Raw genomic sequence first — 48,114 nt, forward strand, 5'->3', positions numbered from 1 at the left:
CAAGCGGGGCATCCGGCACGATTCGTCAGCAACTCAGCGGCCAATCGCATACGAAACCCTTTTAAACAGTGCCCCGATCGTCGGAACGAGGCGCTTTTCAACAGCCTGATAGGCGCTGTAGACATACGCGTCGGGCTGCGCGCGCGATGCCTGCTCCAGTTCGCGGCGATAGGTCGATTGTCCTTCCGTGTAGAGCACCGTCGACACCACCGTGCCGCCGAGCGCCTCGAAACGCTTCCTGAATTCGCCGGCAATCCCCTGGCCGTAGCCGTTGTTCGGCGCGATCAGCGCGATGCGACGCAGCTTGCGGGCGTACACGTCCTGCGCGGCGAAGCGCGCGGAGAGGTCGTCCAGCCCGATCACGCTGAACGAGCCCGCGCCGATCTTGCGCACCTGCTGACTCGACGAGCCGATGTTGATGTGCACGTCGCCCTGACGCACGAGGAACTGTCCGACCGGTATCGTGACCGACGACGAGAATTCGCCGAGCACGACCGGCACGTGTTCGACGGTCGCGAGCTTGCGCGCGGCGTCGAGCGCGGTATTGGCCGAGCCGCCCGAATCCTCGATGCGCACGGCGAGCTTCTGGCCCAGCACGCCGCCTTTCGCGTTGATCTGCGCGACGGCGAGCTCGATGCCGCGGCGCTGGTCTTCGCCGATCGACGCACTCGCGCCGGTCAGCGGCAGCACCGCACCCACGCTGACGTCGGCTTGCGCAGCGCCCGACGCAAGCGCCCCGAGCGCGATCCAGATACCGATACTCCACTGACTTGCCTTCATCTTCGTTCTCCCGTCGCATGGTCGGCCGCACGGTTGGCGGCATGGTTTGATATACAGAAGTGTCGACAGAATCACAGAACAAAAATCGTTTGCAAATAAATTTTCGAGTCGCTGTGAGGAATGGCGAAAACATTGTTTGAGATAGAAAATTCTCCCTGTTTTCATGCATTTATGCACGCGGATAAAGCGCGTGGATAGCCGTGGTGCACGGGCGCGCCAATCCGGCGCAATCGACAATATTTCTGAAAAAAGTGTATACAGAGGTGAATTGCAGTGCTTAAATCTGCCCAACTCGACACGACCTCGGAGGGCAGTCAGATGGTGGAGATCAAGCGATACGGCGTAAGTGAACGGATGAGCCAACTGGTGGTCGTGGGCGGGCTGGCCTTCGTCGCGGGGCAGGTGGCGGACGACACGTCGCTCGACGTGGCGGGGCAGACCCGTCAGATTCTCGACAAGATCGACCGGCTGCTCGAAGACGCCGGGCTCGACAAGCGCCGGATCGTGTCCGCAAGCATCTGGCTGGCCGACTATCGCAGCTTCGCCGAGATGAACAGCGTATGGGACGCGTGGGTGCCACAGGGCGAGTCACCGGCACGCGCATGCGTCGAATCGAAGCTCGCGTTTCCGCAGTACACGGTCGAGATCGCGGCGATCGCCGCGAGCTAGCGCACGGAGAACCAGACGATGAAGACGATCGTGCTCGGCGGCGGCATCGTCGGCGTAACGACTGCGTATTTTCTCGCGAAGGCCGGCGACGAGGTGACGGTGATCGAACGTCGCGACGGCGTCGCGCTCGAAACGAGCTTCGCGAACGCGGGGTTGATCGCGCCCGGCCATTCGTACACCTGGGCATCGCCGCGCGCGCCGAAGATTCTCTTCAAGTCGCTGTTTGCCGACGGCCAGGCGCTGCGGCTCAAATGGACGCCCGACTGGCGGATGTGGGCCTGGTGTGCGCTGTTCCTGCAGAACTGCACGGCCGAGCGCTCGCGACGCAACACGTCGATCAAGGTGAGGCTGTGTCGTTACGCGCAGCAGCGGCTTCAGCAGGCGACGAATGACGAACTGCTCGAGTACGACCGGACGAGCGGCGGGCTGTTGTACCTGTATCGCGACCCTGCATCGTTCGAGCGCGGCGTCGCGAACATGCGGATCCTGACCGACAACGGCCTGCCGCTCGACATCCTCGATGCGCGGGCCACCGTCGAACGCGAGCCGGCGCTGCGCCACGCGGCGGCCGGGATCGCGGGCGCGATCCATTGCCCGAGCGACGAGAGCGGCGACGCGCATCTGTTCACGCGCGCGCTGGCCGAACGCTGCCGCGCGCTCGGCGTCGAATTCCGCTTCGGCACGTCGATCGACGGCGTGCGCGCGAGCGCCGATGCGATAGACTACGTCGAGACGTCGCAGGGCCGCGTGACCGGCGATCGATACGTGCTCGCGCTCGGCGCGTACTCGCCGTTCGTCGCGCGCACGCTCGGCTACCGGCTGCCGATCTATCCGGTCAAGGGGTACTCGGTCACGCTGCCGATCGACGACACGCACGAGCCGCCCGCGCTCGGCGGCGTCGAGGAGAACCAGCTCGTCGCATGGGCGCGCTTCGGCGACCGGCTGCGGCTGACCGCGACCGCCGAGTTCAGCGGCTACGACACCACGCATTCGCCGGGCGATTTCGCGCACATGCTGGCCACCGCGCAGGCACTGTTTCCGAACGGCGCCGACTACGCGAAGCCGTCGTACTGGGCCGGGCTGCGGCCGATGACGCCGGAGGGCACGCCGATCATCGGCGCATCCCGGCACCGCAACCTGTTTTTCAACACCGGCCACGGCCATATGGGCTGGACCATGTCGTGCGGCACCGCGAAGATCGTCGCGGATCTGATCCACGGCAAGCAGCCCGACATCGACATCACCGGGATGACCCTGCAATGAGCGAACTTCTCTCCACCTCCGACGCGTCCGATCCGGGTGTCGGCGCGGGCCCGGCGCGCGATGCGTACGCGCGCTTCGATTTCTCGCTCGACGCCGGCATCGCGCGGCGCGCGGCGATCGGCCTCGTCGTGCTGGCGACCGATCATACGATCGAATACGAGTGGCGACGTCTGCTCGCGATCGATGGCGTCGCGTTCTACGAAAGCCGGATCGCGAATTCGGCCGAGATCACCGCCGAGACGCTCGCGCGGATGGACGGCGGGATCTGCGCCGCGGTCGAATTGATCCGGCCGGGCGAGCGCCTCGACGTCGTCGCGTTCGGCTGCACGTCGGCATCGATGGTGCTCGGCGAGGAGCGCGTGTTCGAGCGCATCCGCGAGGCGCGGCCCGGCGTCGCGTGCACCACGCCGATTACCGCGGCGCGCGTCGCACTGACGGCGCTCGGCGCACGCGGGGTCGCGCTGCTGACGCCGTACGAGCGCACGATCAACGATGCGATGGCCGCGTACCTGCGCGCGCGCGGCGTCGATATCGTGCGGGTCGGATCGTTCGAGCACCGCGACGACAACGAGGTCGCCCGCATCGAGCGCGCGTCGATCGAGCACGCGGTGCTGACGCTCGCCGCCGATCCGGCCGTCGACGCCGTATTCGTGTCGTGCACGAGCCTGCGCATCGTCGATGCGCTGGCCGATATCGAAGCGCGCGCGGGCAAACCCGTACTGTCGAGCAATCACGCGCTCGCCTGGCACGCGCTGCGGCTCGCGGGCGTCGACGATCCCGTGCCGGGCTTCGGCAGCCTGCTGATGCGCTGACGCATGGCTCATGCATGTAAAAAGACGCGCGCAGGCAAATTGCCGATGGATAATGACGCGCGGTGACAACAGGTGGAACCAGGAGACGAGATGTCGACTTCCGTTATGGCTGGCCGGGAGACCGCGGCGCCGACGCGCACGGGCCTTACGGTCAACGAGATTTACGAGCAGTTGAAACAGATGGCCGTGCTGTACGAGATCCGGCCGGGCGAACGGTTCAACGAGCTGGAGCTTGCCGAGCGCTTCAACGTGAGTCGCACGCCGATTCGCGAGGCGCTGAACCGGCTCGTTGCCGAAAACCTGCTGGTGTTCGTGCCGAACCGCGGTTTCTTCATTCGGGAACTGGAGGGGAAGGATGTGTTCGATCTGTTCGAATTGCGTCGCTCGATCGAGACGACCGCGGTGATGCTCGCGTGCGAACGCGCGTCGGACAACGACATCAAGGCGCTGCGACGCTTCTGGAAGCAGGTGATGAAGAATGCGGCGCGGATGTCGTCGGCCGAGCTGGTCGTCAAGGACGAGCAGTTTCACCTGGAGCTGGCCGCGTTGTCGGGCAATGCCGAGATCGGCCGGGTGCTGCAAGGGATCAACGCGCGGATTCACTACGTGCGCTGGGTCGATGTCGATCAGCGGCGCAACGAGGCGTTTACCGAGCATCTCGAGATTCTCGACGCGCTTGCCGAACGCGATGCGGAACGTTGCGCGACGCTGACCGACACGCATATCCGCTGGCGGATGGAGGAAATCACGCGCGTCGTCCAGGCGAGCGTCGTCAAGCTGTACGCAAAATAAGGAAAGGCCGGCAGCACTTGCGACGATCGCGTGCAGCACGCGAACGGGCAGGGCAGGCGGGCCGACGAGACAAGCAGTCGTGCAAAGGAGGACGGGCCGCCCGGATCGACCGGCGCGGCGCATCGCTACTTGATCGTCACGAGGTGCCGTCATGACACACGGTACGTTGGTCACGCTGTATAAACCCTCCGCGGCGCAGATCGAGCATTTGCTGACCTTGCCCGCGAAAAGCCCCGCCGTCGTCGCGGTCGACAATTCGCCCGTCGCCGATCGTGCGCTGTACGCACGGCTCGCCGCAGGCGGCGTCGACGTGATCGCGAATCACAATCGCGGCGGCATCGCCGGTGCGTTCAACGCCGGCGTCGAATTCCTGATCGGCCGCGGCTGCGACGTCTTCTTCATCTTCGATCAGGATTCGCACGTTCCGGACGACTATTTCGATCGCATGCTCGCCGGCTGTGCGCGGGTGGGCGACAGCCGCTTCCTGGTCGGCCCGCGGATCTTCAACCGTAATTTCCAGCGCGACCTGCCGTTGTTCACGGTGCGCCGCTGGTCCGCGCAGATCACGCCGATCCACGGCGGCGCGCAGGGCCTGCTGTCATGCTCGGTCATCATCTCGTCGGGCACCGCGATCTCGCTCGACGCGTATCGCGCGCTCGGCCGCTTCCGCGAGGACTTCTTCATCGACCACGTCGACGCGGAATACTGCATGCGCGCGCAGGCGCACGGCGTGCCGGTATGCGTCAACGCCGACGTGTCGCTGCCCCACGAACTCGGCAGCCCGTCCGCGCAGCAGCACTGGCCGCGCGTCGAGATCTTCGATCAGAGCGCGCTGCGCCACTACTATGCGGCTCGCAACTGCATCCTCGTCGCGCGCGACTACTGGCGGCGCTATCCGGCGATGCTGCTGATCAATCTCATCACGCTCAAGCACGTCGCGTTCGTGCTGCTGCATGCGCGCAACAAGCGGCTGAAGCTGAAGGCCATTTATTGCGGCGTGACGGACGGGTTGCGAGGGCGGTACGGGCGCGTGTGACGCGTGATTTATCGTGGCATTGGCGCTCGACCAACGCGCCATACAATTCGGATCACTGATTATAAGAGAGGGTTACAGATGAGCTTGCTTACGCCGATTCACCGCCGCTATACGGGCGCGTTCTCCGTCGCGCCGACGATCTTCACCGAGTCGGGCGAGATCGATATGCCGGGCCAGAAGCGCTGTGTCGACTTCATCATCGACGCCGGAGCGGACGGCCTGTGCATCCTCGCGAACTACTCGGAACAGTTTTCGTTGACCGACGACGAGCGCGAGCGGCTCATCGCGGCGATCCTCGAACACGTGGCGGGACGCGTGCCGGTGATCGTGACGACCACGCATTTCAATCCGACGATCTGCGCGGCGCGCAGCCGCGCCGCGCAGGCGGCCGGTGCGGCGATGGTGATGGTGATGCCGCCGTACCACGGCGCGACGATTCGCTGCGGCGAGGCCGCGATCGAGCAGTTCTATGCGGCGCTTTCCGACGCGATCGAGATCCCGATCATGTACCAGGACGCGCCGATGAGCGGCACGCAGGTATCGGCCGCATTTCTGGCGCGCCTCGCGCACACGATTCCGAATCTGCGCTATTTCAAGATCGAGGTGCCGCAGTCGGCCGCGAAGCTGCGCGAACTGATCGCGCTTGGCGGCGACGCGATCGAGGGGCCGTTCGACGGCGAGGAGGCGATCACGCTGCTCGCCGATCTCGATGCGGGCGCAACCGGCAGCATCCTCGGCGGCGGCTATCCGGACGGGCTGCGGCCGATTCTCGCCGCGTATCTCGCCGGGCAGCGCGACGACGCGGTCGCCCAGTACGAGCAATGGCTGCCGTTGATCAATTACGAGAACCGTCAGGCCGGCCTGCTGGCGGCGAAGGCGCTGATGAAGGAGGGCGGCGTGATCGCATCGGACGCGCCGCGCCGTCCGCTCGCGCCGCTGCATCCGGCGACGCGCGCGGGCCTGATCGAGATCGCGCGACGGCTCGACGCGCTGGTGCTGCGCTGGGCACGCTGACGCTCCGTTCTCGCGGAACGACGTGGCGATTTCCGCCGCCATCCGTGCGCCCGACGCGTACGGGCGGCTTCCGCACTCGAAGACCCAACCAAGGAACCCGAAGAATGAGCATGCCGACGATACGCGCGGTCCGCGCGCTGACGGTGCGTGGTGGCGGTGCCGACTACCACGATCAGGATGCCGGTCACTGGATCGACGACCACATTGCGACGCCGATGTCGCGCTACCCCGAATACCGGCAGAGCCGCCAGTCGTTCGGCATCAACGTGCTCGGCACGCTCGTGATCGAAGTCGAGGCCAGCGATGGCACGGTCGGGTTTGCGGTGACGACCGGCGGCGAGATCGGCGCGTTCATCGTCGAGCGGCATCTCGCGCGTTTCATCGAAGGGCAGCGCGTGACCGACATCGAGAAGATGTGGGATCAGATGTTCCATGCAACGCTGTACTACGGGCGCAAGGGTGTCGTGCTCAATGCGATTTCCGGTGTCGACCTCGCGCTGTGGGACCTGCTCGCGAAGGTCCGGCAGGAGCCCGTGCACCAGTTGCTCGGCGGCAAGGTGCGCGACGAGCTGGAGTTCTATGCGACCGGCGCGCGCCCCGATCTCGCGAAGGAGATGGGTTTCATCGGCGGCAAGCTGCCGTTGCATCACGGCCCGGCCGAGGGCGAGGTCGGCCTGCGTCGCAATCTCGATGCGCTCGCCGAGATGCGTTCGCGCGTCGGCGCCGATTTCTGGCTGATGCTCGACTGCTGGATGAGTCTCGACGTGCCGTATGCGACGCGGCTCGCGCATGAAGCGCATGCGCTCGGCCTGAAATGGATCGAGGAATGCCTGCCGCCCGACGACTATTGGGGCTATGCGAAGCTGCGCCGCGACGTGCCGCGCGGCATGCTCGTCACGACCGGCGAGCACGAGGCGACCCGCTGGGGCTTTCGCATGCTGCTGGAGATGGAGTGCTGCGACATCATTCAGCCGGACGTAGGCTGGTGCGGCGGGCTCACCGAGTTGATGCGGATCTCGGCGCTCGCCGATGCGCGTGGCGTGCTGGTGATTCCGCACGGCTCGTCGGTCTACAGCTATCACTTCGTCGCGACGCGGCACAACAGCCCGTTCGCCGAATTCCTGATGATGGCGCCGCAGGCCGATCGTGTCGTGCCGATGTTCGATCCGCTGCTGCTCGATGAGCCGGTGCCGGTCGGCGGGCGGATGAAGGTGCCCGACACGCCCGGTTTCGGCGTGCGCCTGAATCCGGACGTGCGCATGCAGCGCCCGTATGAACACTGAGCGTACGGAGGGGCGCAATGACGAAATTGCTCGAGGACAGGATCGTCGTCGTGACGGGCGGATCGCGCGGGATCGGCCGCGCGATCGCGCTGGCGTGTGCGCGGCATGGCGCCGACATCGTCGTCAACTACTGGACGAACCCGCTGCTGCCCGCGCAGGCCGAGCACGAGATCGACGCGCTCGTCGACGCGATCCGCGCGACGGGGCGCGATGCGCTGGCCGTACCGGGCGACGTCGCGCAACCGGACACGGCCAGCGCGCTCGTCGCGGCCGCGGTCGAGCGATTCGGCCGGATCGACGTGCTGGCGAGCAATGCCGGCATCTGCCCGTTCCACGGGTTCCTGGATTTGCCGCCCGAGCTGCTGCAACGAACGATGGCAGTGAACCTGCACGGCGCGTTCTACATGACCCAGGCCGTCGCCCGGCAAATGGCCGCGCAAGGGCACGGCGGCGCGATCGTCGCGACCAGTTCGATCAGCGCGCTGGTTGGCGGCGGCATGCAGACGCACTACACGCCGACCAAGGCCGGCGTCCATGCGCTGATGCAGTCGTGCGCGGTCGCGCTCGCGCCGCATCGGATCCGCTGCAATTCGGTGCTGCCGGGCACGATCCGCACCGAAATCAACGACGACGATCTCGCCGCGCCCGGCAAGACCGAGTACTTCGAGCGCCGGATTCCGCTCGGCCGCCTCGGCGAGCCGGACGACGTCGCCGACTGCGTCGTGTTTCTCGCGTCCGACATGGCGCGCTACGTGAACGGCGCCGCGCTGCTCGTCGACGGCGGCATGTACGTGAACCTGCAATGAAACCGCGAGGCATGACCATGGAAACGATCGCCTTCAGGATGCGCCTGCACCCCGGCAAGCGGGACGAATACCGGCGCCGGCACGATGCGATCTGGCCGGAACTCGCCGACGCGCTTCGCGCAGCGGGTATCTCGGACTACTGGATCTTTCTCGACGACGACACCCATCACCTGTTCGCCGTGCTCAAACGGCCGGCCGATCACCGGATCGCGCAACTCGCCGAAACGGACGTGATGCGTCGCTGGTGGGCGTACATGGCCGACCTGATGGCGACCGGGCCGGACGGACGTCCGGTCGAGAAATCGCTGGAGCCGATGTTTCATCTGGAGTGACGCCGGCCCGTTCAACGGATCGGCAACGCTCGACGTGTGCCGACCCATTGCAGCGGATCATCGTGTCGCATGAACTGACGGAGCCCACATGCAGGTTGTCGATCCCCATGTCCATTTCTGGGACGCCGACGCGCTGAGTTACAGCTGGCTCGATCGCGCGCAGCCGGCGTTCTCGGGCGCGGTGGCGGACTTGCCGCGCCGCTACCTGCCCGCGGACCTGCGCGCGGACGCCGGCGCGGATATCGACGTGCTGAAGGTCGTGCATGTCGAGGCGATCCACGATGCGTGGACGACGCCGAGCGAAGTCGACTGGCTGCAGGCGCTGGCCGATGCGCCGGCGAGCGGCGGGATGCCGGACGGCATCGTCGCGGGCGTCGACCTGTTCGCGCCGGACGCACGCATCCGGCTCGCCGGCGCGGCGGCGCATCCGAACGTGCGCGGCATCCGGCAGGTGTTGAACCGGCATCCGGACCCCTGGTACAACTACGTCGACGTGGAGTATCTGGCCGAACCGCGCTGGCGAGAGAACTTCGGGATGCTGAGCGAGTTCGGTTTGTCGTTCGACCTGCAGTTGTACCCGGCCCAGGTTGGCGCCGCGCTCGCCGTCCTCGATGCGCATCCCGACACGTCCGTAATCGTCAATCACACGGGCATGTTCGTCGACCGGACTAGCGTGCACGGCTGGCGCGAGTGGCGCGACGGATTGCGCGGGCTCGCGCGGCGGGCGAACGTGACGATGAAGCTGTCCGGGCTCGCGATGTTCGACCATCGCTGGACGGTCGAAAGTTTCCGCCCGTATGTACTGGAGGCGATCGACGCGTTCGGCGCGGCGCGCTGCATGTTCGCGTCGAACTTCCCGGTCGATCGGCTCCATGCCGGCTATCAAGCGCTCTGGCACGCTTATGCGGCGATCGTCGCGGGCGCCCGCGACGATGAGCGCGAGGCGCTGTTCGTCCACAATGCGCTGCGAACTTACCGGTTGTGAGCCACGTGCCGGCCATCGGGTGGCGTGCGTTGTTGCCGAAGCGCGTGCCGGCAGCATCAGCCGAACGCGCACGCTGCAGCGGCGCAGGCTGATGCTTCATCGGGACTTGTTCGCCCTAATCGCGCAACGCAGTCGCGACGACGCTCGCCAACGGCGTCGTGGGCCGACCGATCAATCGCGCGAGGGCGCCGCCGTCGTCGAACAGCGCACCGCGCGACGCGGCCACGTCGGCATCGGCCAGGACGCCGGCAAACTCGGGCGGCAACCCGGCGCTCGTCAGCGCGTCTGCATAAGCGTCCTGCGCAAGATCGTTGTAGACGACGGTCTTGCCGGACTGCCGCGAAACCTCCGCGGCTAGCTGCGCCAGCGTGTACGCATCGTTTGCCGCCAGTTCATGGGTTTTTCCTGCGTGGCCGTCCGTCGTCAGTACCACGGCCGCGGCAGCCGCATAGTCCTTCCGTGCGGCAGCAGAGAAGCGCCCGTCCTTCGCGGCCCCGATGAACGCGCCATGCTGGAGCGCAGCGGGAAGGGCCATCAGATGGTTCTCGGTGTACCAGCCATTGCGCAGGATGACGGCGGGGAGGCCGGAGGCCGCGATGGCTTCTTCCGTCTGCCGGTGCTCGATCGCGAGTCGGACGGGCGACGTGTCGGCGTGCAGCATGCTCGTATAGGCGAGCAACGAGACTTCAGCCCGCCGGGCCGCGTCGATCACCGCGCGGTGCAATGGCAGGCGGCCGGCAACTTCGGTCGACGAGATCAGCAGGAGTTTGTCGACACCGAGGAACGCGGTGGCGAGCGTTTCAGGCCGCTTGTAGTCGGCCTCGCGCACCACCACGCCGCGCGCTTCAAGGTCGCGTGCCTTCGCCGGATTCCTGACCGCCGCGACGATCCGGTTGGCCGGCACGGTTTCAAGCAATGCGTCGATCACAAGGCGCCCGAGTTGCCCGGATGCTCCCGTTATTGCATACATGTTCATGCTCTCCGTGTATCGATAGGTGAGGCTCCAAGTGTAGGGATGAAGGTTTCCATTGGAAACCACCTATCCATCGGTTACCATCATTTTCAAGTAACCAAATGGAAACCATTCACGGTGCGACGATGGGCTTGAGAATGCGAAAGAAGGTGGAGCCGCTTCCCGGCTGCCCGATGTCGAAATGCATGGCGTTGATTGGCGGTCTGTGGACGCCCGAACTGATCTGGTGCCTGAGCAATGGGCCGCGTCGGTTTTCGGAGTTGAGGCGCGATAACCCGACCATCACCGCGAAGGTGCTGACCGGCAGGCTGCGTGATCTCGAGGAGCGGGGCGTGATCCGGCGAAGCGTGTTGCCGACGTCGCCGCCGTCCGTGGAATACGAGTTGACGTCGCTCGGCCAGGAACTGCTGCCGGCGATTACGTCGATCGTGGAGGTTGGGTCGCGCTTGCTGCTTCGCGATCGGGCGCGCTAGCGATTCGCGACCGCGCGCGCGCTACCGCGCCTCCGTCGAACGCCTGCGCTTCGGATTCGGCAACGGCTGACGCGTTCGCTCATCGCGTCGCGGATCCAGCGGTGGGCCGGCTCGTGATGAAAACGCGGATGCCGAAACAGATCACCGGGTACGACACCCCGCCGGCGCAACGCTTTACGCGTCTTTCAGCCAGGGCATTTCCACGGGCGACACGACCAGTTGGCGGAACTCGCGTTTCAGATCGAAGATAAACCCGACCAGGATCATCGAGTCGGCGTAAGGAATCGGAAAGACCTGCGGATTTTCCGGCGTACGCAGCGGGCGCTCCGGCGTGTCCGCCGTCGCCGCGGCGTTTTCGCGAACGCTTTCCAGGTCGTCTGCCATGGCCGGGCCGCCGGCTTTCAGCACACGGCTACGCAGCTCGCTGAAAGGTTCGATGCGCGCGGCGTCTTCGTGGTATTCGGGCACTTCATAAACGAACCAGGACATTGTCGTCTCCCATGTGAAGGGGCGCTATTCTAACGCTACGCGCGAATCCACCGAAAATCGAGGCCGCCCACTTCTCAAAGCACATCCACGAGCCCTGCAAGGTCATCGCATCCGAGGCGGATTGCAGCAATGTCACACTTCGGATAACACCTGATGCGCCGCGCGAACCACCGCATCTACCGTGATGCCAAACTTGTCGTACACGTCCTTGATTTTCCCGGACTCGCCGAAGCTGTGCATGCCGACGAACCGGCCTTCCGGTCCGATGTACCGTTCCCATCCCAGTTCGACCGCCGCCTCGACTGCGACCCTCGCGGGAGAAACGCCCAGCACGGCCCGCCGGTAATCGCGTGGCTGCTCCTCGAAGAGCAGGCGGCACGGCATCGATACGACGGCCGTCGGCACGCCGTCCTGTTGCAGGATGTCGCGTGCCTGGACGGCGAGGTCGACCTCCGAGCCTGTCGCAATCAGCGTGAGTTGGCGCGGCCCGCCATCGGCCTCCCGCAAAATATAGGCGCCCCGCGCCGACTTGTTTTCGTTTCCAGGCTCGTTGCGCAGGAGCGGGACCGGCTGGCGTGACAATGCGAGGAGTGCAGCCCTGCGCGGCTGTTCGAGAATCAGTTCCCAGCACTCTGCCGTTTCGACTGGATCGGCCGGCCGATAGACGGCGAGTTGCGGAATGGCGCGAAGCGCGGCAAGGTGCTCGACGGGTTGATGAGTCGGCCCATCTTCTCCGAGACCGATGGAATCGTGCGTCATCACGAAGATGGATCGCACCCGCATCATCGCGCTTAACCGGATCGCCGGGCGGCAGTAGTCCGAAAAGCAAAGGAAGGTGCCTCCGTACGGAATGAGGCCACCATGAAGGGCAATGCCGTTCATCGCGGCGGCCATGCCGTGTTCGCGGACGCCGTAGTGGAGGTATGAACCCTTGAACCGGCCAGGCTCGATCGCGATTTGGTTCTTCGTCTTCGTATTGTTGGACTGCGTAAGATCCGCCGAGCCGCCCAGCAATTCCGGAATCGCGTCGAAGAGATAATCAAGCACTTCACCGCTGGCCTTTCGGGTGGCCATTGCACTGCCACTGGCAATAAACGCCCGCCGTGCCGCCGCGATCGCCGCCTTCCAGTCATCCGGAAGCTTTCCCGCATTGCGCCGCTCGAATTCGGTGCGCAGCGCCTGCGGCGCCCGGCGGACACGCTCGTCCCACGCGAGTCTCGTCTTGCGGCCGCGCGCGCCGATCTCCCGCCATGCTTTCAGCAGGTCATCCGGGATTTCAAACGGCGGCGAATGCCAATCGAGGGCCTGGCGTGCGCCCGCGATTTCATCCTCGCCCGGGGCATCGCTATGGGCTTTCTCGGTCCCGGCCTTCGTCGGAAAGCCGAACCCGATGATCGTCCTGCATGCGATCAACGTCGGTCGGTCATGCGTCGTCCGAGCGGTCTCGATAGCGCGCCGTATCGCATCCGTGTCGTGACCGTCGATTTCCAGGACTCGCCATCCAGCCGACTGAAAGCGCTCGATCTCGTTGTCCGAAACCGCGAGCTTGGTCGCGCCGTCGATGGAAATCGAATTGTTGTCCCAGAACGCAATCAATCTGCCCAACCGGAGGTGGCCGGCCAAGGAAATGGCCTCGTGGCTAATGCCTTCCATCACGCAACCGTCGCCGAGAAATACGTACGTGTAGTGGTCGACAAGATCATCGCCGAAGTGCGCATTCATGACGCGTTCGGCCAACGCCATGCCGACGGATTCCGCGACGCCTTGTCCGAGGGGACCGGTAGTCAGTTCGATTCCATCGGCGTGCGAGTATTCCGGATGACCGGGTGTCTTGCTGCCGACTTGCCGGAAGCGCTTGAGTTCATCGAGGGTCATGTCGGCATAGCCCGTGAGATAGAGAAGGCTGTAGAGAAGCATCGACGCGTGTCCGTTGGACAGTACCAACCGGTCTCGATCGATCCAGTGGGGATCCGATGCGTCAAATTTCATGAACTCGTTGAACAGGACCGTCGCGACGTCAGCCAACCCCATTGGCGCACCAGGATGTCCGCTGTTGGCTTTCTGCACTGCATCCATGGCAAGGAAGCGAATACAGTTCGCCAGTGCGCGAAGATGGGGGTCTCGTGGGGGCGGCACCGCTTTTGCAGCCGTCCGGGAATTTGCAGTGGGATCACTCATCGGTTCTCCTGTTTTAGCTCGGAAAGATGAGGCTACGGGGCAAGGTGCATGCCTTCTCGACGGCGGCGAGGTTACGCCGGAATGCGGTTGATATTTGACGTGGCCTTGCTGCACGCTCCGGGATTCGACCCTTTTAAATCGATAATACGCATTATGTCAACTAGGATCGATATAGATACCGTGCGCAGTCTGTAGCCTGCGGTCTGCCAAACCCTCGAACATCGCCGGAAGCGATCAGCAAGATACTTCACCGAATCACCTCCCACTCGTTGTCATGCGAGCATCGCCCGCCCGACGCCCATTGGACATGTAATGACTTCACGTCACAAACAGAAGATATCAAAAGCATTGAAAATTAATTTGATGGCCCGCGAATCGGCAACAATCGAAATCAGTATTCAATAAAGAAATCCCAGCCATCCACTTAACTCGACTTCTCATCGCTTGTCCTCCTTACACACCCGCTACGACGAGAAAACCCCAAAGCGTCTCAGCCACACGTCGTCGATGCATCGCCCCCGTTACCACCACCAACACGATCATTTCAAATTTCTCACCAAATCCCGACTCGATTGACAGTAGCGACATGAAAAATTAATCCAATAGAAAATATCTTGTAATTATAAAAACGACCTCCTAGCATCCCCCTGCTGTTCGCGACATGTCTTGTTTAAAAGTCATCACTTGATGCATTCCTCGAACAAACCCACTCATAACCTGGGGAATTACATGAAGAAACTGTCTCGACTGCTGCCCATCACCGCGATTACCGTCGCGAGTCTCAGCGCTTTTGCCCAGGCCGGCGACCAGCCGGCCGCGGTCGACAAGGCGCTGCAACTGATCCAGCAGAACCCGGCCACCTTCAGTGTGGCGGCCAGCGGCACGGCACGCACGTTGAAGTTCGCGGGGCCACAAGCAGGCGCCCCAACCGACGGCGACCAGTTCCAGGTGCGTGACGTGATCGTCGATCCCGACGGCACCGAGCACGTACGCTTCGATCGCTTCCACGCGGGCCTGCCCGTGATAGGCGGCGACGTGGTCGTCCATTCGAGCAACGGGCAGTTGAAGCAGGCAAGCGTGACGCAGCTCGCACCGATCAATCTCGCCGGCACGATCGGCAAGGTCGGGAACCGCGCCGTGGTACGCAACGCACCCGACGTCGGCGCGACGCGGGCCAGACACATCGCGGCCGCGCGCTTCAACTCGGACGTGCGCCGCGTCGACGAGCCGGAACTCGTCGTGTTCGCCCGCGACGTCACGCCGACGCTGGCCTATGCGGTACGCGTCTACGGCAAGTCGACCGACACGCACGGCGACGCCGTGCTGTACTACGTCGACGCCCGCACCGGCGCCGTGCTCGACGCACAGGACCTGATCAAGACCGCCGCCGCGACCGGCACCGGCCGCTCGCTGTACTACGGCAACCTGACGCTCACGACGGATCAGACCGGCACGAACGCATACCGGATGCTCGATCCGGGCCGCGGCGGCGGCTCGGTCTACGATGGTCGCGGCCTGACCTCGGACGAAGTCGAGCAAGCGACCGACCTGCCGATCTTCACCAGCAGCACGAACGTGTGGGGCAACAACACGACCACCGACCGGCAGACCGTCGCGGCCGACATCGACTACGGGCTCGCGTTGACTTGGGACTACTACAAGACCACGCACAATCGCAACGGCATCTTCAACGACGGTCGCGGCGTGAGAAGCTACGCTCACGTGGTGTTCAATACCGGCAGCGGCACGACCGGCGCGAACGCGGCATGGCTGTCGTCGCGCGTAATGGCGTACGGCGACGGCGAGCCGGGCACGCGCCTGCCGAAGCCCGTGGTGTCGGTCGACGTCGCCGGGCACGAGATGAGTCACGGCGTGACCGAAGCTACCGCCAACCTGAACTATTCGGGCGACGCGGGCGGCCTGAACGAGGCGACGTCCGATATTTTCGGCACGCTCGTGAAGTTCTACGCGAACAATCCGAACGATCCCGGCAACTACGTGATCGGTGCGCGCGTGGTGAGCGGCGGCCTGCGCAAGATGTACAAGCAGGATCTCGACGGCCGGTCGTTCAGTTGCTACCCGTCCGGCGGCTTCTCGTGGTCGAATCCGCGCCACGATCCGCATTTCACGTCGGGAGTCGGCAACCGCTTCTTCTACCTGCTGTCGGAAGGGCCGTCGGTGCCGTCGACCGACACCGGCCTGTCGAGAGCGCAACTGGTCTGCAACGGCGACACGACGTTCAGCGGGCTGGGTCGCGACAAGGCCGGCAAGATCTGGTACCGGACGCTCACCGTGTACCTGAACGCCAACTCGAGCTACCCGAACGCGCGGCGTGCGTCGATCCAGGCGGCCAACGACCTGTATGGCGCGAACTCGGCGGAAAGCGCGACGGTCGCGCGCGCGTGGAGTGCTGTCGGGGTGAATTGACGGCGCTTGTGTGGATACGTCGAACGCCAGAGGTCGCGTGACGGTACTTCGCTTCGGAGGAAAGCGATTCGGTCGTGGTCACGCGGCGCCCGGGTGAATGACGGGAAAGTGCCGACCGACCGCCTGCACGTGCAGGCGGTCGGTCCGTGGACTGCATGTTCTTGCGGTCAAACTGCCGCCCCCAGGACTGCTCATGTTCCAGACTTGGGAAGATTCCTTCGTCAACGGTTCGCTGCTAGGCCGATGCGTTCCGGCGCAACCTGCTTCGCATCTAACCGGCAAGCGCTTTCCGTTTCATCGCGTCACCCCGCCACCACCGCATTGAACGACGTATCCCACAACGGCGCGACACGCGCCGGCCCGTCCAGCACGCCGATGCGCGCAAACACGTCCGCGACCTGCTGATGCTGCGCGACCACGTCGGGCGTCACCGGCAGCAACGCATAGTCTTCGCTGCGCTGGTCGAACATCGTGACGAGATCGGCAACCGGCACACGCGTCTCGTGATTCTGCGCGAGCGCATAGTCGCGGAAATGCCCGTTCGCCCACGCATACGCACGTCGGAACCGAAGCAGCAAATCGCCGGTCGCCGCGCGGCGACGCGCGTCGTCGAGCGTACGCGGATTCGCATACACCGGAAAATTGCCCGACAGATAACCCTTCCCCGTCTTGAGCACGCGGGCGCCGTAGCGGTTGCGCGCAAGCTGGCCGTTGTAGCCGTAGATCGCCCATGCGTCGATGTCGCCGCGATCGTACGCGGACAACCCGTCGGTCGGCGACAGGTTGATCGGCTGGATATCGTCGAAGCTCAGGCCGGCTTCCGCCAGCTGTCGATACAGGAAATAGTGCGACGTCGTCGCGCGCACGTAGCCGACGCGCTTGCCCTTCAGATCCGCGATGCTGCGGATCGGCGTGTCCTTGCGCGCGAGCGTGACCTGGTTGTTCAGGTCTTCGCGCACACGCGAGATGAACTTCACATTGGCTTTCTGGCGCGCGGCGAACACGGCCGGAATTTCGCTACCCGAACCGATATCGAGCGCATCCGCGTTGAGCGCCTCGATATGCAGCACGCCGTTGTTCAGTTCGCGCCAGTCGAGCCGGTACGGCGTGTTGTCGAGCCCGGCCGCCTGCAGCAGCGCGCGCCAGCCGCCCTTGTAGGTCGCGACGCGCAACGTCGTGCCGGCCAGATCGGCATCGGCGGCCGGCGCGGCGAACGCGGCCAATGGGTGCGCCGCGACTGCGGCGCCGGCAAGCAGCAGGCGGCGACGTACCGCCGACATTGACGACATCGGATGCTCCTGTCGATCGGATGGAATCGGATAAGAAGTGGAACCGCCGCGTCAATGCAGCGCCGGAAAACCGTGGCGCTCGACCAGCAGTTCGAGGATGCGGCGCGCGTCGGTGACGAAGCGCACGTCGCCGAGCGTCTGCGCGTCGTCCGGCGCGGGCTGGTCTCGGCCCAGCACGAGCACCGGCAGGCCCTGGTGCGCGTCGTCGAGCACGTCGATCACCGCGGGTCTCGGCCGCTCAAAGGCGACGCGCTTCACGTCGAGACGCGCGGCGAGATCGGGCGCGCTCGCGAGCAGCCCTTCGATCGGCAGTCCATGCGGACAGACGAAGCGCTGACCCGGATGCTTCGGATCGGCAAAGCCTGGTTCCAGCAGAAACAGTACATCGCGACTCATGTCGAATGGCTCCTTTCTCGTTGATTGCACAGTCGGGAAGTGCACGTACCCGTGCGCCCTGCCGTTCCCGCCGCATGCCGGCCAGCGGCCGGATGCCAGACTCTACCGTCGCGCCTCGCCCGGCCCTACCAACGTTTTGCGGAATCGATATGCGAACGCGCATAGCGCATCGGCCCGTCTTCGCCCAGTGGGCCGTTGCGTAAACGCATCGTCATGCGAACGACGAGCACTACGGATATCGAACGATTTCATCGATCGATATGACCGCGTCCACGGGTTTCCAGCGACCGACGTTCGCGGTCCGCACGATGCGTTCGCCGCAGCAGGCGTGCCGGACGCAATCGCGTCGTACGTGTCGGGCCCGCAGCAATGCACATTACAAATCGGCCGCGCAGCGATTTACAAACCACGGATCGGCCGTTCATCGGCGCGTCCGTCGTCAATAGCATCGTGATCCTCGCAAACGTACTGATAAAAACAGAGGTTGGTCATGATCAAAAAAACGGTGGTACTGGGTTTGGTTTCGATCGGTTCGGTCGGCGCGCATGCGCAGAGTTCGGTAACGTTGTACGGGGTCGTCGATGCAGGCATCGCGTATACGAACAACCAGGGCGGCGCGAGCAACATCCAGCAGACGAGCGGCAAGCTGAGCGGCAGCCGCTGGGGCCTGAAAGGCGTGGAGGATCTCGGCGGCGGCCTGCAGGCGGTCTTCACGCTGGAAAGCGGGTTCCGGCCGAGCGACGGCGGGCTCGGCCAGGGCGGCCGGCTGTTCGGCCGGTCTGCGTACGTGGGCCTCGGCAAGAAAGGGCTCGGCACGTTGACGTTCGGTCGTCAGTACGAGCCGATCACCGATCTCGTCGCGCCATACTCGGGCGCGGGTTTCTGGTCGCCGGCCACGCACGTGGGCGACAACGACAACCTGAACCAGAGCTTCCGGCTGAACAACGCGGTGAAGTTCCGCAGCGACACGATCGCCGGCTTCACGGCCGACCTGCTCTATGCGTTCAGCAACCAGGCCAATGGCGGCGCAGGCACCGGATTCTCGAACAACAACGCGTGGGGCGCATCGGCGAACTACGTGAACGGCCCGCTGTCGATCGGCGGCGGCTATGTGCGGTTCAATCACCCGAATGCGGCGTCGAATACGAGCGGCGCGGTGGGCGGCGCAACCTCGACCACCGGCAACGACTACAGCGGCGCGTTCTTCTACGGGCTGAACGGCGGCGTACTGAAGCAGCAAATCGGCGCGGCAGGCGCGAACTACGTGCTCGGCCGCGCGACGCTCGGCTTCGCGTGGAGCCACACGCAGCTCAATTATCTCGACGGTTCGTCGCGCAAGTTCAACAACTACGACGTGAACGCACGCTACCAGCTCACGCCTGCGGCCACGCTGATTGGGGTAACCTTGATCTCCGTGCAATTTTCCGGTTAGAGCGATCTGGACTGCATGCGGGGTTGCGCCCCGCCGCCTCTAAATATTTGTTTAAAATCAAATGGTTGCTGTCTGTTTTTCAAGCCAGCGGGCTACAGACATACCATCCAACCAACGAGTAACAAGAAATGAAGGCGCGGAAAAGGGCGCGTGGGTCGCCCGCAAGGTGATGCACCGTCATCGCAACGCTTGTCGGCTCGGTTGCCGACGCGAACGAGGCGAACTTCGGAGCAGCAGTCGCGTGGCGCGTCGGTGGCACCGTCTCGGTGACGAACCAGGTGCAATTCGAGGATCAGCCTTTGCGATATGAGCGCGGCCACTACCTTCTTGCAATGACACGTTCACGCAGGTTCAGCAATCGACGCTATATCAGGATCGACGGTCGATCTGGAATGAGTGTCGGACTGACCTTCGCCGCGACCATCCCCGCGTTGTAACGTGGTGAAGCGATTTCTGCCTCCTGCCCATGGTGGAGTATTCGCAACAGACTGGTCATCAAATTGTAGGTGTACCCCGTTCTGGCAATGTCCGGGCGATCTGCGCAAGGCGTCGCAGGTGAATACGAGCTAGCGATTACGCCGCTGTCTTGAGCGCAGGCACGGGCGCGGCGCCCGCCACGTCATGCCCGGCAATCGCAAGCGCGAGCACAGGATTCAGGCTGTCCACCATCGCACTGGGAATCAGGATCGTCGCTCCGCGTTCCTTCGTCGTTTCGTAGATGATGTTCATCGCCCGCAACTGAAGCGCGCCCGGATGATTTTCGTAGACCTGCGCCGCTTCGACGAACTTGGTCGCGATTTCGGCCTCCGCCGAGCCGAGGATCACCCGTGCCTGCTTTTCGCGCTCGGCTTGCGCCTGGCGCGACATCGAATCCTGCAGCGCGACCGGGATCGCGACATCGCGGGTCTCGACCGAGCGGACGGTCACGCCCCAATCCACGGTCTTTCTGCCAATCTCGTCGCGCAAGTGCATGTCGGCCGCCTTGCGATCCGACAACAATGCAGCCAGCATCGATGCCCCGATCATTTCCCGCAGTGAGGTTTGCGCAACGCGGTCAATTGCTTGCCGGTAGTCGGTGATGGCGAGCGCGGCTTTCTGCGCGTCATGGACGTGCCAGAAAATCACGGCGTCGACGTTGACGGGCACGGTGTCCTTGGTCAGCGCTTGTTCGGCGTTGAAGGCGGTGGTTTGAATGCGTTCGTCGATGATCGCGACAACATTGTCCAGGATTGGAATGATCATGAAAAAACCGGCACCCTTGACGCTTTGCAGCTTGCCAATCCGCAGGATCACGAACTTCTCCCAGACGTTGGCGACCCGCACGGACAGTGCGATCAGGACCGCGACGATGAAAAGGGGGGCCGCAAGATACAGGTGGCCCCACGCGCCGATGGCGAATGCCGCGAGGACGAACGCGGCAGATAACACGAGTGTGATGGGATTCATAGTGACGCTCCGTTTCGGTGACGACAACCTGGCGCATGAGCGATGAGGCGCACTGCATCTCGGGTCGTCTTGGGCGTTCTGGCAACAGGGGGCAGAAGCCCTGATGCGAGCGTGCGCCCTATCGCCATGCCGATCGGTACGGTGCCGTACCTCGATCGCGCACGCTGCGCTTGCGTGACCGGATAGCGAAATACCGGGCGATCAGGTGTGTGAACGACGTGCAGCGCACCACGAAACGCTTCCCGGAGACTGTTCTTCAGCGTACCGACTCGACGAGCCTGCGCGATGCACGATGACGTTCGTCACGTTCTTCAGCCGGGAGCGGTTCATGAAATATCCGATCTACATCACGCAGCATGGGCAGCCCCGCTATCGCGGCGCGCTTCCGGATTTCCCCGAGGTCGGTGTGGAGGGCGACTCGTATGGCGAGCTGCAAGCGGTCGCCGAGCAACTGGTCATGGCCCGCTACGACCGCTCCGCGCGTCTCGTTCCGCCACCGACCACGGACATGTCGGTATTGCAGGCGTCGGAAGTTGATGCCGGGGACGGGATCTGGCGGTTCATCGATCTGGACCTGAGCCGGATGACGTCGAGTTCGGTGCGCATCGAGCTGTGCTTGTCAAAGCGCATCGTGCACGACATCGATCGGACGGCGAACGCGCTGCATACGACTCGCGATGCCTTCGTGTCGCTGGCGTGCGAGAACGCAGCCGTCCGATCCGCACAGCACGGAGCGTTGCGGTGCGAACCCATCGCGAAATCGCTGTCGGAAGCGGCCTGACGGCCCGGGTGTGCCGGGCATGAAGCCGCTGCGGATGGTGCGGCGATGGGGGAGGAAGCGCCTTGAAGATTCACGTTGCGCGTGTGTCGCGACGCCGGACATCGCCATGGAGCAATGCCCGGCCGATTCGCGAGGAGTTCTTCGGCGAGGAGCGACTGGCGCAGCATGCGGGCAGCCTGGCTCGCGCGCAGAAGGTAATGCCTGGTGTGATCTCTGGCCCGTCGCTCGCCACACGGCTGAGAGACAATGCGGATCATCTGCTGAAGGCCTATCAGAACACGGCGGCCGCAGACGCACGCGGTGAAGAGATCATGCCTGCTGCGGAGTGGCTGCTCGACAACTACTACCTTGTCGCAGAACAGGTGCGGCAGATCCGGGACGATCTCTCCCCGCGTTATTACCGCCAACTGCCCAAGCTCGGCAACGGCCCGTTCGCCGGTTATCCGCGCGTGCTCGAGATCAACTGGGCCTTCGTCGCCCATACCGACAGCCGTTTCGATCCCGACGCGCTATGCCGTTTCATGCTTGCCTATCAGGCCGTGGAACCGCTGACGATCGGTGAACTATGGGCGGTGGCGATCACGCTGCGGATCGTGCTGATCGAAAATCTGCGGCGGCTCGCGGATCAGATCATCGATGACCGGCGCGCGCGGCTCGACGCCGACGCGCTCGCGGATCGCCTGCTCGGCGAACGCGGGCAGGCGCGGGCGGAGACGGAGTCGCTCGTCGCGCGTTATGAGCAGATGGTATCGCACGATGCGTTCGCGGTGCAGTTGATCCAGCGGCTGCACGATCCCGATCCGGCCGTCGCGCCGGCACTGGCGTGGCTGCATCGGCACCTGGCAGCGCGCGGCGCGACGCCGGACCAGATCGTCGCCTCCGTCAACCACGAGCAGGGCGCCGCCAGCCTCACCGTGCGCAACGTGATCACCAGCATGCGGCTGATTTCGGAGGTGGACTGGACCGAGTTGTTCGAGCGCATCAGTCTGGTCGATCAGGTGCTGCGCAGCCACCCGGGTTTCGCGGAGATGGATTTCCCAACGCGCAATCTGTATCGCGACGCGGTTGAAGCGCTTGCCCGCGGCGCGCCCGTCAGCGAGCTCGAGATTGCCCGTCGCGTCGTCTCCGATGCCGCGGCACAGGGGCCGAGCCACGCGCCGGCCGCCGGCGCGATGCCTGGCCGCGAGGCGGACCCCGGTTACTACCTGCTGGCGGACGGCCGCGCCGCATTCGAAGCGGAGATCGGCTATCGGCCGCCCGTTGCGTTGTGGTTGCGGCGCCTCACCCGCCACGCCGGTCTCGGCGGGTATCTCGGCCGAATCGGGCTGATTGCCGCGCTGCTGCTGACCGGCATGCTGGCATGGCTCGCTTGCATCGAGCCGCCCGGTCAGTGGCTGATCTGGCTCGGCGTCGCCGGCCTGCTACCCGCGCTGGATGCCGCGGTTGCGCTCGTCAATCGCGGCGTGATGCGCGATGTCGGCGCGAAGATCCTGCCCGGCCTCGCATTGCTCGACGGCATTCCGCCGGACCTGCGCACGATGGTCGCCGTGCCGGTGCTGCTGACAACGGAAGCTGTGCTCGGCGAGCAGATCGAGCAACTGGAAATTCATCATCTGGCGAGCCCCAACGGCGCGCTTTACTTCGCTTTGCTATCCGACTGGATGGACGCGTCCACGCCGCACGCCGACAGCGACGACGGGTTGCTGGCATCCGCGACGGAGGGCATCGACCGGTTGAATCGCCTTTATCCGGCTGCGCCGGGCGAAGGCGAGCGCTTTCTGCTGCTGCACCGCAAGCGCGTATGGAACGACGGCGAACGGTGCTGGATGGGCTGGGAGCGCAAGCGCGGCAAGCTGCACGAGCTGAACCGATTGCTGCGCGGCGCATCGGACACGACGTTCATCGCGGCGGCCGGCCGGACGCCGCACGTGCCGCCGGACGTGCGCTACGTGATCACGCTCGATGCCGATACGCGGTTGCTGCGCGATACCGTGCGCCGCCTGGTCGGCAAGATGGCGCACCCGCTCAACCGGCCGGTATTCGATTCGGCGAGCCGGCGCATCGTCGGCGGCTACGGCATCCTTCAGCCGCGCGTCACGTCCTCGCTCGCGAGCGGCGACGAGGGTTCGCTGTTCCAGCGCGTGTCGTCGAGCGCGCACGGCATCGATCCTTACGTGTCAGCCGTATCGGATGTCTATCAGGATTTGTTCGACGAAGGCTCCTATGCGGGCAAGGGCATCTACGACGTCGACGCGTTCGAGGCGGTGCTCGCCGGTCGCGTGCCGGAGAACGCGGTGCTCAGTCACGATCTGTTCGAAGGTATTTTCGCGCGGGCCGGACTGGCGTCGGATATCGAGGTTGTCGAAGCGTCGCCGTCCCGCTACGACGTCGCCGCGAGCCGCCTGCACCGATGGGCGCGCGGCGACTGGCAGCTCCTGCCCTGGTTGCTGTTCGGCCACGAACCGTTGACGGCGGTCGGCCGCTGGAAGATGCTGGACAACCTGCGCCGCACACTCACGGCACCCGCCATGCTGGTAGCGCTACTGGCCGGATGGATGCTGCCGCTCCCCGTATCGCTCGCCTGGATCGCCTTCGTGCTGGTGACGATCGCGCTGCCGTTCCTGTTGCCTGTATTGAGCGGGCTGGTGCCGCGCTGGCGGCGCACGCACGTGAAGATGACCACGCGCAGCGTGCTCCATGCATGGTCGATGGAGTTGCGGTTCGCGTTGACGCGGTTCGGCCTGTCGATCGTCATGCTGCCGCAGCAGGCGTGGTCGATGGGCGACGCGATCGCGCGCACGCTGTTTCGCTTGGGGATCAGCCGTCGCCACCTGCTCGAATGGACGACAGCGGCCGCAGCGGGCGCGAGCGACCGTCGGACCCTCGCGTCCACCTATCTGCAAATGCGCGGCGGCGTGACGCTCGCGCTGCTTGCCGCGGCTGCCAGCCTGACGGCGGGCTGGCGCTTCGATCGTCATACGGGCTGGCTGGCCGTGCCGTTCGTACTCGTCTGGCTTGCCGCGCCGGCGATCGCGTATTGGCTGAGCCGCGCACCACGGTCGGCGGGTGAGCTGGCGGTGACTCCGCACGATGCGCGTCGACTGCGGCGCGACGCGCGCCGGACCTGGCGCTATTTCGAGACGTTCGTGACGGCGGACGATCACATGCTGCCGCTGGACAATTTCCAGGAGGACCCGAAGCCCGTCGTCGCGCACCGGACTTCGCCCACCAACATCGGGCTGTACCTGCTGTCCGCCGTCAGCGCCCGCGAGTTTGGCTGGCTCGGTACGCTGGACGCGGTGTCGCGGCTGGAGGCGACCGTCGCGACGATGCGGCTGATGTCACGCTATCGCGGCCACTTTTATAACTGGTACGACACGCGCGATCTGCGACCCCTCGAGCCGAAGTACGTGTCGTCGGTCGACAGCGGTAATCTTGCCGGCCACCTGATCGCCCTCGGCAACGGTTGCCGGGCTTGGGCGAATCAGCCCGCCGGTGTGGGGTGGCAGGCCGCGTACGAAGGGATCGGTGACACGCTCGCGCTATTGCGCAAGGCCGTGTGCCGCGATGGCGATGCCCGGACGACCTTGCACGGCGAATTCGAGCGGGCCGCGACCGAGCTGGATGAGACGCTCGCCGCGCCGGCCCAGGAAGTCGGCGCTCCGGACGGCCCCGCCGCGCCGGAATGGTCCGAGATCACGATCCTCACCGCGACGGTCGCCGATGTCGCGCGCGCGCTGGCGGACGAAGTCGGCGGGGGGCGGGGCGGCGACGTCGACGACGTGCTGTTTTGGGCGCAGGCGCTGGAGCACGCGGTGCAGGGGCATTGCCGCGACGCGACGCGCACGCCGGACGAAGCGGACGTGCTGAACAAGCGCCTGCATGCGCTGGCCGATACCGCGTTGCAGATGGCCTATGCGATGGAGTTCGGCTTTCTGCTCGACCCGGTACGCAATCTGCTGTCGATCGGTTACGCGGTGGCCGACGGGCGGCTCGATCCGGGCAACTACGATCTGCTGGCATCGGAGGCGCGCCTCGCGAGTTTCGTCGCGATCGCGAAGGGTGATGTCCCGGCGCGGCACTGGTTCCGGCTCGGCCGCCTGGCGACGCCGATCGGGCACGGCGCGGCGCTGATCTCGTGGTCGGGATCGATGTTCGAATACCTGATGCCGTCGCTCGTGATGCGCGCGCCGGACAGCAGCCTGCTCGCGCGCACCAATCAGCTGGTGGTGCGTCGCCAGATCGCCTACGGCGACGGGCTGCGCCTGCCGTGGGGCATGTCCGAATCGGCGTACAACACGCGCGACATCGAGCTGACCTATCAGTATTCGAGCTTCGGCGTGCCGGAGTTGGGGCTCAAGCGCGATCTCGACCAGAACCTGGTGGTCGCGCCCTATGCGACCGCGCTCGCTGCGATGGTCGCGCCGAACGCAGCCGTGCGCAACTTCGAGCGGTTGCGTGCAACCGGCGCGTGCGGGCGCTTCGGCTTCTACGAAGCGCTCGACTACACGCCCGCGCGCGTGCCGGAAGGCATGCCAGTTGCGATCGTGCGGGCATTCATGGCGCATCACCAGGGCATGTCGATCGTGTCGATCGCCAATGCACTGCTGGGCGGGCGCATTCGCGCCTTCTTCCATGGCGAGCCGGCCGTGCGCGCCACCGAGTTGCTGTTGCAGGAACGGGTGCCGGGCCGGGTCGCGGCAGGGCGGCCGCGGGTCGACGCGAGCCCCGCCGGCAGGATGCATGGCGTCGACGCCGGCGTTGCACGGCGCCTGCTCTCGGCGGACGATCCCGCGCCCGTCACGCATCTGCTGTCCAACGGCCGCTACGCCGTGATGCTCACGGCCGCAGGCTCCGGCTACAGCCGCCGCGACGATCTGGCCGTCACGCGCTGGCGGGAAGACGCGACGCGCGACGATTGGGGTAGCTATCTGTATCTGCGCGACGCCGAGAGCGGCGAGGTCTGGTCGGCCACGTGGCAGCCCACCGGCGTGGTGCCGGACAGCTACGAAGTGACGTTCACCGAAGATCGCGCCGAGTTCGCGCGTCGCGACGGCACCTTGACGACGTCGCTTGAGGTGGTGGTATCCGCCGAGGACGATGCGGAAGTGCGGCGGGTGTCGGTGGCCAATACCGGCTCCCGGCCACGCGTGATCGAATTCACCTCCTACGCGGAAATCGTGCTCGCTCCGCCCGCCGCCGATCATGCCCATCCCGCATTCTCGAAACTGTTCATCGAAACCGAGTACGTGCCGGCGTCTGGCGCGATTCTGGCGACGCGGCGCAAGCGCGCGCCGAACGAGGCGGAAGTTTGGGCCGCGCATCTGGCCGTGACGTCCGGCGAAACCGTCGGCGCGGAAGAATTCGACACCGATCGATTGCGCGTCATCGGACGCGGGCGCAGCGTTCGCCTGCCGCTTGCGCTGACCGAACAGCGTGCGCTGGGCGCTTGCGAAGGCGCGGTACTGGACGCGGCGTTCACGCTGCGGCAGCGGCTGCGCATCGAGCCGGGCGCGAAGGCGAGCATCGTCTATTGGACCATCGTCGCGGATTCGCGCGCGCAGCTGCTCGACCTGGTCGACAAGCATCGCGACGGCGAATCGTTCGCGCGGGCGGCGATGCTCGCGTGGACCCAGGCGCAGGTGCAGCTGCGGCATAGCGCGGTGAGCCTCGACGAGGCCGCGTTGTTCCAGCAACTGGCCGGATACATGCTCTACAGCGATGCGTCGATGCGGCCGGGGTCCGCCGCGTTGCTGCGCCATGCAGCGGCGGTGTCGGCGGCGGGCGGCGTGGGCGCGTCGCCGCTATGGACGCATGGCGTATCGGGCGATCTGCCGATCCTGCTGGTGCGGATCGACGACATCGAGCACATCGCCATGGTGCGGCAGCTGATCCGCGCGCACGAGTACTGGCGGATGAAGCGGCTCGAGGTCGATCTGGTCATCATCAACGAGCGCGCGGCGTCGTACGTGCAGGATTTGCAGGCGGCGCTCGAGGGGCTGGTGCGGAACCGGCAGCAGCCGGACGAAGCCGGGCGCGGCAGTATTTTCGTGCTGCGCGAGGATCTGATGGCGGCCGCAGCGCGCGCGCTGTTTCCGGCCGTCGCACGGGCCGTGCTCGCCGCGCGCAACGGCCGGCTGGTGGACCAGTTGCGACGCCTCGCTGGTTCACCGCTGCCCGCCCGCCCGGATGCCGCGCGCGCGCCGCTGCCGCCGCCCGCGTCGCTGCCGCCGAAGGGTGCGCAGGCCGGCGCCGGTCTCGAATATTTCAACGGCATCGGCGGTTTCGCGCGGGGCGGCCGCGAATACGTCGTGATCCTGCAGCCTGGCCAATGCACGCCGATGCCGTGGGTCAACGTCGTCGCGAATCCGTCATGCGGCTTCCTGACGTCGGCGGAGGGAGGCGGCTATACCTGGGTGACGAACAGCCGCGAGCATCCGCTGACGCCGTGGTCGAACGACCCGGTCACCGATCCGTCGAGCGAGGTGTTCTACATCCGCGACGACGAGACCGGCCTGCGCTGGGGGCCGCAGGCGGGCTCGATCGGCGAGGATGCGCCGGGCGCGACGCCTTTCGTGGCGAGTCATGGTCAGGGCTACAGCCGGTTTACGCATACCGCCGCCGATGTCGCCGTCGAATTGCTGCAGTTCGTGCCGCTGGCCGATCCCGTCAAGATTTCCCGCCTGACCTTGCGCAACCTGTCCGACCGGACTCGCCGGCTGTCCGTCGCAACCTATGCGGAGTGGGCGCTGGGTGCGTCGCGCAGCGTCGCGGCGCCGCACACCGCGAGCGAGATCGATCAGCCGACCGGCGCGCTGTTTGCCCGCAACGACTGGAGTCAGGTGTATCGCGGCAGGGTGGCGTTCGCCGATTTATGCGGCCTGCAAACCTCGTGGAGCGCGGACCGGCGCGAGTTCATCGGCCGCAATGGCGTCCTGAGCGATCCCGCCGGTTTTCCGGGCAGGGCCGGCGCGTCGCCGTTGTCGGGCCGCGTCGGCGCCGGGCTCGACCCGTGTGCCGCGTTGCAAACCACGGTCGATCTCGAACCCGGCGGCAGCATCGAAATCGTCTTGCTGCTCGGCGAGGGCGCCGACGCGGCAGCGGCGCGACAGTTGATCGCGCATTACCGTCAGGCGGATCTCGACGCGATATTCGCCGCCGTGACGGCGTTCTGGGACGAGACGCTCGGCGCCGTTCAGGTCGAAACGCCGGATCGTGCGATGGATCTGATGCTGAATCGCTGGCTGCTGTACCAGACGCTGTCGTGCCGGATCTGGGCGCGTGCGGGCTTCTATCAGGCGAGCGGCGCGTACGGTTTTCGCGACCAGCTGCAGGATGGCATGGCGCTCGCGGTCGCCCGTCCGTCCCTGACGCGCGAGCATCTGCTGCGGGCGGCGGCGCGCCAGTTTCCCGAGGGCGACATGCAGCACTGGTGGCTTCCAGAAAGCGGCAGCGGCGTACGCACGCGGATCTCCGACGATCGCGTCTGGCTCGCGCATGCGGTTGCGCACTACGTCGAGGTCAGCGGTGACCGCGCGATTCTCGATGCGTCGATCCCGTTCATCGACGGGCGACCGCTGGCCGCCGACGAGCACGACGCGTTCTTCATTCCACGCGTCTCGGAAACGAGCGCGTCGCTGTTCGAGCATTGCGCGCGCGGGCTGGAGTCGAGTCTCGCGCAGGTCGGCGAGCATGGCCTGCCGCTGTTCGGCACGGGCGACTGGAACGACGGCATGAACCGGGTCGGCGAGGCCGGGCGGGGCGAAAGCGTCTGGCTCGGGTGGTTCCTGCATGCGACGCTCACGGCGTTCGCTCCGCTCGCCACGGCGCGCGGCTCGGGCGAACTGGCGGCGCGCTGGCTGACGCGCGCCGGCGTGTTGCGCGATGCGCTTGCCGATGCGGGGTGGGATGGCGAGTGGTATCGGCGTGGCTACTTCGACGACGGTACGCCGCTCGGCTCGGCCGGCAACGCCGAATGTGCGATCGACGCGATCGCGCAGTCGTGGAGCGTGCTGTCGGGCGCGGCGGACCCGGCGCGCGCCGCGCGGGCAATGGACGCGCTGGATGCGCAGTTGATCCGCCGCGACGATGGCCTTGCCTTGCTGTTCGCGCCACCGTTCGATCATTCGCCGGTCGATCCCGGTTATATCAAGGGCTACCCGCCGGGCATCCGGGAAAACGGCGGCCAGTACACGCATGCGGCCGCGTGGTCAGTGCTCGCGTTCGCGCAAATGGGCGACGGCGATCGCGCTGCGAATCTGTTCGCGCTGCTCAATCCGGTCAATCGGAGCCGCACGCGTAGCGGCGCGAATCGCTATCGGGTGGAGCCCTACGTGGTCGCAGCCGACGTCTATTCGGTCACGCCGCATGTCGGCCGGGGCGGCTGGACCTGGTACACCGGCTCGGCGGGCTGGTTGTATCGGGCGGGCGTCGAAGGCCTGCTCGGCCTGCGCCGACATGGCGACATGCTGTCCATTCAGCCGTGCATACCGCGATCCTGGCCAGGCTTCAAGGCAACACTGCGTCACGGGGCGTCGTACTACGACATCGTCGTCAGGAATCCGGAGGACGTCAGCGGCGGCGTGTCCAGCCTCGTCGCGGATGGCGTGCGGCTGGCCGCTGGCGAAGCAGCGGTCCGGCTCGTGGACGACGGTCGGCGTCACAGCGTGGTCGTGACGCTGGGCGCGGCGCAAGCGGTGCTTCCGTGAGACGGTCGGTCGACATGCGGGCCGGTACGTTAGCGGACGGACTTCGCGCGACTTACCCCCCATCGTGAATCGACGTCCCGAATTTCATCGGGACGTCAGCTCAGGGGCTTCCGCGCACCTTGCCGGATCGGACGGCGCCGCGGCGACCCGAGGAGATGATCATGAGAAAGCTACATTCCGTGGCGGTCGGGACGGCGATCGTCACCATGACGGCGATCGTACTGGCGGGTTGCGGCGATATGTCCCACCGTGGAACGGATACCGTGATCGGTGCCGGTGTCGGCGGCGTCGCCGGTGCGGTCCTGACGGGCGGCAGTGCGTTGGGCACCGTTGGCGGAGCGGCTGTCGGCGGGGTTGTCGGCAATCAGGTCGGGAAATAGGTCGGGCGTTTTCGGAAGACCCGGTACATGGGCAATTGGGACAGCATGGACATCGACTGGCTGAGAAACGCGTTCGGCAGGCATGCGTGTCATGTCGATGGCGGGACGCAGCCCAGGCAGTACCTACTTTTGCGACAGCAGCCGGTCGCTTTCCTTCTTGACTACCATGTAGCATTCGCACACGCGCCGCTCGAGGGCGCTGCGATCGACGACTTCAATCAATCCGCGCGAATAACGGATGATGCCTTCTTCCTGAAGCCGTTTTGCGGTTTCCGTCACGCTGGCTCTGCGCACGCCGAGCATGTCGGCAATCAGTTCCTGCGTCATCCGCACGTTGCGCGAATCCAGCCGGTCGAGGCTCAGCAGCAGCCAACGGCAGAATTGCTGCGCGATCGAGTGGTGGCGATTGCACACGGCCGTCTGCGCCATCTGGGTGATGAGCGCCTGCGTGTAGCGCAGAAACACGCGCTGCAATGCGCCGCCGCGCGCGAATTCCTCTTTCACGATCTGTCCGCTCAGGCGGAACGCTTCGCCCGCGCTCTGGACGATGGCCCGGTTCGGCATCGTTTCACCGCCCATGAACAGCGCGACGCCAAGCAGCCCGTCGCGTCCGACCACGGCAATCTCCGCGGACGAACCGTTTTCCATCACGTACAGCATCGAAATGATCGCGGTTGTCGGCAGATAGACGTGGCTCAGGTGATCGCCCGGTTCATACACCACATGCCCGAGTGGCAGCGCGACCCACGACAGATGGGGCTCGATGCGCTTGCGCTCGTCCACGGGCAATTCGCCAAGAAGATTGTTCGCTACTACGGACGAGTCGGCCGCGTCGTCCCGCTCGGCGGGCACGACGCCTGCTCCCGATCGGATTCGTTCGATGCGCGCAAGAAGCTTCGCATGCTGTGCGGCCTGTGTTTCCCGGTTTTTCTCGGGCAGCAAGCTCGACAGCGACGTACGCAACGTGTCGTGGCCCAGCGCATCGAGGATCTTGATCTTGGTCAGGATGCCGAGATCGCTTTTGCCGGTGCGCCATGCCGAGATTTGCGCGCGCGTCAGCCCCAGGCTGTCGGCCAGTTGCGCATCGCTGCCGAACTGTCCCTCGCGCTTCAGTTCGTCGAACAACTTGCCCCAATCAAATCGCATGGATCGATAGTTAAGTTTGGTGTCAAATTGATTTGACATCACGCGTGGCCGATGAAAGAATACGATGAGCGTTGGCATGTCAAATCCTAGAGACACTTATAGCATAGGCGCCTTCCGTCGTGAAACAGCGTCCGTGCTTCGGGCATTCACGCCGCGCTCGTGCGTTTCACGAGACCCGCATGAGTGATCGCTCGTCTTACATCCGTCTTCCTCCTTCGTTGTCCGACAGTGTCCTCGCCGTTGTGCCACCTTCCGTGGGCGATGACGAATTTGCCGCTCACCAGATCGAATTCATCCAGCGCGTTTTCAGTTATAGCGCTTATCTGCGCGAGCATGCGCGTGAGACGCCCGTCTCCGATTCCTTCCTCATTGCATTCGTCAGCCTGCTCGAGGCGATCGATGCAAATGCCCCCGAGGATGCTCGCCGATGCGCGCGGCAACTGCAGCAAATTCTCCGGATGCTCGTTGATGAGCCCGACGGCAGCCCACCTGAACCGGCTGCACCGCCCGCAATCTGTTGAGGGGCTATTCCACGCCGCGCGGCCGCGTGCTGCGCTCGGCTGCGAATCCCGGGCACGGTAGCGGACAGAAGAATTGTTCGCACGATACTAGACTGCTCAAGCACTCAGACGGATCGATCGGCATACCGATTGATGATGATTAAGCCATCCATCGAAGGGGGGCTAAGCGATTGCTGGGGGAGCGGCGACATGAATATCGAAGCACTGGCTGCCCGACTGGCGCAGACGTTCGGTCCGCAGAGTCTGGCCGGACTGGCGCTCGCCGAATTGAAGCGCTGCCGGGCGAATGGCGAGCGTGCGGCCCTCATTCTGGAAAAGGGCACATTTGCCGTTGTGCACGACAGACTCAATCCCGACGATTTGCCCACTACCGTCAGGAAGCCAGCATTCGATTGCAGGGATCGCGTGGATGACGGTAGCGGCAGACGCCTGCGATACCTCGCGCATTCGAACGGCTACGTCATCGTGCGCTGGACCGAGGGCACGTCTTTCGTTGTAAACGAACGGCACTGGCTTGTGATGAAGGTCTGCTCGCATCGCCATCGGATGTCGCCGGCGTGATCCCCGACCAGGCCGTGCTGCCGCTCGTCGCCACGAAAAGCCGAATCGTCACCGGCGCGAGCCTCGCGACGTTCGACGCGGAAATCGTGGCGGGGCTTTCAATCGAGACGTCCGACTGTGGAGGCCGCTTCCCCCGCATGCAGATCCCGTCCAGAATGACTCCGAGGTTCCCTATCGCATGATCGCCGTCGAATCGATGCGCCAGTGGCACAGCTTGATCCAGTGGTTCCAGGACAACCGGTTCGCGGATAAACTTTCCGGCCGTTGCTTTTTCAGAAACAAATTCGACGCCATCTTCCGAACCCGAACAGAACAGCGCGGGTCAAGGCCATTGCCGAATTCTTGATCCGCCTGTGCCAGCAGGCCTGATGCCGGAACGTCGGCGACGTAGCCTGCGGGACGCGCGCACGACAACGCGGAGCGCGAATGTCATGCTCCGCCTGTGTCGGGAGCAACGCTGTATCATTATCGCAGTGCGTGCTCAATTCGGCGGATAGGCCATGCCCCAGCGCTTTCTCGAATCGGCGATCCGTTGCTTCGCGGTCCGCAATCGTTCTTGCCAGGTCGGGCACGTATGCATCGGCACTTCGGGCGCGGCGGGCATACCGTCGTCCGTTGCGTTGTCCTGCTCGTATTTACGGCGTTGCTGCCCGACAGCGTCGTCTTTCTGCTTGCGGTCGTTCATCTGCCTGCTCCCGTGAATTCGCCTTGCGCGGGCGTATCGGCATCGACTACGCACGCGTGTCGAATACAGGATGACCGGGCCGGACGAAGAAGTCGGTACGATGCCGCGCAGTGTCGGCCAGCGCCGTTGCAGGCCGGGAGCCGTTGTCGAATTGCTTCGCCGTCTGATGGTATCGCCGGTTCTTGCGGCAGTCCTGAATCGGCGAAGTAGACACCCTCGGGACGTGCCGCGTTGCGGACGGATTCCTAGAGCCGCTTCAGGTCAGGAAGCAGGCGATCGAATTCGCGTTTGACCACGTTGTAGCATTCGCACACGCGCTTTTCGAGCCCGGGTCGGTCCAGCACCTCGATATGGCCGTAGTTGTAGCGGATGAGGCCAGCGTCCTGCAGCTTCAATGCCGCTTCCGTCACGCCCGACCTGCGCACGCCCAGCATGTTGGCGATCAGCTCCTGCGTCATGCGCAACTGGTTCGATGGCAGGCGGTCGAGGCTGAGCAGCAGCCAGCGACACAGCTGCTGATCGATCGAGTGATGACGGTTGCATACCGCAGTCTGCGCCATCTGCGTGATGAGCGCCTGCGTATAGCGCAACAACAGACGCTGCATCGCGTTGCCGCGCCGGAATTCTTCTTTCAGGACGCTCGCGTCGAGCCGGTAGGCCTGCCCAGCGCTTTGCACGACGGCGCGACTCGGCGTCGTTTCGCCACCCATGAACAGCGACACGCCGATCATGCCCTCATGCCCGACGATCGCGATTTCCGCAGACGAGCCGTCCTCCATCACGTACAGCAGCGACACGATCGACGTAGTCGGAAAATAGACGTGATGAAGCTGGCCACCCGATTCGTACAGCACTTTCCCGAGCGGCATGTCGATGATCGTCAGGTTTGGGATGATGCGTGCAAGCTCGTTCTCCGGCAGTGCGGCAAGCAGGTGATTTTCAGTGATGGGGGGGGCTGGCATGTGTGGCTCCTAGGCTCGCATCGGGCGCGATGGAGTTGTCTGGTCGATTCGGGCGTAGCGGGGGGAGCGGGATTCACTATCGTATCTCGTCGCTCGCAGCTCGACGGTACGGTAGCTGAAATCGGCCCGATTTCCTGACGAGCCAGGGACGGCCGTGATCGGTAAGGCTCAGGGAACTGTTCGCCGTGCGGTGTCGACCACAAGGAAGTCAGGTCAACGCCGGCTTTGGTGCTGGGCGCAGCGCAAGTGGCGCTTCCGTGAGATGGTCGATCGGCATCCGGGCCGGTACGTTAGCGAACGGACTTCGCGCGATTTACCCCCCTCATCGTGATTCGACGTCTCGAATTTCATCGGGACGTCAGCCCAGGGGTTTCCGCGCGCCGTTCCGGATCGGACAGCGCCGCGGCGACCCGAGGGGATCATCATGAGAAAGCTATATTCCGTGGCGGTCGGAACGGCGATCGTCACCATGACGACGATCGTACTGGCGGGTTGCGGGGACATGTCCCACCGCGGAACGGATACCGTGATCGGCGCTGGTGTCGGCGGCGGCGCCGGTGCGTTCCTGACAGGCGGCAGTGCGTTGGACACCGTGGGCGGCGCGGCCCTCGGCGGGGTTGTCGGCAATCAGGTCGGGAAATAGGAGGCCCGTCGAAGGGCAGGAAATCGGCACGCGCACGCGTCGTCACGGCGAAGCGTGCGCGGATATGTAGATATGTACGACGCGTTGCTCGAGCTATGGACGTGGTCATACGCGTCGCACGAGCAATTGCTGGCTCAGTTGCAGGATTGGTGCCTCTGCGCGGAGCAGATCGGCATCGACGCAATCGCCGAATTCTCGATACACCTGCGCCGGTATGGGTGATACCGGCCCGCCCGCGACCTGCGGTGCGGGACCGGTATGCCACGGCGCGTGGCGCATCCGTCGCTCATCTCGCCCGATTGTCGGGGCGCAAATAACGCCACTTGCTCGCATTGGAGTTGATGTCGGCATCCTGACGGATGCGCTTCTCGGCGCGTTCGACGTCGGCACGCGCGAGATCGTCCCGCTGCTTTTGCCGGGTCGCGTCATCGCGCCGGTCGATCGAGGTACCTGAGTGATATTTCATGGATCGCTCCTAAGTGAGATGTGCTCGCGTCGCGAGACGCCACATCGAGTCGGATGCGGCGGATGGATCAGATCGCCGCAGGGGCGATTCTGCCGTCCACGATGTCCTTGCCGAATTGCATCGCCAGATCGAGGGCGAGCGCCGCCGTTTGCGGAGCGCCATGCTCGAAAATGGTCGAGTAACGCGGCACCGTTGCCGAGGTCGACGGAATCGTGTCGATGCGTACGATTGAACCGAAGCGTTTCGGACCGGGGGCGTGGGGATCGCCGAACGGCGGGAAAAGCAATTGTGAATAGACGCGGAGTTCACGGCCGCGATATTCGAGAGTGGGAATGGTCATGATGTGCTCCTGACAGAGCAACCGTTGGCGCCGAAGGATTCGAGGGCGCCGATGCCTCGACAACGAACCGGCAGGTCTCTGTAGTGTGTGCGTTCGAAACCGATTACGCAATAAAAATATCGGATACCGAATCATGTTGCCGATTCAGGTTGATCATCGGGCGTCAGCGCGGTGCCGGAAAACCTGCGTCCAAATAGTCGATACCGTACAGACCAGCGCCTGTTGTCCGGATCAACATGAAGTCAATACCGAGGGGGCCGCCATGTGCATCCCACTTTCACCCGAGGTCGTCGAGACCCTCAGATCGCTTGATCGGATTCCCGATTCACAAGCCGATATTCCACGCGTCATAGCCGATGAACTGTTGACTCACGGGCTTGCATACGAGTCTCGCAGCGGCGGTTCGATCAACATGACCGCCGCAGGCCGGCTGTGGCTGAATCGGTGCGCCGATTAGCGCGCACGCGTCGACCGGGGTTGTCCTGTACAACGATCCATGAACCCACGAGGCAATGATGAACATCCAATCTACACGATGGTTTACGCTGGACCAATATGCACCTGTGCGCGACGGACGGTATGAGGTTCGACTGGTGAGTTGAGACACGGCGTTTGCGAAGTTCGGCGACGGCGAATGGACGGAAAAGCCGATGCTCACCTTCACGCGCTGGCGAGGCTTGTGTTCCGATCCGGCCAAGTCGAGCGACCAGGAGACGCTTGCAGTGGAGGCGACCGCAGATGCGACCGCGGCGAAAGGTGTCCGGGACGCGTGGGACGCGTTCTTTCCCGGCGTGGGAGACGCACAGCACAAGTCGCCTGCCGACGTGCACAGCGACCACCCTCGACGCATTGCGGTATCGTGAAGGTCGGTCGGGAGGCGAATTCACCGGATGTTGCCTGCACGCGCCGTCAACATCCGGTGAATTCGCGTCACGTTGCCCGATCGCGCGGCGCGATAGAACCGAACCGTTCGCGTGAGCATCCTACGGCCGCTTCCTGAGTTGCTCTTTCGCGTCACCGAATGACGCTTGCGTCTTTCCAACGACGTGTTCGATCTTGCTCTGCATCCTGGTCGATCGATTTCCCATGATTCTGCCGACCATTTCCTTCAGTTTGCCCTTCGCTTCCGCGATGCGGCCTCTCATCTGATCCCTGTTCATCATCTTGCTCCTTGACATGGATCGCCTGTTTCACCGGTACGAAATCCTGAACCATCGAAGCGTCGTACCGGTGCTTTGGCGCGCGACAATCAGGATACCGGAATACAGGTTGAGCGCATTCGTGACGGAAGTCGGTACGATGCCGTACGTGAACCGGCACCGCCACGCGAGCAGGTGCATGCGGGCGGCTCTCGGGTCGAACGCTGCGAAGGGCGGTTGTCTGTTTTTGCATGCTTGGTACGCTTTCGTACCGCATTCGCGTTCGCCAGTGTGTAGCGTCGGGGATATCCACGCACAGCCTGAGGCGAATCATGCAGCGACGAACACTTACATGAGGTACGCCGGGATCGCGTCTTGGCATCCGCGTCGTGATGCAGGGATGCACGACGACCGGCACATCCGACGCGAGCGGCCGCCAGATCGACGCATGCAACATCGCCGTCGCCGGCGTCGGCTCGCTCCTTGCGGGCTCTTGCACGACCGCCAAGAGCCCGCGTGTCACCCGGCTCAGGTCGCTGTAACGAGCATCGGAGGCAGCACGGGTTCGTATCCATCTGTCGTTTTCAATCTTGCGGAGGGCATATGCACATCCTCACAAGCGCGGGCCCACTGGTTTCGCTGATCGCTGGCATTCTGATTCTCGTCGTGCCACGGTTGTTGAATTACATCGTTGCGATCTACCTGATCGTCATCGGGTTGCTCGGTTTGTTCGGAGGGCATCTCCACTGAACCGGGCCCCGCTACCCGAAAAGAGCAAGTGACGAACCTCGCAGGCGGTACCCGCGACCGTCGGCTCGTCGGTGTTGACAGGTCGATCGATCGCGCGGTGCCGTGCGTCCGGTACGTTGCCGGACAGACTCCACGCCCGCGTCCGCCTACCTTGATATCGCAAGAGTCGATACACGTTCCGAACCGGCTGCATCGCGCACGAGCCCTGCGTGAAGAAGCAGGACGACTTTCGTCCGGGGAACTCCGGCATTCGAGATGCGGAACCGCGAATTTCGACGCGACCGGCGACGAACGGCGCGTGCACGCGTCGACGTGGAATCGCACGGGAGCGTATCGACGGAAACATCGGTTCGATTGCATTCGGCGAGGCCATCGATGCGGACGCATCGCGGCATGACCGACCGGACTGATTGAGGAGAGACGACATGTCACTGAGACTGCTTCTACTGATCCTTGTCGTGCTGCTGATGGTCAGGGTGATCCCGACCTAGCGCTACGGCAACGGCTGGGGTTATGGTCCAATCGGATTGCTGGGCCTGGTATTGGTCGTGTTACTCATTCTGATGTTGCTGGGCAGGCTGTGACGCTGGACATCATCGGCGCTTCAAATTCATAGTCGGACTGTCGCCCGGCACCTTGAGTGTCGGGTGTGGCATCGCGCCAAACCGTTCGACCCGCCCACGCATCGCGTCACTACGCCCGTCCCGGGTCTCACGCGTATCGACGCATCAGCGGCGCGGCTGAAATGCCGTGCAGCACGATCGACATGGCGATGATGGCCAGTACCCACGGAACCAGCGGCAACAGTTGCGCACGCGGCCCTTGCTCGATGGCCAGCATCAAGTAATACAGGGAACCCACGCCGCGAATGCCGAACCAGCTGATCAGCCGGCGCTGGTGGTGCGACGCCCGGGAGCCGATCAGCGCGAGCTGGATGGCGGCCGGCCGGATGACGAACAGCAGTGTCGCGACAACGGCCGCGACAGTCCAGGTGAGCATGTCGAGCCAATACCGTGAGACGAGCGCGCCGATCAGCAGGATTAGGACGGCTTCGACGATGTGTTCCAGCTCGATCGTGAATCCCATGACCGATTCTGCGACGAAGGCATGAGCTTTGTCGGGATCGGTGGCGGTGGCCTCGACATCCTCGCTGTTCACGACACCGACCGTCTCCTTAGACGTCTTCTGGCCGCTCGTTCGATGTTCGACGCGCCGCATCGCGACGCCCGCCGCGAACACGGCCAGGAACCCGTAGCCATGAATGGCGAGCGCCACACCGTACGACAGCATGATCAGGCCGAGCGCGAAGAACCCTTCGAGTCCGAGCGCCTGGCCGTGACGGCTGCGCAGGAATGCGACGAGCCGGGCCGTGACGAAGCCGAGCAGCCAGCCTGTGCCCGCACCGGACGCGATACCCCATGCAATGCCGCCGACCATGCTCCAGTGAAGCGCCGATGTCGTGCCGAAACCGCACAAAAGCATGCCGAGTACCGCGCACGGGTAGGCCGTGCCGTCGTTGATCCCGCCTTCGGCGGACAACGAAAAACGCACCAGCTCGACGTCACCCGCGTCGCGCACGCCGACGTCATGAGCGAGCACGGGGTCGGTCGGCGCGATCATCGCGCCCAGCAGTACCGCGACGCCGAGACTGAAATTCAGCACCAATACGCCGAGCGCGGCGATCGACGCGACGGTGAAGATCATCGCGACGACGCCGAGCCGCAGCGGCAGCATCCAGCGGGGATCGGCGGGCTGGACACGCAGCCTTAGGCCAATCGCGAACAGCGAGATCAGCAAGCCGATCTCGGCAGTGACGCGCAAGGTCGTGACGTCGTCCGGCAATTTCAGCGACAGGAAGCCGGTGCCGGCCGGTCCGACCAGAAAGCCGATCCCAAGATACACCATGGCCGCACTCAGCGGCAGGCGCTTGAGCGACGATCCGATGAGTCCCATGAAAATCAGCAGGGCTCCGAAGATGAGGCATCCGATCGTTTCGGTCACTTTGCATACCTCGCATGGATCACGTTGCGCTCGCCGCGTGTCGGCCGCAGGTCGCCATGCGGCGTCGTGGAGGTGGTTCGCGGCACGCACGGTATCGGCTCCGGGCGCCCCACGTTCGCAGCGCGCCGCGCCGGCGTCTGTCCGATGGCGGACAAATGGGCGGGCGCCTGCATTGCGGCCGTCGCGCCGGGAAGTTGCCCGATGCATACGCGCATGCGATGTACGGTAGCGGGCAGAGCGGCGCCGTGCTTCGTCATAGACTATTCGCCGTTCCTCACGACAACCGGAGCATTGCCATGGCCCACACAGCAATCGAGGCAGACCTACGTTCACTCGAACGACTCATTGCACGCGTCGCGCCTGGTGAGCCTGCGCCATGGGCACTGTGGCGAATTCGACTGGAATCGATTCTGGAACACGGCAGTCTGACGCCATCTGAACGCATGCATTTCGTCAGCATCATCGCCCTTATTCTCATGCTCGAGCGCCGAGAGGGCAAGCCGGCCACGGCTTGAGCATGGCGGGTGGCGGAATGGGCGGCGCTTCGCGCGTCGCGCGTTCGGTTGGTTGTGGAAGGTCCCGGCGCCCGCCGTCCGCCACGCGCATGCCGGCAGTCACGGCCCGTGCGCTAACGAGAATGCGACAGTGCCCTATACAGGAAGCATGTTGAAACCCACGACATCCGTCCCGTCCACCGCGACACCGGTCAGTCCGCTGGCAGGCCGGCTCGCGCCCTACGCGCTGTGGATCGACGTGCCCCGCCTCGTGACCGCGTACTACACCGATATGCCGGACCCGGCCGTCCCGGCGCAACGCGTGACGTTCGGCACGTCGGGGCATCGGGGTTCCGCGTTGACCCGCAGCTTCAACGAGTGGCACGTCCTCGCGATCACGCAGGCGATCGTCCGGTATCGACGTTCGCACGGCACCCACGGTCCGGTGTTCGTCGGCATCGATACACATGCGCTTTCCGAGCCGGCGCGGGCGAGCGTGCTCGAAGTGCTGGCGGCCAATGGCGTCGAGGTCATGCTGGCGCCGCCAGGCGAATACACGCCTACGCCAGCCGTTTCGCACGCGATCCTGAAGTACAACCGCGGACGCCATGCCGGATTCGCCGACGGCATCGTGGTGACGCCGTCGCACAATCCGCCGGACAACGGCGGCATCAAGTACAACCAGGTGACCGGCGGCCCGGCCGGGGAGGCCGTCACCCGATGGATCGAAACGGCGGCGAACGATCTGCTCGAAGCGCGGCTTGCGGGGGTGAGCCGCGTGTCGTTGTCGACAGCATCGCATGCCGCCACGACGCACCGGTACGACTTTCTCGCGACGTATGTCGACGACCTGGCCAGCGTCATCGAAATGGACATCCTGCGCGGCGCGCCAATCCGGCTCGGCGTCGATCCGCTCGGCGGCGCCGGCGTACATTACTGGCGTGCGATTGCCGAGCGTTACCGCCTGAATCTCGCGATCGTCAGCGAGCAAGTCGATCCGACTTTTCGCTTCATGAGCGTCGACTGGGATGGTCGGATCCGTATGGATCCGTCGTCGCCGTACGCGATGCAGAGCCTGATCGCGCGGAAAGACCAATTCGACGTCGCGTTCGCGTGCGATACCGACCACGACCGGCACGGGATCGTCACGCGCAGCGACGGCCTGCTGCCGCCCAATCACTATCTCGCGGTGCTCGTCGACTACCTGTATGCGCATCGGCCGAAGTGGCCTGGGCGCGCGGCGGTCGGCAAGTCGATCGTCTGCAGCGGGATGATCGATCGTGTCGCCCGCGCACACGATCGCGCAATCTACGAAGTGCCCGTCGGCTTCAAGTGGTTCGTTGGCGGATTGCTCGACGGCACGCTGGGGTTCGCCGGCGAGGAGAGTGCGGGGGCCACGTGCCTGCAGCTCGACGGGCAACCCTGGACGACCGACAAGGACGGCATCGTTCCCGCGTTGCTGTCAGCCGAAATCACGATCCGAACCGGCCGCGATCCGGCGGAGCTTTACCGCGACCTGGCGCACCGCTTCGGCGCGCCCGCCGAACGGAGGGTACAGGCCGCAGCGACACCTGAGCAGCGCGCGCTGCTGGCGCGGCTAACGCCGCGTCAGTTCACGCACACCGAGCTGGCGGGAGAAGCGATCGCCCGGATACTCGATCGGGCGCCGGGCAATCGGGCCGCGATCGACGGCATCAAGGTAATGACGGAACACGGTTGGTTCGTTGCGCGGCCATCGGGTACCGAGAATCTCTACCGAATTTATGCGGAAAGCTTCAACGGGGAGGATCACGTGGCGCGCATCGTGTCCGATGCGCAGTCGATGATCGACGCGGTGCTCCAAGCCGGTACGCCCCATGACGGCGGCGGCCCGGGCGCCTGATACGCGCACTGGGCCGCCCATGGATCACGCGAGCAGCTTCAGCGCGCGGTCGCAGACGTTCTCGACCGTGAAACCGAAATCTCGCATCAGCTCGGCGCCCGGCGCCGACGCGCCGAAGCCCGCGATGCCGAGTACGTCGCCACGATCGCCGACATAGCGGTGCCAGCCTTGCGATACACCCGCTTCGATCGCCAGCCGCGCGCCGACCGATTTCGGCAGCACGGCGTCCTGATACGACTGGGGCTGCGCGTCGAACAATCTCCAGCAGGGCAGCGACACCACCCGAACCGCCACGCCGCGCGCGAGCAACCCGGCGTGCGCTGCCAGCGCGAGCCCGACTTCCGAGCCTGTCGCGATCAGGATCAGCGCGGGGCGGCCGTCGGGGGCATCGGCCAGCACGTAGCCGCCGCGTCGCAAGCCCTCTGCCGGCGCGAACCGGAGACGATCGATGGTGGGCACGTCCTGGCGGGTCAGGATCAGCGCGGTCGGCCGTTCTCGCGCTTCGAGCGCCACGCGCCACGCGACGGCCGTTTCGTTGGCATCGGCCGGTCGAATCACCAGCAGGCCAGGGACCGCGCGCAGGCCGGCAAGCTGTTCCATCGGCTGATGCGTCGCACCGTCCTCGCCGACGGCCAGGCTGTCGTGCGTGAACACGTAGATCACCTGCAGACGCATCAAAGCGGCGAGCCGAATCGGCGGACGCATGTAATCGGAAAAGATCAGGAAGGTCGCGCCGAACGGCAGGATGCCGCCGTGGGCCGCCAGGCCGTTCAGGATCGCGCCCATTGCATGCTCGCGCACGCCGAAATGCAGATTGCGGCCGCTGCGGCTCCAGCCGCCGCCGTCGGAACCTTGCCGGTCGAGCGCGTTCATGCCGGCGGCCTCGAAATCGCCGTGCCCGGTCAGCGCGGTGAAGGTGGAGGGATTCAGATCGGCGGAGCCGCCGATGAGCGACGGGACGCGGGGGGCGAGGGCGTTCAGCACCTTGCCGGAAGCGACCCGCGTCGCCATGCCTTTCGGATCGGCCGGAAAGACCGGGATATCGCGGTCCCAACTGTCGGGCAGCGCGCCGCGCACCGAGCTCAGCAGCATCTCCGCCAGCTCGGGAAACGCGCGCGCATAGGCTGCGAACAAGGTGTTCCAGTGCGCTTCCCGTATTTGCCCCTCCGCCAGCGCCCGGCGAAAATGCGCGAGCGCCGGTGCGGGGATATGAAACGCGGGATCGGGCGGCCAGCCGAGGTTGTGCTTGGTCAGGCGCACCTCGGCATTGCCGAGCGGCGATCCGTGAGCCTGGTAGGTGTCTTGCCGGTTGGGCGAGCCGTAGCCGAGATGTGTGCGCACGAGGATCAACGACGGACGCCGCTGCTCGGCACGTGCGGCGAGCAGCGCCGCGTCGATGGCGGCCAGGTCGTTGCCGTCGTCGACCGTTTCCGTATGCCAGCCGTAGGCGTCGAACCGTTGCGCGCGATCTTCGGTGAAGGTGATCGCGGTGCCGGCGGATAGCGTGACGCGATTGTCGTCGTACAGGCAGATCAGCTTGCCGAGCCGGAGATGGCCGGCAAGCGATGCGGCTTCCGCCGCGACGCCTTCCATCAGGTCGCCGTCGCTGACGAGTGCATAGGTGTGGTGATCCACGATCTCGAAGCCGGGACGGTTGTAGCACGCGGCGAGCCGCGTTTCCGCCATCGCCATGCCGACGGCGTTGGCGAGGCCCTGGCCGAGCGGGCCGGTGGTCGTCTCGACGCCCGGCGTGAGGCCACGCTCCGGATGGCCGGGCGTGAGGCTGCCCGATTGCCGGAAGCGGACGATCTGATCGAGCGGCAGGTCGTAACCGGTGAGGTGAAGCAGGCTGTACAGCAGCATCGAACCATGTCCGGCCGACAGGATGAAGCGATCGCGATCGAGCCACGCCGGATTGGCGGGGTGATGCTTGAGATGGCGCATCCATAGCGCATAGGCCATCGGTGCGGCGCCGAGCGGCAAGCCCGGATGTCCGCTCGCTGCTTTCTGCACGGCATCGATCGACAGGAAGCGCAGCGTATTGATGCAGAGCGCATCGAGTGCCGAACCTTCGGTTGGCGGGAAATCGGTTGAGGTCATGCAGCTGCTCCCTGGTGTCCTGTCACGCGATATCCCGCATGGAAGGGTGGTTGCGTTGGCTACCCGTTGCGCGGGTCAGCGTTATCGGTCTCCGTGCCAATAGCCGTGCTTGCCGTAGAACTCGTGCAGCTCGATCTCGTAGCTGCGATGAACGAGCTGCGAGTCGTCGTATGGCGGGCTCTGTCGGATCGCGTCGCGCGTGAGCGTGGTCGATACCGTTTCCGTGGGCCAGTCCACCTGGTCGAGCCAGTGAGTCGCGATCAGCACTTCCTTGCCGGTCGACCACCAGCTCGACGTGTCGATTGCCAGATAGCGGATCACCCAGGCTTCATCGTCGTAAATGAAGTCAGACACGTGACCGATATGTCCGTCCTTGGCTTCGAGCCGATATCCGTCGACCTCGCCGGTGCTGCGCAGATGCGTATCCGCCGCTGTGCCGGCCGGCGCGGTGTGCGGGAGAAGCGGATCGCCCGCGTCGGCGTCCTGCGACGGCCCGGCGGGATCGAAAGCAGGGTATGCGCCCATCCCCCAAAGGTTCGGGCCGCCCCAGTAAGTCGGGTAGTTGTAGTAACGCAGGTACTCGATCTCGTGCTGGCGCGATACCGGCTTGTGCGTGTCCAGATTCGGGCTGTCTCTCACCTGCTGTTGCGACAGACTGACATATAGCGTGCGGAATTCGGGATGTGTTACGGAATATGGCGAGATTAGAACCTGCCTGTCGTGCAGCCAGTCGCCCGTCTCGACGACGAGGTAGCGAATACACCAGTTGTCATCGTCGAAGTAGGCCTGGTGGATGTGCCCGATATCGCCGTCCTTCGCTCGAACCGTATCTCCGTGCAACCTTCGAATGCTTCGCAACATGATGTCCTCGTCAGAGCGATGCCTGCCGAGCGCGTCCCCTCGGGTGGCCGGCATGATTGAAACGCTACACGCGACGAATGCCCGATGCGGTACGAAACTGTACAAAGCATGCACGGCCGCGAACCGCCCCTCCCGGCACATCGCAACACATCCTCTCGATCATCATCAGGACCACCAATCAGTGAAAATCGCCACGCCCACGTGCCGCCGGGCGTACCCGTCCGCCGGACTGGATTCGTGCGTCAACGCAGCCGCAGGGGGATGAACAGCGAGACGCCGGGCGCCGGTGCCGGCGCGTAAACCATAGGAGGCGCGGCATAAACGTCATCCTCGGCATCGTAATAGTCGTCGACTCCATGCCGGTGATGGTCGTAGTGGCGAGCGCCGTGATGCGTCACGCGCGCGTGATTACCCTGGTCCCAGCCGCGATTCATTCTCTCCGCATGCAACTGCGGTGCAATGACAAGGCAGCCGAACGCAACGATCAGGCCGACGAGTCGCATGCCCGATCTCGACGCCCTCGTGTTTCGATGTGCGTGTCCGATAGAAACGTCCATCATGTTCTCCTGGGTACGATCCGGAACTATTGTTTCTTGATCAGGTGGTGACCGTTGCCACGGAAAATCGCGTCCGCGTTCTGCTTTTGCGTATCGGGCATGCTGTCGTACAGCGGCTGAAATGCCGTGGTCAGCTTTTTGACGCCGTCGGCATGCACGTCGGCGACTTCGCCGTAGGAATGAAGATCGTCCATCGCACTCATGTCGTTCGCGTGATCGCTACGGATCTTCCTGAGCGATTCCATCGCGTTCGCGTTATCGCGCATGACCTGCGAGACCGGCTGCCACCGGGATTCCTGGGCAGGCGTGATGCCAAGACGCTGGTGCAGGCTGTTGATGCGCCCGTCGACCGACTTTTGAGCCGCCACGGTCATGACGTGGGGTTCCGGTGCAGAGCCGGCGGCATTCGAGAGTGGGGCGAATACGGCTGAGCCGAGGGCGACCGTCGCCGCCACAGCGAACGCGCCGGCAATCTGTCGGGGGAGGGCGAGAAGAGCGAGTTTCATGGCGGATCCTGATGAAAAATTGGGAAGGAGTCGACGTCTCGCGACTCATCCGGTCGGCGGCGAACTCGGCCCGGTAGCCCAGCTATACGCGGGGGTGCGGGCTCAGTCTGTCCGATGCCGAACGGTTTGCCGGTGTGCATGGCCGTTTCGCGATGCCTTGCGCTGTGTGGCAGATCGCGCTCGCACCGGGCGGAATATTCCGATCGGGCCTATGCTGCCACGTGGCCGGAGGCGTTTCACGCTGGTGGGCCAGCTGAATCCGGCGCGGCCCGATCCGACCATCAGCTTCATGGAGGCGGTTATGCGCAGCAGATATCGAGAGCAACATACCAACGGCGGTAAGAGCGAACGCAATGTCGACGAGGCGGTGGAGGGGACATTCCCCGCCAGCGATCCGCCGTCGATCGGCGGTGTCACAAGGATGATCTTCCGCCCGGCCCATCGAAAGCATCGGAAGTCGTCGCACATCAAGCACCGCTAGCGCAGGCTCAGCCACTGCAATGCTTTCATAAGTCGACGACTGAAGCTCCGCTCACTTTCCCGTCGACGATGTCCTTACCTTGTTGCCGTGCTGCGCGCCTCGCTACTCCAAAGTCGGAGAATGTGTGGGGCTGGTTCAGCCGGAAAACACGACTTCCGGGGGAGCTTGCCATAGAGGCCGGACGACATATGCGCACCGCAATGTCATACCCTTCGGCGTAACGGGAATGCCTGTCAAAGCGAATGAACGTACGGGAGAAGACAAGGGGATGAAGTTCGTACCCCTTGTAGAGAAGAATCGGATATGTCTGCATGTTGAGTACTCCACAAGGGGAGGCCCACTATACACGGAACCGGTAGCACCGGGTGACGCAGATTTTTCGAATTGTTTCGTCCGAAGCTGTCTGCATGCGCATCTCGATTCTGGGTCTACAAGCAGATTGCGGCCCACACATTACAACGGCTATCAGCCAGCGAATCCGGCACACGTATGGTTCAGACAGGTGACAGCTTTTCCCTCCGCGTTCATCGCCTCGACCATAATCACGCAAGATGCGTCGGAGTCCACTCCTTTGAGCAGAAGGATTGGCAGCGTTCACCCCTCTCGCGGCGCGCAACGCTCGACATCTGGAGCGCTCATGACCGTAAGCCGAAGCTACGCAACAACATCTCGACGTCATGCGGCGCCATCGCACTTGCCCCTCGCTGCAGCTGAAATAAAACGGTTATCTGTCCGACGATGCGCGTATGATGGTTTCATCTGAGCCGCATGTGCAGTTCGATGGCTCCTCCGTCCAGCTTGGACCGCGCCCCCCGGCTTGCGCCCGGTATTTTCCATCTCTTCAACCTGCGGCACCGTACGGCATACATCTGTCGGAATCAGCTCCTGCACTGCCGGTTCAAGCGAACCATAGTGTTCTCGGTAGGCATCAATTCAAGTTGCAAATCTCGATCAAAAGGGAGCGAACATGAGCTGGTACTGCGATGTGGAACGCGAGTTGGTACATATAAGGCGAGCGATCGGACTCCTTGAACAAGCGCAGCACGCCTTCATCAACAAATCTTCTGTTAGCGATCCTTTGTATTGGAGAGTCAAGCTCAACAAACTCAGGAAGCAATGCAATCGAAACAAGGTCCTCGAGTTCCAAGTGGACGAGCTCTTAGCAGGCTGTTGAAAAGCGCCTCGTTCCGACGATCGGGGCACTGTTTAAAAGGGTTTCGTATGCGATTGGCCGCTGAGTTGCTGACGAATCGTGCCGGATGCCCCGCTTGCGAG

43 protein-coding genes and 4 pseudogenes are annotated in these 48,114 nt (G+C 64.5%); 28 read left to right on the plus strand and 19 right to left on the minus strand.

Annotated features, from left to right (window positions below; all coding sequences use genetic code 11):
- Positions 1-33: 33 nt before the first annotated feature.
- Positions 34-780, minus strand: a complete 747-nt coding sequence (locus tag HWX55_RS32665) for an ABC transporter substrate-binding protein (RefSeq protein ID WP_244140690.1) — start codon at positions 778-780, stop codon at positions 34-36.
- 318 nt (positions 781-1,098) lie between these two features.
- Between HWX55_RS32665 and HWX55_RS32670 the strand changes: the two genes are divergently transcribed.
- The 10 genes from HWX55_RS32670 to HWX55_RS32715 all read left to right on the plus strand — a co-directional run bounded on the left by HWX55_RS32670 (position 1,099) and on the right by HWX55_RS32715 (position 9,772).
- On the plus strand, positions 1,099-1,449 hold the full coding sequence (locus HWX55_RS32670) for a RidA family protein (protein ID WP_175978728.1): 351 nt from the start codon (positions 1,099-1,101) through the stop codon (positions 1,447-1,449).
- Between the two features lie 18 nt (positions 1,450-1,467).
- Entirely contained in the window at positions 1,468-2,712 is a 1,245-nt protein-coding gene (locus HWX55_RS32675; RefSeq protein ID WP_175978715.1) for a D-amino acid dehydrogenase, read from the plus strand.
- A complete protein-coding gene (locus HWX55_RS32680; RefSeq protein ID WP_175978716.1) occupies positions 2,709-3,524 on the plus strand; it encodes an aspartate/glutamate racemase family protein in 816 nt (271 codons plus the stop codon). The genes HWX55_RS32675 and HWX55_RS32680 overlap by 4 nt, the downstream gene beginning before the upstream one ends.
- A gap of 90 nt (positions 3,525-3,614) precedes the next feature.
- Positions 3,615-4,316 carry a GntR family transcriptional regulator gene (locus HWX55_RS32685; protein WP_175978717.1) on the plus strand — a complete coding sequence of 234 codons (702 nt, stop codon included), beginning with the start codon at positions 3,615-3,617 and terminating at the stop codon, positions 4,314-4,316.
- A gap of 151 nt (positions 4,317-4,467) precedes the next feature.
- Positions 4,468-5,352, plus strand: coding sequence for a glycosyltransferase family 2 protein (locus tag HWX55_RS32690; protein WP_175978718.1), 885 nt, complete (start codon positions 4,468-4,470; stop codon positions 5,350-5,352).
- A gap of 78 nt (positions 5,353-5,430) precedes the next feature.
- Positions 5,431-6,366 carry a dihydrodipicolinate synthase family protein gene (locus tag HWX55_RS32695; protein WP_175978719.1) on the plus strand — a complete coding sequence of 312 codons (936 nt, stop codon included), beginning with the start codon at positions 5,431-5,433 and terminating at the stop codon, positions 6,364-6,366.
- 104 nt (positions 6,367-6,470) lie between these two features.
- Entirely contained in the window at positions 6,471-7,649 is a 1,179-nt protein-coding gene (gene rhmD / locus HWX55_RS32700; protein WP_124653406.1) for an L-rhamnonate dehydratase, read from the plus strand.
- Positions 7,650-7,666: 17 nt separating this feature from the next.
- Complete coding sequence (locus tag HWX55_RS32705; RefSeq protein ID WP_175978720.1) at positions 7,667-8,455, plus strand: SDR family NAD(P)-dependent oxidoreductase; 789 nt, start codon at positions 7,667-7,669, stop codon at positions 8,453-8,455.
- Between the two features lie 17 nt (positions 8,456-8,472).
- Entirely contained in the window at positions 8,473-8,787 is a 315-nt protein-coding gene (gene rhaM, locus HWX55_RS32710) for an L-rhamnose mutarotase (RefSeq protein ID WP_069620467.1), read from the plus strand.
- A gap of 88 nt (positions 8,788-8,875) precedes the next feature.
- Positions 8,876-9,772, plus strand: coding sequence for an amidohydrolase family protein (locus tag HWX55_RS32715; RefSeq protein WP_175978721.1), 897 nt, complete (start codon positions 8,876-8,878; stop codon positions 9,770-9,772).
- Positions 9,773-9,887: 115 nt separating this feature from the next.
- Here HWX55_RS32715 and HWX55_RS32720 read toward each other — a convergent pair whose 3' ends face one another.
- On the minus strand, positions 9,888-10,742 hold the full coding sequence (locus HWX55_RS32720) for an SDR family oxidoreductase (RefSeq protein ID WP_175978729.1): 855 nt from the start codon (positions 10,740-10,742) through the stop codon (positions 9,888-9,890).
- 104 nt (positions 10,743-10,846) lie between these two features.
- Here HWX55_RS32720 and HWX55_RS32725 point away from each other — a divergent pair, with 104 nt between their 5' ends.
- On the plus strand, positions 10,847-11,218 hold the full coding sequence (locus HWX55_RS32725) for a helix-turn-helix domain-containing protein (protein WP_244140691.1): 372 nt from the start codon (positions 10,847-10,849) through the stop codon (positions 11,216-11,218).
- A 174-nt stretch (positions 11,219-11,392) separates the two neighbouring features.
- Here HWX55_RS32725 and HWX55_RS32730 read toward each other — a convergent pair whose 3' ends face one another.
- A complete protein-coding gene (locus HWX55_RS32730) occupies positions 11,393-11,707 on the minus strand; it encodes a hypothetical protein (RefSeq protein ID WP_027806289.1) in 315 nt (104 codons plus the stop codon).
- Positions 11,708-11,839: 132 nt separating this feature from the next.
- The gene (gene tkt / locus HWX55_RS32735; protein WP_175978722.1) at positions 11,840-13,885 is read right to left on the minus strand and encodes a transketolase; all 2,046 of its coding nucleotides are present in this window, start codon (positions 13,883-13,885) and stop codon (positions 11,840-11,842) included.
- Positions 13,886-14,614: 729 nt separating this feature from the next.
- Between tkt (HWX55_RS32735) and HWX55_RS32740 the strand changes: the two genes are divergently transcribed.
- Entirely contained in the window at positions 14,615-16,312 is a 1,698-nt protein-coding gene (locus HWX55_RS32740) for a M4 family metallopeptidase (protein ID WP_175978723.1), read from the plus strand.
- A 302-nt stretch (positions 16,313-16,614) separates the two neighbouring features.
- Here HWX55_RS32740 and HWX55_RS32745 read toward each other — a convergent pair whose 3' ends face one another.
- Entirely contained in the window at positions 16,615-17,601 is a 987-nt protein-coding gene (locus HWX55_RS32745; RefSeq protein ID WP_175978724.1) for an ABC transporter substrate-binding protein, read from the minus strand.
- Positions 17,602-17,652: 51 nt separating this feature from the next.
- The gene (locus tag HWX55_RS32750; protein WP_175978725.1) at positions 17,653-17,997 is read right to left on the minus strand and encodes a DUF3088 domain-containing protein; all 345 of its coding nucleotides are present in this window, start codon (positions 17,995-17,997) and stop codon (positions 17,653-17,655) included.
- Between the two features lie 490 nt (positions 17,998-18,487).
- Between HWX55_RS32750 and HWX55_RS32755 the strand changes: the two are divergent.
- Positions 18,488-19,399, plus strand: a pseudogene (locus tag HWX55_RS32755) (porin); the annotation flags it as partial.
- 603 nt (positions 19,400-20,002) lie between these two features.
- Here the strand turns inward: HWX55_RS32755 and HWX55_RS32760 are convergent.
- Positions 20,003-20,875: a slipin family protein gene (locus HWX55_RS32760; RefSeq protein WP_175769748.1), complete on the minus strand. Its 873-nt coding sequence runs from the start codon at positions 20,873-20,875 to the stop codon at positions 20,003-20,005.
- A gap of 328 nt (positions 20,876-21,203) precedes the next feature.
- Between HWX55_RS32760 and HWX55_RS32765 the strand changes: the two genes are divergently transcribed.
- The 3 genes from HWX55_RS32765 to HWX55_RS32775 all read left to right on the plus strand — a co-directional run bounded on the left by HWX55_RS32765 (position 21,204) and on the right by HWX55_RS32775 (position 30,744).
- Positions 21,204-21,656, plus strand: coding sequence for a type II toxin-antitoxin system HicB family antitoxin (locus tag HWX55_RS32765; protein ID WP_175769766.1), 453 nt, complete (start codon positions 21,204-21,206; stop codon positions 21,654-21,656).
- 62 nt (positions 21,657-21,718) lie between these two features.
- Positions 21,719-30,364, plus strand: coding sequence for a glucoamylase family protein (locus HWX55_RS32770; protein ID WP_175769746.1), 8,646 nt, complete (start codon positions 21,719-21,721; stop codon positions 30,362-30,364).
- A 161-nt stretch (positions 30,365-30,525) separates the two neighbouring features.
- Positions 30,526-30,744 (plus strand): glycine zipper 2TM domain-containing protein, encoded by a 219-nt coding sequence (locus tag HWX55_RS32775; protein ID WP_244110368.1) that lies wholly within the window; start codon positions 30,526-30,528, stop codon positions 30,742-30,744.
- A gap of 123 nt (positions 30,745-30,867) precedes the next feature.
- Here the strand turns inward: HWX55_RS32775 and HWX55_RS32780 are convergent, their stop codons facing one another.
- Positions 30,868-31,968: a helix-turn-helix domain-containing protein gene (locus HWX55_RS32780; protein ID WP_244110367.1), complete on the minus strand. Its 1,101-nt coding sequence runs from the start codon at positions 31,966-31,968 to the stop codon at positions 30,868-30,870.
- Positions 31,969-32,069: 101 nt separating this feature from the next.
- Between HWX55_RS32780 and HWX55_RS32785 the strand changes: the two genes are divergently transcribed.
- Both HWX55_RS32785 and HWX55_RS32790 read left to right on the plus strand, forming a co-directional pair.
- The gene (locus HWX55_RS32785; RefSeq protein ID WP_175769744.1) at positions 32,070-32,411 is read left to right on the plus strand and encodes a hypothetical protein; all 342 of its coding nucleotides are present in this window, start codon (positions 32,070-32,072) and stop codon (positions 32,409-32,411) included.
- A 189-nt stretch (positions 32,412-32,600) separates the two neighbouring features.
- Entirely contained in the window at positions 32,601-32,972 is a 372-nt protein-coding gene (locus tag HWX55_RS32790) for a hypothetical protein (protein WP_175769742.1), read from the plus strand.
- Positions 32,973-33,453: 481 nt separating this feature from the next.
- Here HWX55_RS32790 and HWX55_RS32795 read toward each other — a convergent pair whose 3' ends face one another.
- On the minus strand, positions 33,454-33,657 hold the full coding sequence (locus HWX55_RS32795) for a hypothetical protein (RefSeq protein ID WP_244110365.1): 204 nt from the start codon (positions 33,655-33,657) through the stop codon (positions 33,454-33,456).
- Between the two features lie 245 nt (positions 33,658-33,902).
- Entirely contained in the window at positions 33,903-34,619 is a 717-nt protein-coding gene (locus tag HWX55_RS32800; protein ID WP_175769739.1) for a Crp/Fnr family transcriptional regulator, read from the minus strand.
- A 424-nt stretch (positions 34,620-35,043) separates the two neighbouring features.
- Between HWX55_RS32800 and HWX55_RS32805 the strand changes: the two genes are divergently transcribed.
- The gene (locus HWX55_RS32805; protein WP_175769737.1) at positions 35,044-35,262 is read left to right on the plus strand and encodes a hypothetical protein; all 219 of its coding nucleotides are present in this window, start codon (positions 35,044-35,046) and stop codon (positions 35,260-35,262) included.
- 39 nt (positions 35,263-35,301) lie between these two features.
- Positions 35,302-35,484: pseudogene (locus HWX55_RS32810) on the plus strand (acyl-CoA desaturase); the annotation flags it as partial.
- A gap of 64 nt (positions 35,485-35,548) precedes the next feature.
- Here the strand turns inward: HWX55_RS32810 and HWX55_RS32815 are convergent.
- Both HWX55_RS32815 and HWX55_RS32820 read right to left on the minus strand, forming a co-directional pair.
- Positions 35,549-35,728 carry a hypothetical protein gene (locus tag HWX55_RS32815; protein ID WP_175769735.1) on the minus strand — a complete coding sequence of 60 codons (180 nt, stop codon included), beginning with the start codon at positions 35,726-35,728 and terminating at the stop codon, positions 35,549-35,551.
- A gap of 67 nt (positions 35,729-35,795) precedes the next feature.
- Complete coding sequence (locus HWX55_RS32820; protein ID WP_175769733.1) at positions 35,796-36,068, minus strand: hypothetical protein; 273 nt, start codon at positions 36,066-36,068, stop codon at positions 35,796-35,798.
- A 133-nt stretch (positions 36,069-36,201) separates the two neighbouring features.
- Between HWX55_RS32820 and HWX55_RS36230 the strand changes: the two genes are divergently transcribed.
- Complete coding sequence (locus tag HWX55_RS36230) at positions 36,202-36,525, plus strand: hypothetical protein (RefSeq protein ID WP_244110364.1); 324 nt, start codon at positions 36,202-36,204, stop codon at positions 36,523-36,525.
- Between the two features lie 58 nt (positions 36,526-36,583).
- Positions 36,584-36,931: pseudogene (locus HWX55_RS32830) on the plus strand (hypothetical protein).
- Between the two features lie 120 nt (positions 36,932-37,051).
- Here the strand turns inward: HWX55_RS32830 and HWX55_RS32835 are convergent.
- Positions 37,052-37,228: a CsbD family protein gene (locus HWX55_RS32835; protein WP_244140693.1), complete on the minus strand. Its 177-nt coding sequence runs from the start codon at positions 37,226-37,228 to the stop codon at positions 37,052-37,054.
- Between the two features lie 582 nt (positions 37,229-37,810).
- Here HWX55_RS32835 and HWX55_RS32840 point away from each other — a divergent pair.
- The 3 genes and pseudogenes from HWX55_RS32840 to HWX55_RS36235 form a co-directional block, all read left to right on the plus strand.
- Positions 37,811-37,957 (plus strand): DUF3096 domain-containing protein, encoded by a 147-nt coding sequence (locus HWX55_RS32840; RefSeq protein WP_006413561.1) that lies wholly within the window; start codon positions 37,811-37,813, stop codon positions 37,955-37,957.
- 209 nt (positions 37,958-38,166) lie between these two features.
- The gene (locus tag HWX55_RS32845) at positions 38,167-38,367 is read left to right on the plus strand and encodes a hypothetical protein (protein ID WP_175769730.1); all 201 of its coding nucleotides are present in this window, start codon (positions 38,167-38,169) and stop codon (positions 38,365-38,367) included.
- A 96-nt stretch (positions 38,368-38,463) separates the two neighbouring features.
- A pseudogene (locus HWX55_RS36235) lies at positions 38,464-38,541 on the plus strand (DUF3309 family protein); the annotation flags it as partial.
- Positions 38,542-38,668: 127 nt separating this feature from the next.
- Here the strand turns inward: HWX55_RS36235 and HWX55_RS32855 are convergent.
- Positions 38,669-39,958, minus strand: a complete 1,290-nt coding sequence (locus HWX55_RS32855) for a cation:proton antiporter (RefSeq protein ID WP_175769728.1) — start codon at positions 39,956-39,958, stop codon at positions 38,669-38,671.
- Between the two features lie 296 nt (positions 39,959-40,254).
- Between HWX55_RS32855 and HWX55_RS32860 the strand changes: the two genes are divergently transcribed.
- Together HWX55_RS32860 and pgm are read left to right on the plus strand one after the other, a co-directional pair.
- A complete protein-coding gene (locus HWX55_RS32860) occupies positions 40,255-40,473 on the plus strand; it encodes a hypothetical protein (RefSeq protein WP_175769726.1) in 219 nt (72 codons plus the stop codon).
- A gap of 148 nt (positions 40,474-40,621) precedes the next feature.
- Complete coding sequence (gene pgm, locus HWX55_RS32865) at positions 40,622-42,334, plus strand: phosphoglucomutase (alpha-D-glucose-1,6-bisphosphate-dependent) (RefSeq protein WP_175978727.1); 1,713 nt, start codon at positions 40,622-40,624, stop codon at positions 42,332-42,334.
- Positions 42,335-42,358: 24 nt separating this feature from the next.
- Here pgm and tkt (HWX55_RS32870) read toward each other — a convergent pair whose 3' ends face one another.
- The 4 genes from tkt (HWX55_RS32870) to HWX55_RS32885 all read right to left on the minus strand — a co-directional run bounded on the left by tkt (HWX55_RS32870) (position 42,359) and on the right by HWX55_RS32885 (position 46,358).
- Positions 42,359-44,434 carry a transketolase gene (gene tkt, locus HWX55_RS32870; protein ID WP_175769724.1) on the minus strand — a complete coding sequence of 692 codons (2,076 nt, stop codon included), beginning with the start codon at positions 44,432-44,434 and terminating at the stop codon, positions 42,359-42,361.
- Positions 44,435-44,515: 81 nt separating this feature from the next.
- Positions 44,516-45,295 carry a PRC-barrel domain-containing protein gene (locus tag HWX55_RS32875; RefSeq protein WP_175769722.1) on the minus strand — a complete coding sequence of 260 codons (780 nt, stop codon included), beginning with the start codon at positions 45,293-45,295 and terminating at the stop codon, positions 44,516-44,518.
- 242 nt (positions 45,296-45,537) lie between these two features.
- Complete coding sequence (locus tag HWX55_RS32880) at positions 45,538-45,798, minus strand: hypothetical protein (RefSeq protein WP_244110363.1); 261 nt, start codon at positions 45,796-45,798, stop codon at positions 45,538-45,540.
- Positions 45,799-45,878: 80 nt separating this feature from the next.
- Positions 45,879-46,358: a Spy/CpxP family protein refolding chaperone gene (locus tag HWX55_RS32885; protein ID WP_175769718.1), complete on the minus strand. Its 480-nt coding sequence runs from the start codon at positions 46,356-46,358 to the stop codon at positions 45,879-45,881.
- A gap of 211 nt (positions 46,359-46,569) precedes the next feature.
- On the opposite strand from HWX55_RS32885, the gene HWX55_RS32890 reads away from it, so the two are divergent.
- Positions 46,570-46,839 carry a hypothetical protein gene (locus HWX55_RS32890; protein ID WP_244140694.1) on the plus strand — a complete coding sequence of 90 codons (270 nt, stop codon included), beginning with the start codon at positions 46,570-46,572 and terminating at the stop codon, positions 46,837-46,839.
- Positions 46,840-46,864: 25 nt separating this feature from the next.
- Here HWX55_RS32890 and HWX55_RS36240 read toward each other — a convergent pair whose 3' ends face one another.
- The gene (locus tag HWX55_RS36240) at positions 46,865-47,152 is read right to left on the minus strand and encodes a hypothetical protein (protein WP_244140695.1); all 288 of its coding nucleotides are present in this window, start codon (positions 47,150-47,152) and stop codon (positions 46,865-46,867) included.
- Between the last annotated feature and the right edge of the window lie 962 nt (positions 47,153-48,114).

The sequence above is a fragment of the Burkholderia sp. BCC1047 genome, from assembly GCF_902833155.1.
Lineage (GTDB): Bacteria > Pseudomonadota > Gammaproteobacteria > Burkholderiales > Burkholderiaceae > Burkholderia > Burkholderia sola.

Excerpts from the sequence above, each read along its gene's own strand:
- HWX55_RS32665 (WP_244140690.1), bottom strand. The coding sequence starts at position 780 with ATGAAGGCAAGTCAGTGGAGTATCGGTATCTGGATCGCGCTCGGGGCG.
- HWX55_RS32670 (WP_175978728.1), top strand. The coding sequence starts at position 1,099 with ATGGTGGAGATCAAGCGATACGGCGTAAGTGAACGGATGAGCCAACTG.
- HWX55_RS32675 (WP_175978715.1), top strand. The coding sequence starts at position 1,468 with ATGAAGACGATCGTGCTCGGCGGCGGCATCGTCGGCGTAACGACTGCG.
- HWX55_RS32680 (WP_175978716.1), top strand. The coding sequence starts at position 2,709 with ATGAGCGAACTTCTCTCCACCTCCGACGCGTCCGATCCGGGTGTCGGC.
- HWX55_RS32685 (WP_175978717.1), top strand. The coding sequence starts at position 3,615 with ATGTCGACTTCCGTTATGGCTGGCCGGGAGACCGCGGCGCCGACGCGC.
- HWX55_RS32690 (WP_175978718.1), top strand. The coding sequence starts at position 4,468 with ATGACACACGGTACGTTGGTCACGCTGTATAAACCCTCCGCGGCGCAG.
- HWX55_RS32695 (WP_175978719.1), top strand. The coding sequence starts at position 5,431 with ATGAGCTTGCTTACGCCGATTCACCGCCGCTATACGGGCGCGTTCTCC.
- rhmD (WP_124653406.1), top strand. The coding sequence starts at position 6,471 with ATGAGCATGCCGACGATACGCGCGGTCCGCGCGCTGACGGTGCGTGGT.
- HWX55_RS32705 (WP_175978720.1), top strand. The coding sequence starts at position 7,667 with ATGACGAAATTGCTCGAGGACAGGATCGTCGTCGTGACGGGCGGATCG.
- rhaM (WP_069620467.1), top strand. The coding sequence starts at position 8,473 with ATGGAAACGATCGCCTTCAGGATGCGCCTGCACCCCGGCAAGCGGGAC.
- HWX55_RS32715 (WP_175978721.1), top strand. The coding sequence starts at position 8,876 with ATGCAGGTTGTCGATCCCCATGTCCATTTCTGGGACGCCGACGCGCTG.
- HWX55_RS32720 (WP_175978729.1), bottom strand. The coding sequence starts at position 10,742 with ATGTATGCAATAACGGGAGCATCCGGGCAACTCGGGCGCCTTGTGATC.
- HWX55_RS32725 (WP_244140691.1), top strand. The coding sequence starts at position 10,847 with ATGGAAACCATTCACGGTGCGACGATGGGCTTGAGAATGCGAAAGAAG.
- HWX55_RS32730 (WP_027806289.1), bottom strand. The coding sequence starts at position 11,707 with ATGTCCTGGTTCGTTTATGAAGTGCCCGAATACCACGAAGACGCCGCG.
- tkt (WP_175978722.1), bottom strand. The coding sequence starts at position 13,885 with ATGAGTGATCCCACTGCAAATTCCCGGACGGCTGCAAAAGCGGTGCCG.
- HWX55_RS32740 (WP_175978723.1), top strand. The coding sequence starts at position 14,615 with ATGAAGAAACTGTCTCGACTGCTGCCCATCACCGCGATTACCGTCGCG.
- HWX55_RS32745 (WP_175978724.1), bottom strand. The coding sequence starts at position 17,601 with ATGTCGTCAATGTCGGCGGTACGTCGCCGCCTGCTGCTTGCCGGCGCC.
- HWX55_RS32750 (WP_175978725.1), bottom strand. The coding sequence starts at position 17,997 with ATGAGTCGCGATGTACTGTTTCTGCTGGAACCAGGCTTTGCCGATCCG.
- HWX55_RS32760 (WP_175769748.1), bottom strand. The coding sequence starts at position 20,875 with ATGAATCCCATCACACTCGTGTTATCTGCCGCGTTCGTCCTCGCGGCA.
- HWX55_RS32765 (WP_175769766.1), top strand. The coding sequence starts at position 21,204 with ATGAAATATCCGATCTACATCACGCAGCATGGGCAGCCCCGCTATCGC.
- HWX55_RS32775 (WP_244110368.1), top strand. The coding sequence starts at position 30,526 with ATGAGAAAGCTACATTCCGTGGCGGTCGGGACGGCGATCGTCACCATG.
- HWX55_RS32780 (WP_244110367.1), bottom strand. The coding sequence starts at position 31,968 with ATGCCAACGCTCATCGTATTCTTTCATCGGCCACGCGTGATGTCAAAT.
- HWX55_RS32785 (WP_175769744.1), top strand. The coding sequence starts at position 32,070 with ATGAGTGATCGCTCGTCTTACATCCGTCTTCCTCCTTCGTTGTCCGAC.
- HWX55_RS32790 (WP_175769742.1), top strand. The coding sequence starts at position 32,601 with ATGAATATCGAAGCACTGGCTGCCCGACTGGCGCAGACGTTCGGTCCG.
- HWX55_RS32795 (WP_244110365.1), bottom strand. The coding sequence starts at position 33,657 with ATGAACGACCGCAAGCAGAAAGACGACGCTGTCGGGCAGCAACGCCGT.
- HWX55_RS32800 (WP_175769739.1), bottom strand. The coding sequence starts at position 34,619 with ATGCCAGCCCCCCCCATCACTGAAAATCACCTGCTTGCCGCACTGCCG.
- HWX55_RS32805 (WP_175769737.1), top strand. The coding sequence starts at position 35,044 with ATGAGAAAGCTATATTCCGTGGCGGTCGGAACGGCGATCGTCACCATG.
- HWX55_RS32815 (WP_175769735.1), bottom strand. The coding sequence starts at position 35,728 with ATGAAATATCACTCAGGTACCTCGATCGACCGGCGCGATGACGCGACC.
- HWX55_RS32820 (WP_175769733.1), bottom strand. The coding sequence starts at position 36,068 with ATGACCATTCCCACTCTCGAATATCGCGGCCGTGAACTCCGCGTCTAT.
- HWX55_RS36230 (WP_244110364.1), top strand. The coding sequence starts at position 36,202 with ATGTTGCCGATTCAGGTTGATCATCGGGCGTCAGCGCGGTGCCGGAAA.
- HWX55_RS32835 (WP_244140693.1), bottom strand. The coding sequence starts at position 37,228 with ATGAACAGGGATCAGATGAGAGGCCGCATCGCGGAAGCGAAGGGCAAA.
- HWX55_RS32840 (WP_006413561.1), top strand. The coding sequence starts at position 37,811 with ATGCACATCCTCACAAGCGCGGGCCCACTGGTTTCGCTGATCGCTGGC.
- HWX55_RS32860 (WP_175769726.1), top strand. The coding sequence starts at position 40,255 with ATGGCCCACACAGCAATCGAGGCAGACCTACGTTCACTCGAACGACTC.
- pgm (WP_175978727.1), top strand. The coding sequence starts at position 40,622 with ATGTTGAAACCCACGACATCCGTCCCGTCCACCGCGACACCGGTCAGT.
- tkt (WP_175769724.1), bottom strand. The coding sequence starts at position 44,434 with ATGACCTCAACCGATTTCCCGCCAACCGAAGGTTCGGCACTCGATGCG.
- HWX55_RS32875 (WP_175769722.1), bottom strand. The coding sequence starts at position 45,295 with ATGTTGCGAAGCATTCGAAGGTTGCACGGAGATACGGTTCGAGCGAAG.
- HWX55_RS32880 (WP_244110363.1), bottom strand. The coding sequence starts at position 45,798 with ATGCGACTCGTCGGCCTGATCGTTGCGTTCGGCTGCCTTGTCATTGCA.
- HWX55_RS32885 (WP_175769718.1), bottom strand. The coding sequence starts at position 46,358 with ATGAAACTCGCTCTTCTCGCCCTCCCCCGACAGATTGCCGGCGCGTTC.
- HWX55_RS32890 (WP_244140694.1), top strand. The coding sequence starts at position 46,570 with ATGCTGCCACGTGGCCGGAGGCGTTTCACGCTGGTGGGCCAGCTGAAT.
- HWX55_RS36240 (WP_244140695.1), bottom strand. The coding sequence starts at position 47,152 with ATGCAGACATATCCGATTCTTCTCTACAAGGGGTACGAACTTCATCCC.